The organism is Leptospira congkakensis, from assembly GCF_004770265.1.
GTDB lineage: Bacteria > Spirochaetota > Leptospiria > Leptospirales > Leptospiraceae > Leptospira_A > Leptospira_A congkakensis.
In genome coordinates, this window is the sequence record NZ_RQGQ01000004.1 from 403701 (window position 1) to 461371 (window position 57671).

At 38.6% G+C, this 57671-nt stretch carries 53 protein-coding genes (2 of these 53 cut by a window edge); 24 read left to right on the top strand and 29 right to left on the bottom strand.

The genetic code is table 11. The annotated features are described in order from the left end of the window. A protein-coding gene (locus EHQ70_RS02910; protein WP_135583443.1) for an ABC1 kinase family protein crosses the window boundary here: on the top strand, window positions 1-997 show its 3' portion. 635 nt of this gene lie to the left of the window's left edge; the window shows 997 of its 1632 coding nt (coding positions 636-1632); its start codon lies beyond the left edge, outside the window; its stop codon occupies window positions 995-997. A gap of 18 nt (window positions 998-1015) precedes the next feature. Further along, window positions 1016-1576 (top strand): lipoprotein signal peptidase, encoded by a 561-nt coding sequence (locus EHQ70_RS02915; protein WP_135583444.1) that lies wholly within the window; start codon window positions 1016-1018, stop codon window positions 1574-1576. 76 nt (window positions 1577-1652) lie between these two features. On the opposite strand, the gene EHQ70_RS02920 is transcribed toward EHQ70_RS02915, so the two are convergent. Together EHQ70_RS02920 and EHQ70_RS02925 are read right to left on the bottom strand one after the other, a co-directional pair. Further along, window positions 1653-2363: a carbon-nitrogen hydrolase family protein gene (locus EHQ70_RS02920; protein ID WP_135583445.1), complete on the bottom strand. Its 711-nt coding sequence runs from the start codon at window positions 2361-2363 to the stop codon at window positions 1653-1655. Continuing rightward, on the bottom strand, window positions 2363-4270 hold the full coding sequence (locus EHQ70_RS02925) for a hypothetical protein (RefSeq protein ID WP_135583446.1): 1908 nt from the start codon (window positions 4268-4270) through the stop codon (window positions 2363-2365). The genes EHQ70_RS02920 and EHQ70_RS02925 overlap by 1 nt, the downstream gene beginning before the upstream one ends. 114 nt (window positions 4271-4384) lie before the next feature. Here EHQ70_RS02925 and EHQ70_RS02930 point away from each other — a divergent pair, with 114 nt between their 5' ends. The 3 genes from EHQ70_RS02930 (at window position 4385) to EHQ70_RS02940 (ending at window position 7788) form a co-directional block, all read left to right on the top strand. Continuing rightward, window positions 4385-5173 carry an AAA family ATPase gene (locus EHQ70_RS02930; RefSeq protein ID WP_135583447.1) on the top strand — a complete coding sequence of 263 codons (789 nt, stop codon included), beginning with the start codon at window positions 4385-4387 and terminating at the stop codon, window positions 5171-5173. Window position 5174: 1 nt separating this feature from the next. Continuing rightward, window positions 5175-6377, top strand: coding sequence for a VWA domain-containing protein (locus EHQ70_RS02935; RefSeq protein WP_135583448.1), 1203 nt, complete (start codon window positions 5175-5177; stop codon window positions 6375-6377). A 61-nt stretch (window positions 6378-6438) separates the two neighbouring features. Continuing rightward, a complete protein-coding gene (locus EHQ70_RS02940; protein ID WP_135583449.1) occupies window positions 6439-7788 on the top strand; it encodes a PrsW family intramembrane metalloprotease in 1350 nt (449 codons plus the stop codon). A gap of 3 nt (window positions 7789-7791) precedes the next feature. Here the strand turns inward: EHQ70_RS02940 and EHQ70_RS02945 are convergent, their stop codons facing one another. Then, window positions 7792-8865, bottom strand: a complete 1074-nt coding sequence (locus tag EHQ70_RS02945) for an LB_137 family protein (protein ID WP_425270004.1) — start codon at window positions 8863-8865, stop codon at window positions 7792-7794. A gap of 63 nt (window positions 8866-8928) precedes the next feature. Between EHQ70_RS02945 and EHQ70_RS02950 the strand changes: the two genes are divergently transcribed. Together EHQ70_RS02950 and EHQ70_RS02955 are read left to right on the top strand one after the other, a co-directional pair. Next, window positions 8929-10446 carry a SpoIIE family protein phosphatase gene (locus EHQ70_RS02950; RefSeq protein ID WP_135583450.1) on the top strand — a complete coding sequence of 506 codons (1518 nt, stop codon included), beginning with the start codon at window positions 8929-8931 and terminating at the stop codon, window positions 10444-10446. Continuing rightward, window positions 10443-11996, top strand: coding sequence for a tetratricopeptide repeat protein (locus EHQ70_RS02955; RefSeq protein ID WP_135583451.1), 1554 nt, complete (start codon window positions 10443-10445; stop codon window positions 11994-11996). Before EHQ70_RS02950 ends, EHQ70_RS02955 begins: the two co-directional genes overlap by 4 nt. Window positions 11997-12011: 15 nt before the next feature. On the opposite strand, the gene EHQ70_RS02960 is transcribed toward EHQ70_RS02955, so the two are convergent. After that, window positions 12012-12335 carry an STAS domain-containing protein gene (locus EHQ70_RS02960; protein WP_002974097.1) on the bottom strand — a complete coding sequence of 108 codons (324 nt, stop codon included), beginning with the start codon at window positions 12333-12335 and terminating at the stop codon, window positions 12012-12014. A 108-nt stretch (window positions 12336-12443) separates the two neighbouring features. Next, window positions 12444-12632: a hypothetical protein gene (locus EHQ70_RS02965; protein WP_425270005.1), complete on the bottom strand. Its 189-nt coding sequence runs from the start codon at window positions 12630-12632 to the stop codon at window positions 12444-12446. A gap of 99 nt (window positions 12633-12731) precedes the next feature. On the opposite strand from EHQ70_RS02965, the gene EHQ70_RS02970 reads away from it, so the two are divergent. Further along, window positions 12732-14843 carry an EAL domain-containing protein gene (locus EHQ70_RS02970; protein WP_135583453.1) on the top strand — a complete coding sequence of 704 codons (2112 nt, stop codon included), beginning with the start codon at window positions 12732-12734 and terminating at the stop codon, window positions 14841-14843. Further along, a complete protein-coding gene (locus tag EHQ70_RS02975) occupies window positions 14840-15616 on the top strand; it encodes a M48 family metallopeptidase (RefSeq protein WP_135583454.1) in 777 nt (258 codons plus the stop codon). The genes EHQ70_RS02970 and EHQ70_RS02975 overlap by 4 nt, the downstream gene beginning before the upstream one ends. A gap of 8 nt (window positions 15617-15624) precedes the next feature. Here EHQ70_RS02975 and EHQ70_RS02980 read toward each other — a convergent pair whose 3' ends face one another. Both EHQ70_RS02980 and EHQ70_RS02985 read right to left on the bottom strand, forming a co-directional pair. Beyond that, window positions 15625-16164, bottom strand: a complete 540-nt coding sequence (locus tag EHQ70_RS02980) for an MORN repeat-containing protein (RefSeq protein WP_135583455.1) — start codon at window positions 16162-16164, stop codon at window positions 15625-15627. 47 nt (window positions 16165-16211) lie between these two features. Then, entirely contained in the window at window positions 16212-18221 is a 2010-nt protein-coding gene (locus EHQ70_RS02985) for an ATP-dependent helicase (protein ID WP_135583456.1), read from the bottom strand. 79 nt (window positions 18222-18300) lie between these two features. Between EHQ70_RS02985 and EHQ70_RS02990 the strand changes: the two genes are divergently transcribed. Continuing rightward, window positions 18301-19392 carry a response regulator gene (locus EHQ70_RS02990; RefSeq protein WP_135583457.1) on the top strand — a complete coding sequence of 364 codons (1092 nt, stop codon included), beginning with the start codon at window positions 18301-18303 and terminating at the stop codon, window positions 19390-19392. A gap of 7 nt (window positions 19393-19399) precedes the next feature. Here EHQ70_RS02990 and EHQ70_RS02995 read toward each other — a convergent pair whose 3' ends face one another. Next, on the bottom strand, window positions 19400-19750 hold the full coding sequence (locus tag EHQ70_RS02995) for a hypothetical protein (RefSeq protein ID WP_135583458.1): 351 nt from the start codon (window positions 19748-19750) through the stop codon (window positions 19400-19402). Window positions 19751-19974: 224 nt separating this feature from the next. Here EHQ70_RS02995 and EHQ70_RS03000 point away from each other — a divergent pair, with 224 nt between their 5' ends. The 6 genes from EHQ70_RS03000 to EHQ70_RS03025 are packed head-to-tail and all read left to right on the top strand — an operon-like array spanning window position 19975 to window position 28550. Further along, window positions 19975-22881, top strand: coding sequence for an LPS-assembly protein LptD (locus tag EHQ70_RS03000; protein ID WP_135584315.1), 2907 nt, complete (start codon window positions 19975-19977; stop codon window positions 22879-22881). A 12-nt stretch (window positions 22882-22893) separates the two neighbouring features. After that, on the top strand, window positions 22894-24294 hold the full coding sequence (locus EHQ70_RS03005) for an undecaprenyl-phosphate glucose phosphotransferase (protein ID WP_135583459.1): 1401 nt from the start codon (window positions 22894-22896) through the stop codon (window positions 24292-24294). 9 nt (window positions 24295-24303) lie between these two features. Continuing rightward, a complete protein-coding gene (gatC, locus tag EHQ70_RS03010) occupies window positions 24304-24588 on the top strand; it encodes an Asp-tRNA(Asn)/Glu-tRNA(Gln) amidotransferase subunit GatC (protein WP_135583460.1) in 285 nt (94 codons plus the stop codon). Then, on the top strand, window positions 24585-26051 hold the full coding sequence (gene gatA, locus EHQ70_RS03015; RefSeq protein WP_135583461.1) for an Asp-tRNA(Asn)/Glu-tRNA(Gln) amidotransferase subunit GatA: 1467 nt from the start codon (window positions 24585-24587) through the stop codon (window positions 26049-26051). Before gatC ends, gatA begins: the two co-directional genes overlap by 4 nt. Window position 26052: 1 nt before the next feature. Beyond that, window positions 26053-26820, top strand: coding sequence for an imidazole glycerol phosphate synthase subunit HisF (gene hisF, locus EHQ70_RS03020; protein WP_135583462.1), 768 nt, complete (start codon window positions 26053-26055; stop codon window positions 26818-26820). After that, a complete protein-coding gene (locus EHQ70_RS03025) occupies window positions 26817-28550 on the top strand; it encodes a sodium:solute symporter family protein (protein ID WP_135583463.1) in 1734 nt (577 codons plus the stop codon). Before hisF ends, EHQ70_RS03025 begins: the two co-directional genes overlap by 4 nt. A gap of 8 nt (window positions 28551-28558) precedes the next feature. Here the strand turns inward: EHQ70_RS03025 and EHQ70_RS03030 are convergent, their stop codons facing one another. From EHQ70_RS03030 to folD, 5 genes are read right to left on the bottom strand one after another with little or no spacing between them, the layout of a single operon-like run. Then, entirely contained in the window at window positions 28559-29662 is a 1104-nt protein-coding gene (locus EHQ70_RS03030; protein ID WP_135583464.1) for an esterase/lipase family protein, read from the bottom strand. Further along, window positions 29649-30422 carry a 23S rRNA (guanosine(2251)-2'-O)-methyltransferase RlmB gene (gene rlmB, locus EHQ70_RS03035; RefSeq protein ID WP_135583465.1) on the bottom strand — a complete coding sequence of 258 codons (774 nt, stop codon included), beginning with the start codon at window positions 30420-30422 and terminating at the stop codon, window positions 29649-29651. Before rlmB ends, EHQ70_RS03030 begins: the two co-directional genes overlap by 14 nt. Further along, entirely contained in the window at window positions 30404-31861 is a 1458-nt protein-coding gene (gene cysS / locus EHQ70_RS03040) for a cysteine--tRNA ligase (protein WP_135583466.1), read from the bottom strand. Before cysS ends, rlmB begins: the two co-directional genes overlap by 19 nt. Next, complete coding sequence (locus EHQ70_RS03045) at window positions 31858-32826, bottom strand: acetylxylan esterase (RefSeq protein ID WP_135583467.1); 969 nt, start codon at window positions 32824-32826, stop codon at window positions 31858-31860. The genes cysS and EHQ70_RS03045 overlap by 4 nt, the downstream gene beginning before the upstream one ends. Further along, a complete protein-coding gene (gene folD / locus EHQ70_RS03050) occupies window positions 32810-33685 on the bottom strand; it encodes a bifunctional methylenetetrahydrofolate dehydrogenase/methenyltetrahydrofolate cyclohydrolase FolD (RefSeq protein ID WP_135583468.1) in 876 nt (291 codons plus the stop codon). The genes EHQ70_RS03045 and folD overlap by 17 nt, the downstream gene beginning before the upstream one ends. A 55-nt stretch (window positions 33686-33740) precedes the next feature. On the opposite strand from folD, the gene asnS reads away from it, so the two are divergent. Both asnS and EHQ70_RS03060 read left to right on the top strand, forming a co-directional pair. After that, window positions 33741-35045: an asparagine--tRNA ligase gene (asnS, locus tag EHQ70_RS03055; protein WP_135583469.1), complete on the top strand. Its 1305-nt coding sequence runs from the start codon at window positions 33741-33743 to the stop codon at window positions 35043-35045. Between the two features lie 59 nt (window positions 35046-35104). Continuing rightward, complete coding sequence (locus EHQ70_RS03060; protein ID WP_135583470.1) at window positions 35105-35908, top strand: hypothetical protein; 804 nt, start codon at window positions 35105-35107, stop codon at window positions 35906-35908. Here EHQ70_RS03060 and EHQ70_RS03065 read toward each other — a convergent pair. The 6 genes from EHQ70_RS03065 to EHQ70_RS03090 form a co-directional block, all read right to left on the bottom strand. After that, window positions 35871-36728, bottom strand: coding sequence for a hypothetical protein (locus EHQ70_RS03065; protein WP_135583471.1), 858 nt, complete (start codon window positions 36726-36728; stop codon window positions 35871-35873). The genes EHQ70_RS03060 and EHQ70_RS03065 overlap by 38 nt on opposite strands. A 2-nt stretch (window positions 36729-36730) precedes the next feature. Continuing rightward, entirely contained in the window at window positions 36731-38719 is a 1989-nt protein-coding gene (locus tag EHQ70_RS03070) for an ATP-dependent DNA helicase (RefSeq protein ID WP_135583472.1), read from the bottom strand. Between the two features lie 117 nt (window positions 38720-38836). Beyond that, the gene (locus EHQ70_RS03075) at window positions 38837-40423 is read right to left on the bottom strand and encodes a sodium:neurotransmitter symporter family protein (RefSeq protein WP_135583473.1); all 1587 of its coding nucleotides are present in this window, start codon (window positions 40421-40423) and stop codon (window positions 38837-38839) included. A 104-nt stretch (window positions 40424-40527) separates the two neighbouring features. Further along, a complete protein-coding gene (locus tag EHQ70_RS03080) occupies window positions 40528-40923 on the bottom strand; it encodes a helix-turn-helix domain-containing protein (RefSeq protein ID WP_100790558.1) in 396 nt (131 codons plus the stop codon). A gap of 100 nt (window positions 40924-41023) precedes the next feature. After that, on the bottom strand, window positions 41024-42541 hold the full coding sequence (locus EHQ70_RS03085) for an LIC12015 family putative lipoprotein (protein ID WP_135583474.1): 1518 nt from the start codon (window positions 42539-42541) through the stop codon (window positions 41024-41026). Between the two features lie 29 nt (window positions 42542-42570). Beyond that, window positions 42571-42870: a hypothetical protein gene (locus tag EHQ70_RS03090; RefSeq protein WP_135583475.1), complete on the bottom strand. Its 300-nt coding sequence runs from the start codon at window positions 42868-42870 to the stop codon at window positions 42571-42573. Window positions 42871-42943: 73 nt separating this feature from the next. Here EHQ70_RS03090 and EHQ70_RS03095 point away from each other — a divergent pair, with 73 nt between their 5' ends. Both EHQ70_RS03095 and EHQ70_RS03100 read left to right on the top strand, forming a co-directional pair. Then, entirely contained in the window at window positions 42944-43300 is a 357-nt protein-coding gene (locus EHQ70_RS03095) for an STAS domain-containing protein (RefSeq protein WP_135580328.1), read from the top strand. A 3-nt stretch (window positions 43301-43303) separates the two neighbouring features. Further along, window positions 43304-44053, top strand: coding sequence for a diacylglycerol/polyprenol kinase family protein (locus EHQ70_RS03100; RefSeq protein ID WP_135583476.1), 750 nt, complete (start codon window positions 43304-43306; stop codon window positions 44051-44053). 85 nt (window positions 44054-44138) lie between these two features. On the opposite strand, the gene EHQ70_RS03105 is transcribed toward EHQ70_RS03100, so the two are convergent. Genes EHQ70_RS03105 through eno form a run of 8 tightly spaced genes read right to left on the bottom strand, consistent with a single transcriptional unit; the run spans window position 44139 to window position 51414 of the window. Next, complete coding sequence (locus EHQ70_RS03105; protein ID WP_135584317.1) at window positions 44139-44654, bottom strand: hypothetical protein; 516 nt, start codon at window positions 44652-44654, stop codon at window positions 44139-44141. 49 nt (window positions 44655-44703) lie between these two features. Next, window positions 44704-45237: a DUF4416 family protein gene (locus tag EHQ70_RS03110; RefSeq protein ID WP_135583477.1), complete on the bottom strand. Its 534-nt coding sequence runs from the start codon at window positions 45235-45237 to the stop codon at window positions 44704-44706. 3 nt (window positions 45238-45240) lie between these two features. Then, window positions 45241-46620 (bottom strand): TldD/PmbA family protein, encoded by a 1380-nt coding sequence (locus EHQ70_RS03115; protein WP_135583478.1) that lies wholly within the window; start codon window positions 46618-46620, stop codon window positions 45241-45243. Beyond that, window positions 46620-48005: a TldD/PmbA family protein gene (locus EHQ70_RS03120; protein WP_135583479.1), complete on the bottom strand. Its 1386-nt coding sequence runs from the start codon at window positions 48003-48005 to the stop codon at window positions 46620-46622. The genes EHQ70_RS03115 and EHQ70_RS03120 overlap by 1 nt, the downstream gene beginning before the upstream one ends. 31 nt (window positions 48006-48036) lie before the next feature. Next, the gene (locus tag EHQ70_RS03125; protein WP_135583480.1) at window positions 48037-49050 is read right to left on the bottom strand and encodes a YheT family hydrolase; all 1014 of its coding nucleotides are present in this window, start codon (window positions 49048-49050) and stop codon (window positions 48037-48039) included. Further along, on the bottom strand, window positions 49037-49645 hold the full coding sequence (locus tag EHQ70_RS03130; protein ID WP_135583481.1) for a ClpP family protease: 609 nt from the start codon (window positions 49643-49645) through the stop codon (window positions 49037-49039). The genes EHQ70_RS03125 and EHQ70_RS03130 overlap by 14 nt, the downstream gene beginning before the upstream one ends. 1 nt (window position 49646) lies before the next feature. Further along, window positions 49647-50111: an FtsB family cell division protein gene (locus EHQ70_RS03135; RefSeq protein ID WP_135583482.1), complete on the bottom strand. Its 465-nt coding sequence runs from the start codon at window positions 50109-50111 to the stop codon at window positions 49647-49649. A gap of 1 nt (window position 50112) precedes the next feature. Continuing rightward, on the bottom strand, window positions 50113-51414 hold the full coding sequence (gene eno, locus EHQ70_RS03140) for a phosphopyruvate hydratase (RefSeq protein ID WP_135583483.1): 1302 nt from the start codon (window positions 51412-51414) through the stop codon (window positions 50113-50115). Window positions 51415-51536: 122 nt separating this feature from the next. On the opposite strand from eno, the gene lepA reads away from it, so the two are divergent. The 4 genes from lepA (at window position 51537) to EHQ70_RS03160 (ending at window position 56338) form a co-directional block, all read left to right on the top strand. Further along, entirely contained in the window at window positions 51537-53342 is a 1806-nt protein-coding gene (lepA, locus tag EHQ70_RS03145) for a translation elongation factor 4 (RefSeq protein ID WP_135583484.1), read from the top strand. Window positions 53343-53511: 169 nt separating this feature from the next. Further along, window positions 53512-54537 (top strand): hypothetical protein, encoded by a 1026-nt coding sequence (locus EHQ70_RS03150; RefSeq protein ID WP_244288201.1) that lies wholly within the window; start codon window positions 53512-53514, stop codon window positions 54535-54537. Further along, complete coding sequence (locus EHQ70_RS03155; RefSeq protein WP_135583485.1) at window positions 54534-55487, top strand: glycosyltransferase family 2 protein; 954 nt, start codon at window positions 54534-54536, stop codon at window positions 55485-55487. Before EHQ70_RS03150 ends, EHQ70_RS03155 begins: the two co-directional genes overlap by 4 nt. Window positions 55488-55507: 20 nt before the next feature. Further along, entirely contained in the window at window positions 55508-56338 is an 831-nt protein-coding gene (locus tag EHQ70_RS03160; RefSeq protein WP_135583486.1) for a hypothetical protein, read from the top strand. A 100-nt stretch (window positions 56339-56438) separates the two neighbouring features. Here the strand turns inward: EHQ70_RS03160 and EHQ70_RS03165 are convergent, their stop codons facing one another. Then, window positions 56439-57170 (bottom strand): succinate dehydrogenase/fumarate reductase iron-sulfur subunit, encoded by a 732-nt coding sequence (locus EHQ70_RS03165; RefSeq protein ID WP_135583487.1) that lies wholly within the window; start codon window positions 57168-57170, stop codon window positions 56439-56441. Between the two features lie 8 nt (window positions 57171-57178). After that, window positions 57179-57671, bottom strand: partial view of a fumarate reductase/succinate dehydrogenase flavoprotein subunit gene (locus EHQ70_RS03170; protein ID WP_135583488.1) — the end only. Its footprint extends 1433 nt past the window's final position; the window shows 493 of its 1926 coding nt (coding positions 1434-1926); its start codon lies beyond the right edge, outside the window; it ends in the stop codon at window positions 57179-57181.

A 57671-nucleotide genomic window follows, 5' to 3' on the forward strand; every position in this document is an offset into this window, starting at 1 on the left:
TGAGAAGGATTTCTTTTTCCCCATTCCCGTTGATGAACTTTGTAACAAACACACCTTAGTCACAGAGTTTGTAGAGGGGAAAAAAATATATGAATTAGGAGTTTCCGAGTCACATACAAAAAAGAATCCTAATTTAGAAAAACTCATTCGCGCTTATATCTTAATGATCTTTGATTACCGGTTTTTTCACGCAGATCCTCATCCTGGAAATTTAATTTTTATGGAAACCGGTGAACTTTGTTTTATTGATTTTGGCGCCGTACAATCCATCTCTGAAGAAGAAACTCAGATTTTAGAAAAAATTCTAATCGGTGCTATGCGAAAAGACTACCACTTAATTACGGAATCCTTATTCGCATTGGGAGCCGTGACGGAATCTTTGTCCAAAGAAGAACTCATTCAGATTGTCAAATACTCACTTGAAAAATTGAATCGAATTTTAGACTCCACCGACCACTTTAGAAACATTGGATTGGATACGCTCCGACCCCAAGAAGACCTTCGTTTTTTAAAAGAGATTCAAGTCAGTTTGAAACGCCTTCTTTCTAGCCTAAAACTCCCACCGAATTTTTTAAGTCTCCACCGCGTACTCGCTTTGTTACTCGGAAATTCATCTTATTTGGATCCAACTCGCTCTATGATTGATTATGCTGAAAAACCATTTTCTCAGATTGTTTTAAAGGGCAGTGCATTGAAAAAACTTTGGAAGGATGAAGGAGAAGAATTTATCACCAGTCTTTTTTCTCTACCAAAGGAATTTAACGAATTTTTATACAAATGGAACCGTGGAGAGTTCCAAACTCCCGATTCCAGAAAAGAAGAACTAAGACTCAAAGAAATATTCACCTTTGGCGCTCTCGGTTCGATATTTTTCTTTTTCGGAATGTATTATTCGGAAAAATTCTGGAAAGAACCAAGCATATTATTTTATATACTATCAGGACTTAGTTTTTGGTCTTTAGCCAAATCAAGTCTCAGTTATTGGAAACAAAAATAAACGGACCACCTCTAATTTATGAATCTACCTAAAACTCCATTTTTTTCGGTTTTTAAACCAGGATACCTTGCTTTTGTAGCTTTTGGACTCTTTTTGGATTTAACTTCCAAATACGTCATCATTACTAAAATGTTATATCATGAAAGTATACCCGTGTTAGGTGATTTTTTCAGATTGTCTTTAACTTTCAACACGGGATTTGTTTTTGGCCTTTTTCAAAACAATGCACTTCCGTCTCTTTTTGCGACAGGGTTTGCGATTATCTTTCTAATTTTTTACCGTTGGCAAAATGCTGATTTAGGAAATGCCTGGGGTTGGAATTTTGTGATGGCTGGAGCTTTTGGTAACTTCTTAGATAAGTTTTTTGTAAAGATCCCTGGGGTTGGATTTCGTTTTGGATTCACACCTGAAAAACCAGGAATTGAGTATATCGGAGTCGTGGATTTTTTAGACTTTGAATGGCCTGATTTTTTACTTTTTGACCGTTGGCCTGCCTTCAATGTTGCAGACTCTTGTGTTTCGATAGGAATTGTGATTCTGCTACTTACTATGGACTGGAAAGAATTAGATAAAAAATAAAGCCTAAAACTATTTTAAAGAAAATCACTTAAGATCGAATGTCATTTACATAAAACATTTGGATCTTAAGTAGTTTTTATAATAAATAACTTCTCATTACATTTACTGACAAAGTTTTTAAAACGTCTTTATCCTCTTCCATTTTTCCCACTTTCCAATTGATTCCAGAAGGAGAGGCATAAAGACTTCTTGCAGGTTTTCCTTCCGTTGGGCCACAAACACGAATTAAATGAATAGACTTTTGTTTTGCCAATGTTTCAAAGAAAGTAAGATCTTCTTCATAAGAACGTTTTCCATCGGCACTCGATAGATAAAATACAATTTCGATATCTTCTTTTTTGAATTCTTCCCAAATGGACTCGTTTTCTAAGTCTTCACCAACAAGCAATCCGAACCGTAATCCACCCATAATAAAAATGGATTCCGTTTTTCCTTTAACCACACCAGGTTCATTCACATTGGATGGAGATTTTTTTTCATAAAAATCAACAAGGACTAGAGATTGGACAATGGGAAGGGCAGATACTAATTGTCCTTCCTCATTTTTTCGGTAATGGCTTCCACCTAAAATGACACCTGGGAAATTTTCTGAAATTTCTAATATTTGGTCTTGGTACTCTTTTTCGTGTTTGGATGCGATCTCAGGAGTCTCCCCCTGAAAGAAATGAGGGAAACCTTCTGGTAAAAGTAAAAAATGAGCCTTAGTTTGTTGGATTTTGGAAATTTCCTCTGCGCCAATACGTTTATGAAGGTTCTTTTGATAAATTGCGATTTTGATGACTGCCATTAAAAGGGATCCCCGGTTGGTAATATGTCATCATCCAAAGGATCATCCGAACTGTCATTTTCTTCATTGGAAGATGAATCAGCAGAATCCAAACTATCTGAATTTTCATCTGCTTTTATATTTTTAGGTTCTAATGCTTCTTTTTCTAAATCGGCAAGTTCAGAATCATTGGCTTCGGCAGTTGTATTCAACTCTACACCAAAAGATGCTTTCATTTGTTCCGGTGTGAGTTCCACGAGACCACCAAATAGATCTCCTGTTTCAATGCGGTCGTAAAGAGCCATCAAATAACAATACGACTCCATAATGCATTGTTTTACTGGCTTTTTATTAAGTCTTTTGCGTGACTCCATTGAATCTAAGGTCAAAACATCATTCATGTTGGCTACGATTTCCTTTTTGCCTTTCATATCCTTGATGAGAACAAGAAGGGAATCTCTAGACTTTAAACTGAATTCTTTAATAGCCATTCTGACAGTTCTAGATTGGCCAGTGCGCTTTTGTTCAATCCCAGTTAATTTTTTAGAAGCCTCAATGTAGTTGGCTCCGGGATTTGCTTTATGTTTTTCTAATTCTCGAATGATGTCGTTATAAATTCGGAACTGGTCAATGATGGTTCGTGTTCCTTCATAAATATCCAACATCTTTTGACGGTAGTCCACCTTAACGCCGTTTACCGAACCAGGTTTGATATCTATTTTTTTGGTAGTCATAACAAAAGAATATTCATCATCAAATTCATAAAAATAGAATAGGGCAAGTAAGGCTTTGTCCGAATCAGGGATATGAACAAATTCATTTTTTGGATCAAATTTTTTACGAAGTTTCGGAATGGAATACATCTGCATCAAACGTAGACCATAAGCCTGTTCTTTGGAAAGAGTGACTTCTTCTTCTTTTTTATCCTCTTCCTTAGAACCATCCTCATTTTTATCTTCTTTTGTTTCGACTTGTTTTCCACCAGGAACATTTTCACCCGACTTTCTTTGTCCTGGTCTGTCTTCGGGATTGATCCCAAGAAGATTTTCCATATAACGAGAAATCAGCGGTATGTTTTTGTTTTCTGCACGTAAAACCACTAAATAAAGTCTGTCAAAAAAACCTTCAAAAAGAGTGTCTATTTCTTGAGTGACCTTTCTTTTTTTATTCGCATAAATAAGAGAAGGTTTACCTTCTAACTTTTGTAATTCATCATAAGCTTGTACAAATGATTTTTTTAAAGTTTCTTGGTAAGGATAAAGGATGTACATCCTCTTAAAAAGTGCATAAATAGGACCTTTCACTCGTTCAATGGCAACTGGGGATTCCGGTGCTACCATAATCGGATCTGTAATGTCTGTTAATTCTGGGCCATTGTATAATTTTTGTCCCATAGCAAGAAGTTCCACAAGGAGAGGATTGATACGATCTAAGGCTTTACTGAGTTGTGGTGAATATTGTTGGTTGGCTAAAAGTTCATTACCGCTATACTGAAGTTCGATTAACGCTTGTTTGGCACGAATACTAAAATCATGCATGAACTTTGGAGTGAGATCACTGGATCCAAATGGAGTGACCCGAGCAAGCCAACACTTGAGTTTGACTGCAAACCTTGCAGAGAAACTGCTGATTTCTCTTTCGTATTGGGCTTTTGACTCTGCTTGTGATTTGGAATTTCCGGAATCGGACGACTTGTTTTGGTTTCCACCTCGGCTTCCCGAACGACCTTCGTCGCTCGTACCACGAGATACCGTACTTTGCCTTACCTTAGGTTCTGGGCGGTTCTTTTTTTCCTCTTCCTTTTGCGGTTGTTTTTCTTTTATGATCTCCCCGCCGGCACTGACAAACTTATTGAACATATCCTTTCTTGCAGAATCATCCAGTTTCCCTACGCCAATCGCCCGTTTTGTATTATCAAATTCGCCCATAATTTACTATCGTTCCAATTCCTCAATATGGGAATTCAATTTCTTACAAAAAGCAATTTTTAGTGGATTCCCCTGTTTTTATGAAAAGATTGGAGTGCAAAAGGGAAAAATACCATGGCTGATTACATCCTGTCCGAAGATCTGAAAGAAGCGGTCCAAGTGGCGGAAATTACAAAACGACCGCTCCTCCTCAAAGGGGAACCTGGAACAGGAAAAACTCTACTTGCGAGTTTCCTTGCCGAAACTAAAAAACTTCCATTCTACAGATGGCATATCAAATCTACGAGTTTGGCAAAAGAAGGGCTATATTTTTACGATGCCGTTTCTCGCCTAAATGACTCCCGTTTTCCAGAAGAAGAAGCCATGATCCGAGTGAGAGATGTGAAAAATTACATCCGTCTCGGGGCACTCGGGGAAGCCTTTTCTCAAAAAGACAAAGCGGTAGTTCTTATCGATGAAATTGATAAAGCGGATATCGAATTTCCAAACGACTTACTTTTAGAATTAGACAAAATGGAATTTTTCATTCCAGAAACCAAAGAACATATCATCGCTAAAGAAAGACCCATCGTCATCATCACTTCAAATAATGAAAAAGAACTTCCCGATGCATTCCTCAGACGATGTATCTTCCATTACATTGAATTTCCCAAAAGGGAAGCCATGAAAGAAATCATCAAGGCCCATTACCCATCCATCGAAACCGAATTTATGGAAAAGGCGCTCGCAATGTTTTATTCCATTCGAAGGATCGAAAGCCTAAGAAAAAAACCTTCCACAAGCGAACTTCTAGATTGGATCCAAGTATTACTTGTCTCAGGAGAAACTTTGGATTCTAGCAAAATTCCTTTTGCAGGTTCTTTATTCAAATCAGAAGAAGACTACCGAGTCCATTTGAACTAATATGTTTTTAGATTTTTTTTACAATCTACGCCGAGAAACTGTTCCCTGTTCTACGGGTGAACTCATTGCCTTCTTAGCCAGTGTAAGAAAACTCACGGACCCTTCCGGGTATATGAATTTGGATCAGTTGTACCGTGTAGGTCGCTTAAACTTTGCTAAAGATCTAAAATTTTATGATAGTTATGATATTGCCTTCACAAGAACATTTGGAAGTTGGAAAGAAGAACGAATCCAATTTAGAGACACCCTTTTCCAATGGTTAGAGGAAAACATCCCTAAACACTTAAGCGATTCTGAAAAAGCCAATGCTCCCCATTTGAGTATGGAAGAAGTAATAGAAGAATTGAAAAAACGTTTGGCCGAACAAAAAGAACGCCATGACGGAGGGAACAAATGGGTCGGAACATCGGGAACTTCTCCCTTTGGGAATTCAGGTTTCAATCCGAATGGAATTTCTATTGGTGGGAATACAGAAGGAGAAGGGAGTCGATCAGGGGTAAGTCTTTGGAACGAAAGAAAGTACAAAGCGTACCGTGAAGACCAAATTCTCGATACAAGATCCATCCAACTTGCTTTAAAAGAACTTCGGTTTTTAAAAAAGGAAGGAAGAAGGGAACTCCATGTAGACAAAACCATAAACCGGACTTGTGAGAATGGAGGTGAAATCGAACTCGTAGAAGAAAGAGAACGCAAAAACTCCCTTCGCCTTGTTCTCATCATGGATATTGGTGGGAGTATGACCCCTCATTCCGATAGAGTGAGTAAACTATTTAGTGCCAGTCGCGGTCTCTACCATTTCAAAGAAGTTCATAATTATTTTTTTCACAATATCTTCCACGAATATCTATATGCGGATCATGAATTTCAAACCAGAATTTCTCTAAAACAATTTGAGGAAAAATTTCGAAAGAACACAAAACTGATATTTGTCGGTGATGCTTATATGGCACCCTATGAACTTATGGGAACCCCCTATAATCCTTATGCTTACAATCGGTCCAACCCCAACGAAAAAGAAAGAAAGGCAAAAAGTGGACTCGAATCTCTCAAAGAACTAGTCGGATACTTTCCTGAATCAGTTTGGTTAAATCCCGAACCTAAACATTTTTGGGGAGCTCCGACTATCGAAGCCATCGAAGACGTTGTCTCCATGTTTCCTCTCACGATTGAGGGTTTGCGAAAAGCAGTAAAAAGCCTGACTTAATTGACAAATCGTCACCAATTCTCATTGATTTTCAAGGTTTTATAGCCGTTAATCATACCAAATGATCAATCAAATTTCGCTATCCAGCTTGGTCATTTTTCTCATCAATTTTTTAACCTTAGGTTTCTATTATTCCTTTTACCGGTTTCATTTTTACAGATATACCGAATCCTTTTTGCAATACACGGCCTTCGCCTTTTCTTTTTTTAGCGCTGGTGTTGCCATTGGTTTACAAGCTTTTTTACTCCAATGGATTCCTGACGGTAGTCCTGCCTGGAATGCTTTTTTTCTATCTTCATTTGTTGAGGAATTTGCCAAACTATTAGGGATCTATTTATTTTTTAGAAAGAATCAAGATGAGTTTACAGTTACGGATGGAATTTTTTACGGACTCGTGTTAGGTGGAGGATTTGGATTTGTAGAAAATATTTTGTATTTTATCAATACAGGACTCTGGTCTCAAGTGCTTCGTTCCATCACTGTATTACCCATCCATATGATGAATGGTGGAATTATCGGTGCTTATCTGATGATGTTTTTGTTTCACAAAAATCCCATTTTCAAATGGGGAAAAATTACTTTTGGTTTTTTAGTTTGTGTTGGGATACATGGATTTTATAATCTTTCCCTTTCCCAAGAGTTGAATTTGTTAGTAGTCCTTCCGATTTGTATCCTTTCTCTTTTCTTTTTATTGGAACTGATCATAGCAAAGTCACGAATTCTAGTGCCTGGGCATATTTTGAATTTGATGAATATGAATATGGAACAATATGAAATTTTGAGTCGTCATAACAGACATGAGGGTTGGATTCAAAACATTCAAAAACATATATCTACAGATGGAATCAAACTTTTACAATACCCAAATCTTCGCCATTCCATCTTAACGATTTTCTTTTTAGTTCCAAGTGTTCTTTCTGTTTATTTTTTATATGAGTCACCAAATCTAATTTCACAAAAATTCCCAGACCTAGCTGTTCAGAATTATTTTGCACTTTTTTTTATGTATCCATTGATACTTTCTCTCATGTTTTTCTTTGCTGGTGTTTTAAATCCTTATTTCTTTCGAGATCGGATGCTCGCGGTTCCTCTTTTTAGTTCAGTTGATTTACATACAAATGGTTCGGAAGAAAACTCCGCTATCTTTCATATCCAAGCCAATATGTTTTATCTTCCTACCTCACAGATGTATCCAGAAAATACAAAAGTAAAATTTGATCTTTGGATTGGTTTGGATTGTTTTGTTGGGCTTTCAGGAACAATTCTTTGGTGTAAGGAAAACGAAGAAGGAAATTGCGGCGCGATGTGCCAACTAGAAAGGATTCCTTTTTTGTTTCTGATCAAATGGCATTATTTAAGATTCAGACAAAATTTCAAAAATCTTTTTTTACGCAAAGTAATGGTGAATTAAACTTTAAAACTTTGATTCAAAACTAAATCCATAAAACAAACTTTCATACGGTTTTTGCAATTGGTTCCAAGTTCCGAAAACATTTGTGTTTGGTTTCATATCTAAAATTGGATTTAAATACACTCCATTTGCATCGGAATGTGCGTTTTCTTTTTTCGAGTCCATTGTTCCTAGATAATAACTATCAATTAAACTGTAAGTTATGATGGATGTGAAAACAACTGAATACATAAGAAATCGTTGTCTATGAAAATCATAACGATCTGTACTGAAGGTATTGGCAAAAATTAAAACTCTTCCATCAGCAGTGGGAATATACTCCATATCATTGTTGATTGCTTTTACAGAAGCATTGTATTCGTATAACATTCCCAAGCCGGAGAGTAATGCTCCGGTAAAAATAAAAGCCGCTTTTCCATATTTTTTTTCTGTGATCGGAGCATAACCAGGAATGACTTTGGGAGTTTCTTCTTTGATCACTTTGGCAATCACAGATCTATTTTGAATTTCAAAAGATTTAAAATCTAAAATGTCCACTGATTCTAAACTTTTGGTTTCTGTTTCAATAATGATCCTTCCGCGTTCCAAGGTTTTGAAATTTCCCACAAGTTCTTTGTCACCAAAAACCCATTTACCTTTGGCACCTGGATCAATGTACCTCTCCATAGGGAATCCAGACTCGGCAGTAATTTTTAAAGTTGCGATTTTTTTTAAGGGAATGATTTCTAATTCCAAAGGACTACTTTTTTTAGAGAAACTAGCAGCTGTTTTTGTCAATTTGGTGAGAATCAAATCGCAGTCTTCCACACCAAAGGTTTTGTAGTCCGCACAGGCAGGAAGTCCGTCGTAACCCACATCGATTCCAAGTACATCCCCATTTAAAAATTTATAACGTTTTCCTTGGTCTTGCCATTCCACATGCGATGCCGTCACATTCACAACCTTTCCATTCAGTACTTCCCCTGATTTTAATCGGATCTTATCTGCAATAACAGAAGATGAACCAAAAATCAAGAGGATGAGGGGAAGGGTGGCCCGGATTCGGGAGAGAAAGGATATGTGAGTATCTAAAACCAATGGGAAATCTCAATTTTGTGATAGATTTCTATCACTTAATTATCGACAATACTAGTAATTGCCGTGAACAAAAGCAAAACCAAAACGACGAATTCCTTACGCTTTAAGATTGGACTCTTTTATTCCCTTCTTGCCTTTCTCAATATCATCTTTTTTACGGTGATGATCTTCGAAAACCAATCGGACTTACTTCTCAAAAACTTCCAGTTCCAGTCGGAAAACCTTGCCAATACCATCCTTGCGGACATCCAAACCATTGGTCTCTCCGGCGAAAGGGATGAAACGTATGATGTCTTTCGAAAAACTTTAAAACTATATGAGATTGGGAATTTTTCCATTTTTGAAGCAGATGGAAAAATCATTTTATCGGAACCTGAAACAGGTCCAGATGTAAAAGGAATCACTGACGCAGTTTTGAAAAAAACAAAAGAAGTGTCTTCCGACAAGGAAGGCAATCTATTTAAGGCTCGTTATAGTTTAGATTTAAACGAATCTGATTTTACCGTAGATTTCCTTTTACCGGTCAAACTTTCTGATTCCAGAGAGGTTTTCCTTTTCACACATTTTAATATTTCCTCTATCCAAGACAGATTGAAACAACTCTATATCCAAGTAGGCTATGCGGTTCTTTGGGGAGTTGTTTTTCATATTATTTTTGCGATTTTAGTGTACCGTGCTATCTTCAAACGAGTTGGTTCCTTGGAAGTTGCTTCAAAAGGTATGGCTACCGGAAATTTACAATCTAGAGTGGATTGGAATTTCAAAAGTAACGATGAGTTGGATAGTTTAGGTAAGTCATTTAATTTAATGGCGGAAGAAATCCAAAACAAGGTAACTACCATTACGCGGCTTAACGAAGAAATCAACCAAGAACTTCAAATTGGTAAAGAAGTCCAAGAGTTGTTTTTACCATCCGTTAAAAAATTTAAAAAATTCAATATTGGAAAACTCTATCGTCCCATGCGGGAAGTTTCGGGAGATTTATACCAATACTTCCAAGTTCCTGAAAAAAACTTTTATGGGTTCTTTTTGGCAGATGCATCCGGACACGGTGTTTCAGCTGCTCTTGTAACGGTCGTTATGGCAATGTCTTTACAAGCCATCATGAAAGAGAATCATTCTGCCATCCAGGCCATCAACCAACTGGGAGAAGTCATAGCCAATAGATTACAAGCATCCTTTTTTGCTACCGGTGTATTTGTTGTTTTTGAGGAACCGGGTGTCGTTAAGTTTGTCAACGCAGGTCACAACGCTCCTTTTATTGTCCGTCCTTCTACAAAAGAAATTACCTATATCGATAGTTCAGGCCCACCACTTGGGATGGGCGATGACATCCAGTATTCACTCGATTCCTTCCCAGTCCTTCCTGGTGATAAAATTGTCCTTTATACAGATGGAGTTGTAGAAACTCCCATCAAAGAAGGAGGACTTTTTGGATTAGAAAGGTTCACTGAAATCGTTCTAGAAAACATCCATCTTTCTAATTCCGAAATTGTAGAAAAGGCAATGGAACTACTCGAAGAAAAACATGAGGAATATAAGGATGATGTCACCATGATTATCCTTGATGTGCCGGAATGAGAAAGTTTTTCCTCTTTTCTCTTTTTTTCATTCTGTTTTTTTTCTTCGCAGTGGCTTCGCAAGCCATCGTTAGTGTAAAATTACAAGAACTTCGATTTGGAATTCTAAGAGACCAACTGATGAATTACCAACTCTCGTCCAAAACCTTACGAGAGCGTTTGAAACAAATGTTCCTTTCCAAAGATGATTATATGTCTGAGGTAAAAGTGAATATTTTGGAATCAGGAATTATGAATTCTGAAACAGAAGGTTTAGATTTAAAAATGGCAACTTTAGACCAGTTTGGTCTTTATGTCATCAACTCAGTACGATTTTTAAATTTTAAACCTGCATTAGAACTCGAAGAACAACAAAATACAATCATCCGATTACAGTTTGCCTTTTATATGGAAAGGACAAGAAAATATCCGATTGCTTCTAAAAAATACCAAGAGTTGGAAGACTCCATTACTTCTTCCTTATCTGATGAAATGGCATTCACACTTCTGCACCATGGATATTGTTTGGTGATGATGGGGGAAAGGGAAAAGGCATTTGTCAAATTAACCAAAACCATTGATTTGTTTCCCGGCAGCCATTATGCGGAGAATGCCAGCCTTCTCATTAGTTTTTTAGAAGAAGGGGCAAAGAAAAAAGAAGAACTAAAAACAAAAAAGAAATCTCCTGAAGAGTTGGCTTATTCTCTTTTTCAAAGTGGAGATTACGAAGAAACTTTAAAAACCTTAGAAAATATTCCCGTTCTTACAAAAGACCAATCCTATGTCAAAGCACGCGCCATGGAAGAATTAGGAAAAACTTCCAGTGCAGTTAAAGAATACATCCAACTCGTAAAACAAAAAGATAACAAAGAAGTGGCGATTCGCGCCAACAGACGATTGTTACTAATTGGAAATTTTTACCAAGAAAACAAATCCCTAGTTGCTTTTTCAAAAGAAGAAGCGAATAAGTTAGGTGATACCAAAGCTGCTGAAAATATCGAAGAAGGAAAAAGTTTAGTATTAAAACCTGTCATCATAGAAAAGGTATTAAAAGCAGAAACCCCAACCAATCTCTCGGCGGAAGAAACCAAAGAACTAAACCAAATCAAAGAAAACATTCGTGAATCCCTGGAAGTATCCAAAGGGGAAACCACAAAACTTGCCCTTGTTGTATCGGAAGAAAAAATCCCAATGGTTCCTGATGTCACTCCCGAAAAGGTCATAGAGAAAAGCCCAAATACGGAAAACCTAACCGTAAAGAAATCGGTTCCCAAAACTCCATCCAAACTCAAAGTCAAACTAAGAGATGGGCGGGAAGTTGTTTGCGATGAAGTTCGTATCGAAGGAAATTTAGCAACCCTACAACTAGGTTCCTTTGGGCTGAATTTACCCTATGATCTAGTGGTTTCAGTTAAAGTTTCTGGAGAACAGGCACAAATCAAACTTGTGACAGGATCAGGCGAAAAGTATGAATCTAGCCAATGGAACCAAAATACTAGCGGGGATTGGACAAAGCCAAAATCTGCAGATGAGCCGGTAGTTCGCGCGGAAGTGAAGTCCTTCCGGCTCTAAAAAAAAATTAGAAAGTTATGGAAGTTCCGATTCTCCACCGAGGATCGTAAAAAATTTGTCCAAACTAGACAATTTCAAAATTACCATTACGTCTTGGCTTACATTCAGAAGGAAAAACTGACCTTCTTCCGATTTAAGTTTCTTTTGGAGGTTTGCGAGAAGGGCAATTCCAGAGGAATCCAATAGTTTGATATTGACCATATCAATTGCTACCGATTCGGCCCCGTCATCGATGATTTTATGGAGTTCTTTTTTAAGTGCAGGCGCAGAATAAATGTCGAGGGAACCCTCTAGAGTAACAACTGTATGATTTTTAACTTGTTTTGTTGTGAAATTCATTGAACTTCCTACTGGCACGTATACAATTCGTTTACTTGCCAAATTTGTAAAGAATTTTTGTAGAAACTGATTCTTTCGAACTCATAGCCATTTTAACTAGAAAAAACCCTAGTTTTGAAGCTTTTTTAAAACCAAGGTGATTGCTTGGTTAAAACCATCATAACCACCTTTGTCATAATCATTGAGTCCTCTATAATCCAAATCACTCATATCCAAGAGTAATTTCCGTAACTCATGCTCTAAATATTCTTTTTTTATATAGCAAGTTTCGAATGTTTTAGGATGCACGCTAATCATCCGACGAAATTTCCAAAGAATTTCGAATCTTTTTTAGGTTGAGATTTTAGGAAAAATACGAATTCTTAGTGGGAGAGAAAAGCCGCACCGGCAAACACAATGGGCAGTCCAATCAGCGTTCTAATACTAGAAAACGATTCTAATAGTGTATTTGATCTTGTGAGAGAAATGAAGGCCAATGGCCTAAGCCCTCTCTACAGAGTTGTTGAATCCTTCCCATCATGGGAGGCTACCGTCCACGAAGAAGATTGGGATGCTATCATTTGTAGCACAAGGGAACCTTTTCATTCCGAAATCCCTGTATATTTACAATATCTAAACGACAAAAAATTAGATATCCCAGTGATTCTACTCAGTGATCCTGAAGAATTCACAAAAAACCTAAGTTATATGAAGTCTGGGGTCAATGATTTAATTGATCGCAAAAACCTTCTCCGCTTAACAGAAGTTCTGGAAAGGGAAAGGAGAGAGCTGGTATATAGAAAAGAAAAAAACACCACAGAAACTTTTTTATACCAATCCTTAAAAGAAATCCAACTCCAAAAGTTTGCTCTTGATCAGGCCAATATTGTCTCCATCACTGATGCCAACGGGATCATTACCTATGTCAATGAGGCCTTTTCTAAAGTCACAGGGTATAGTGTTTCTGAACTCATTGGCCAAAATCATAGAATCATGAAGTCTACAGACAAAACCAAAGAAGATTGGACAAAAATCTGGGAAATCATTCAAAAAGGCAATGTTTGGCGAGGAGAAATCAGGAATATCAAAAAGGACGGTAGTGACTACTGGGCAGACACAACAATCGTTCCTTTCACTGGCCAAGATAAATCTGTATTCCAATACATTGCCATTCATCATGACATAACTGATAGAAAACTCGCAGAACAACAATTAACACATGATGCGTTTTATGACAACCTAACGGGATTGCCAAACCGAGCCTTATTCCTTGCCAGGATAGAACAAAAAATCTTTGCTTATAACACAAAAAATTCTGGATACCCGATTCTATTTTGTATCAATATCGATAATTTCAAACGGATCAATCATTCGCTTGGAAACGAATCTGGTGACAAAGTCCTTCAAATTTTTGCGGCAAGACTCAAACAATTTTCCGATTCTGATGCCGTCATCACAAGACTTGGGGCTGATAATTTTGCAATTTTACTCACACATATCCTTTCTGTTGATGAAGGAGTAAACTTTGTTTTACGATTACTAGAAAGGTTGGGGGATCCAATTCCTATCGGTGGTTATGCGATCTATTTAACAGCTTCCTCGGGTGTTTCAGGATTTGGACTTGGCGGGAAAGAAGCAGAAGTACTTTTACGAAATGCAGAAATCGCAATGTTCCATGCCAAATCTCAAAAAGTGGGTACGGTATCCGTTTTTAACCAAGCCATGCAGGAAAAAATCCACTTCCAATTGGAAATCCAAAACGATTTAAAAAAAGCACTCACACAGAACGAAATTTTTGTATATTACCAACCGATTCTTGACATTAAAGAAAATAGAATTGGGCATTGGGAAGCACTGGTGCGTTGGCGCCATCCCCAACGAGGAATGGTGTCTCCAGGAGAATTCATTCCACTCGCCGAAGACTCTGGTCTGATTGTTCCCATCACAAAGTTTGTTTTGGAAAGAGCCGCCGATATCATTGAAGAAGTTCAATTAAAACAAGGCCATCCTATTTCCATTGCGGTAAACCTAAGTCCCCAAGTATTTTTTGATCAAAACATATTCCATTGGATTGTTGATTTACACAATCGCAGAAATATCCCTTACACTTCCTTACAAGTTGAAATTACAGAAAGTTTGGCGATGAAAAACCTATCAGAAACAGTACCAATTCTTTCCAACCTAATTGATATTGGAGTGAAGGTTGCTTTGGATGATTTTGGAACAGGATTTTCATCTCTGTCTTATTTAGAAAAGTTACCACTTTCCATTTTAAAAATTGATAAATCTTTTTTAAACAATGTGGAAGTTGGCTCTAAAGAAAGTTTTTTACTCATATCCATCATCAATATGGCACACGATCTTGGTTATTCAGTGGTAGCAGAAGGAGTAGAGGAGATAGAACAACTTGAACTTCTCAAATCCTATGAATGTGATAAAATCCAAGGTTACTGGTTGTCTAAACCCATAGGATCAGAAGACATTATCCCTTTTATCAATCAATTCTATTCAAAACAGGAAAAAACATGATTCGAAATTTTTATCTTTTCTTAGTGGTTTCTATTTTGCTCCACTGTAGCACTTCGCCAACAGGAAGAAGACAAATCATTCTCGTGAAAGATGGTGAAATGAATGAAATGGGTAAAGACGCCTTTTCTGAAATAAAAACAAAAACGCCAATTGATTCTAGTGCCTCTGCAAATTCTTATGTAAAGTGTATTGTCTCCGCCCAACTAGCGGTCACAACAGATACAACGGGTGTAGAATCTTGGGAAGTAGTCGTTTTCAAAGATAATACTCCCAATGCATTTGCTCTTCCCGGAGGGAAAATCGGAGTTCATACAGGAATGTTTTCTGTGGCTAAAAACAAAGACCAACTAGCGGCTGTCATAGGACATGAAATTGGGCATGTGATTGCACGTCATGGAAATGAAAGAGTTTCCCAAAACCAATTGACAGGTGGATCTGTCAAAATTTTAGAAAGCCTAGGAAAACCTACTGTTGCCGGTGCCTTAGGTATGGGTGCAAAATTTGGAATTTTATTACCATTTTCAAGAGAACATGAATCGGAAGCCGATTTGATTGGACTCGAACTAATGGCAAAATCTGGATTTGATCCAAGGATGAGTGTCGAACTTTGGAAAAATATGAGTGCTCTTGGTGGTTCGAAACCAAATGAACTTTTATCTACCCATCCATCCGATGCAACTAGAATGAAACATTTAAACTCTGCGATGGCAAATGCAATGGTTTTATGGGAGAAAGCGAAGGCAGAAGGAAAACGTCCCAACTGCCATTTGTAAGGTGGACTTTATTCGCAGAGAAGTTTTCTTCCTGCGATTTTACAATTTCTAGCTTTGCCATCATCGGTCAGAACACCAATCCCTTCTTGACCATCGGAAGTAAAATCACCGGAAACAGATTTTCCATCTTTGAAACTATAAGTTCCTTTTCCGTTGATTTGTCCATTTTGGAATTCTCCTACGTATTTATCTCCGTTTTTGAAATTATACTCGCCGGGACCTTGTTTTTTATCTTCCGTATAAGTGCCGTTGAATTTTTCTCCATCGGAATAAAGGAAATTTCCTGCTCCTTCACGTAGGTCATTTTTAAAGGAACCAGTATATATATCCCCATTGTCGTAAACATACTTACCGATTCCGTTGACACAATTCCCTTCAATACAACCAAACTTTTTGCCACCTTTTTCTGGATCTTCCAAGTTGGCATTCCGTGCATTTGATTTTGTATCTGCGTTTGTTTGATCCGAAGCATCTTTTGTGTCTTGTGAAGCACAAGCCATAACTAGAATTAAAAAACCACAAACCAAAAGGCGAAAGGAAAATTTCATACGTCCTCCAAAACTAAATCCTATCGTAAAGGATCGTTTTGAGGAAATCAATTCAAAAAGTAGCGTTGGATGTCCCCGAAGCTGTCGTTTTCAAGTTTTGGGTTCTGAGATTCTTCCGATTCTTCTTTCGTTTTTTGGGAACCTTCTTCCACCAAGTCACCTAAATTAGGTAAATCAACTAAAAACCGACTCACGGTCGTTAATCTATTTTTATCAGAAAAAACGGGAGATGATAAAAACAATCCTTGTTTGGCTCTAGTGATTGCAACATAAAACAATCGTCTTTCTTCTTCTAAATCTTGGGTTGTTTTTACACGAGAGCTGGGCAAACTTCCTTCTACCACTTGCATAGTAAAAACATATTCCCATTCCAATCCTTTGGCAGAATGAATTGTAGAAAGTGTTAAAAACTCATCTTCTTCTTTCTCTGGAAGGTTTGTATCCATCCTTTCCGTTGGATCTAAAGTTAAGTTAGCTAAATAATCAGACAAAAGAGGAGAAGATTTCGTAAGAATTTTAAAGGACTCCAAATCTTGTTTTCTCTTATCAAAATCATCATATTCCTGTTCTAAGATAGGAAAATAATAAGAAAGAATCTCTTCCACTATGGACATACTATTTCCTAAATGTAGGGATTGTGCCTTAAAAATATCGATTAAGTTTTGAAAAGAATGTTTGGGAGCATCGGGAATTCCTAAAAAGAATGTAGAAGAGTTTTTTATAGTATCATACTGGAAGTTGTTTGATTCTAAATTTTTGTATAAAACTTGTGCATATTTTTTACCAATATTTTTTTCAAGTAATAGAACTCGATTCCAAGAAAGAATGTCCCTTGGATTGTCTATGATTCTTAGGTAAGCTAACATATCCTTGACATGGGCTAAATCTAAAAATCGTTTTCCTCCAAACTTTCGAAATGGAATTTGTTTTGCCGTAAGTTTGACTTCTAAAAGATTCGAAACAAACCCCGCACGAAACAACACAGCTATTTTTGATAAAGGGATATCGCTCTCATACAATTCTAAAATTTGATCAGAGATCCAATTGGCTTCGTCTTCGGAAGATTCAAATTTTATATGTTGTGCTTTTGTTGGAATCGTTTTGACTTGAGTCTGTTTAGTTTCGGCAACCAATTGTTTTTTATAGTTTTCTTTACTCTGTTCTAAAACAGCATTTGCCAAATCCAAAATGGTCTGTGTGCTTCGATAATTCTTTGTTAGATGAATTGTTTTGGTATTCGGAAATATTTTTGGAAAATCCAACATATTGTTTACATTGGCACCCCTAAATCCATAAATACACTGAGCATCATCGCCAACGACAAGAATGTTCTGGTGTTTGCTTGCCAGTAAACAAGCAATATGAGCTTGGATACGATTTGTATCTTGGTATTCATCTACCAATATATATTGATACTGCAATCCGATTCGTTCTCGGATGGATTCCTCTTCCATCAAAATCTTTCGTGTAAAGTCTAACAAATCATCAAAGTCTAAGGAATTGTGTTTGAGTTTGAGTTCGGTAAATTTAGTTTTAATTTCTTGAATTTCTCTAGTGAGACCAAGAAACATTGGATAGTCTTTTTGGATTACTTTCTCCAAAGAAATTTGTAAGTTGAAACAGGTAGAAAAAATCTCGGCCAGTGTTTCCTTTTTGGGAAACCTGACTTTCGAATCTTTTGAAACAACTTGGTCTCTTGCCATTCCAACAAAACTGACAGTATCATCTTCATCCAAAATTGTAAAATTGGAATTAAGGGAAACGGCTAGGGAATACTTTCTAAGAAACTGATGGCAGAAGGAATGAAAGGTTCCTCCTTGAATGGAAAACATCCGTGAATCGAGAAGTCCACTCGCACGGTTGATCATTTCTTTTGCAGCCCTTCTGGTAAAGGTAAGGAGAAGGAGGGAATTCGGATCGATCCCCGCCTGAACGAGAGATGCCAATTTATGTACAATTGTGTTTGTTTTCCCGGTCCCGGCACCAGCAACAACTAAGATGGGGCCAGGAGGGGACAGAATGACTGCTTTTTGGGCATCGTTTAAATCCTCACTCACAATACAGAGATTTGTTGTATGGATTCTGTTGACAAACTCTAATTATTCTATTTGATAGAGGAAGCCGGATTTATAAAATATGACAGCAGTTGTGGGATCAGATAAAGAAACAGACGTTAAAAGAATCCTAGTCGTTGAGGATGAGAGGATCATTGCCATCAATATTTGTTCCACTCTGAAACAATATGGATACAATGCAACCTATGTATCCGATGCCAATGATGCTATCGAACATATTGAAAACGAACATTTTGATTTAGTCCTAATGGATATTATGTTAAACGGTCCCATGGACGGAATCGAAATCGCAACCATCATCAAAAAAACAAAAGAAATTCCTGTCATTTATCTGACTGCGTATTCAGATGAAGCAACCATAGCTAGAGCCAAAGCCACTGAACCTTTTGGATATTTGATCAAACCGTTTAACAGTCGTGATTTGTACATTTCTGTGGAGATGGCCATTTATAAATCACAAGTCCAAAAACACATTCGAAATGTGGAAAGCAGACTTGCAGAAAATCAAAAATGGGAAACCATAGCTCTTGTTGCCTCTGGAATTTCTCATGAAGTGAATAATCCACTCACATCCATTTTGAATTTGGCTGACCTAATTACATTAGAGGCCAAAAAATTGGGGAATCCTTCTTTGAAAGAGAAAGCTTCCAAAATTGCAGAAGAATCTGATAGGATTGCGAAAATCATCAAAAACCTCGTTTCTTATTCCCAGTCTACTTCCTCGCAATGGACCTATTCAAATTTAGGAAGTATCGCAAATGACACTCGTTCCTTCTTACACCAATACTTTCTGAAAGAAGGAATCCAATGCGAAATTGAACTGGGAGATATCCCTCTTGCTTATTGCCAACCTCAAAAAATCAAACAAGTTCTTCTCAACCTAATCCAAGACGCAAGAGTTCGGGTGAATACGAGAGAAGGTACAATTGGGAGAAAAATTACAATTATTTTAAAACAAGAGGAAGAAGAGGGAACAAGTCATATCCTCATTCAAATCCAAGACAATGGGTCAGAAGATTTGATGAAAGGAATTTCCCAGATGAACTCTTTGGAAGTTACAAAAAGTATCATTTCAGAACACAAAGGTAAAATGTACCGAGATGATACTTTGTCTTCTTGGTTTTTTACCTTACCAATCATCAAACCAGTTTAACAGTAGTTTAATGTTTGCTGGAAACCAATGGTTTTGAAAATTGAGGTGTTTCTTCTAACAATTTAAAAAAAAGTTCAATCCGACTCGAATGTAACATCCAATTGTCTTCTAAAAATAGACCGGCTAGAAAAAAATTAAAATCTTTATAATGTGAAAATGAGGTTTGAGGGTTTTTTGTGAAGTCGAGTAAAATTGCTAGAGCCAAACGGTTAGCACTTTCATCCGGACCAAACCCTTCCATAGGTATTTGGATGGATGGTTCTGGGACAAGGAAACAATGTTCGATGCTCCCCTCTTTGACTTTGAGATTGTACCGCAAAGTGCCAGGAACACGCTCCCCAGAGTAGGTTTTTGCCATTCAAAACTCCCTGATGCCCAAGGATTGAGCCATTTGATTATGTCCATTACATGAATAGTTAAGCAACCTCTTTTTCCGCTAAAATACAAGATTCTAGTTCGAAATTCTGCCTGGTTTTCCATTGATTTTTTCGACCGGTGTAAAACTCTCGTTCTATACTTTCAAAGCCCGCTGTGCAAAAATCCATTCGTTTCCTTATATTATTTTATAGTTTTCTCTTCGGGATGGAAATTCTGGCGCAGGATATCAATGGACTAAAACTCCTATTTCCAGACGCCCAAGGTCCAAGTAAAAATGGACAAGAGGAAGAAAGAAAACAAACAACTGCCCAAGTACAAAGGGGTCTAGTTCGAAAATCTGTCGATGCCATGTCCGATCGGGAGGTGGAAGACAACCTTCGTAATTTAGGACTAAATCCTTCTGGAACTATTTACACCAAAAGAGAAAGACTGAGAGAAGCCCTTGTTCCCGAAGAAGAACAGGCGTTAACTCCTGAATCCTTACTTAGTTCTCAACCAAAAAAAGGTCCTCCAATTCAAATTCAAAACGCAGCGGAAGGCCAACTTTTGAATATCGATAAAACAAAAGGAGGGGTTCTCGTCCTACGTGGGAAGGTTCGACTCAAAATTAGATCTGGAGAACTTGTAGCCGACTCCGTTTCCATAGATGCTTCCAGACAAGAAATTTATGCAGAAGGAGGAGTGGAATACAAAGACGGTAATGCCAAAGTCAATGGCGACCGGATGATTTATGATCTAAAAATCAACCAAGGTGTTGTTTATAATTCTAAACTAAGTATGTTTCCTTCTCACTTTATAGGCCAAAAACTAAAACGTTTGGATGAAAAAAGATACCTTCTGGAGATGGGATACTTCACTGCTTGTAATGCAGAACTTCCTCATGAATCCTTTCAAGCATCGAAAATCTTCATTCATGATGATAAGTCAGTCGTAGCCTATAGTGTTTCTTATAAAGTCGGAGGAACCACATTATTTTGGATTCCTGTTTTATATAATTCCGAATCAGGAAACGGTGTCACAACTCAAATTGGTAAAAACAATACACAAGGTTGGTTTTGGCAAAACTCATACCAATGGTCAGACTCTTATCCCAATAGTATCTTTCTAGCAAATGGTTATAAATTTAGATTTGATATGTATGAAAAAACGGGCCAAGCAGCTCAGTTAGAAATGTGGAAATTATCCCCGTTTTTGAATTATAATATCAATCTTGGTTACGCAAACTATAAAAACAACGCGATCACTCCTGTTTATGAAGACCGATTTAAAAACGGTGGGGTTGGGAATGTTGCCGTCACTAATAATGTGGATCGTGGAGAAATGTTTCCAAACACTGGATTGCCTTATCGTGATACAGGTGTTAACTATGATCCATGGTGGAAAACTGACATTCGTTTGAATGCTAAGTTTAATGACTTTTCACGTGACTATACAAGAAACGTTCAATTACAATACGAAAACTATAATAACCGCCAATTTGACTATGAATTTGGGAATCGTTACCAACCTTCAAACTCATTACAATCATTGTACACATATAGAGATGTTCGTTTTGGACTCATTCGGAACTTACTAAACTGGAACTTAAATTATACGGAAAACCGTGGTGACTTAAGTGTTGGATTATCGATGAGTCGAACTCTCGTTTACCAAATCCAGGCAAATCAATATTTTGCAGCCCAGGATACTCTTCCAGCAGTCACAATCAGAAACTCAAGTAATATTGGACTTATACCAGGAACCAGTAGCCCCATTTACTGGGACTTACTTTTCCAAACGAACATCAATAGAATTTATGGAGTTCCTCAACAAAGAACAAATCCTGTAACGGGGGTTGTGGATCCAAGAAGCCAATACCAAGACCTTGTTTTAAGATCTCAAACTAACGTAATCGGAGAAACAGGATTTCGTTCACCGATTGCGATGGGTGCTTATATGTCCTTTACACCATCAGTGTATATGGGTGCCACCAAACAAACTGTAGAATTTCCGGGATCAGGAAATGATTTGAACAGCCCTGATCGAGATATAAACAAAGCTTATGCGACGCTACTCAAACAACAATCTTATCAATACGTAAGACAATCCCATACAGTCCGAATGGGGATTCCTGAAATATTTTTATCGACTACCTACCGTCGTTTGGATGCAGATAAAGCAGAAGCAAAAGATCCTATCCTTGGAAACTTACGCCAACACGAAGCAGAATTTTCTTTAGAGAGTTATGCACTCAATGATTGGGATATTTCGGTAAAAACCATTCGTGATTTACGACAATTTTCATCTAGCTACAACCCTGGACTTACCAATATGCAAAGATGGTATTATACAGTGGTTAGAATTGGCGGATTTTTTGATTTTGTGGATGGATTCACAACTCGTAGACCAAGCCTACTAGAACGAAAAAGGAATTTTTATTCTGGTATATTCATAAATAATGATTATGTACACCACACTCCACAGAATCGTTCTCTTTCCAATAACCTAACTGTTTCTTATAAAATGGGTGGGTTTTCCTGGCCTATCATCCGAGCCTTCCGAAGTTTAGAATTAGGATCCACTTGGTATCATGTTTACAAAGATACTTATTTGGATAGTTACCGATTTTTCTTCAAAACCGATGTAAAGGTAACAAGGTATGCTGGATTGGAATTAGAACTCGATTCCCGAGTCACTGAGCCTTGGCGTTTGACAGCACTCGCACAAGGCCAATTCTATGCAATGAATACTAGCCCTGAATTGTATACTTCCCAAACAGGAACCAATTATGACCAAACCACCATTTGGGAAGATTTGGCAGCAGGAACGGGAGCCCAAGGGCAAACTCAAAGACAAAAAACTGTTTTTAACATCAATCGGTTTATGATGACCTTAAAACTAGATCTGCATAACTGGGAATACCGTTTGGGTTACAGTATGAACTTAAGAGCTCTGCCTGGTGGTCTCACAATGAACAACCAATTGACATTTTACGACCAGTCAGTATACTTTTCTGTGAACTTAACCAACTTTAGTTTTGGGGATTCCGCCTCGGCACAAGCAACACGGGTTCGTTTGTATAGATTCCGTAAACGCCCCCTTGATGGAACAACTACTGATTTATCGGAATAAAACGAGTTTAAAATGCTAAAAGAAAGAAGCCAATCCTTCAAACTACTTTTCCTTGTGACAGATTTCTTTATTGCTCTCGCAAGTTTTGTTTCTGCTTATGTGATTCGTTATTATTTATCACCGGATTCCGCATTTCAAATCCAAACAATTGATCCAGTAAACTATTTGATTTTAGGTATTGTGCTTGGTTTTTCCCAAGTATTATCTTTTTTATCAATCGATTTATACCATCCAAGAAGGGGATTATCATTTTCTGATGAACTCTTTGCCATCATTACAGGTGTTGTTCTAAACCTACTTGTCGTTTTATCACTTTTGTTTTTCTTTCGTGGTGAAAGTTTTTCAAGACTTGTGATTGGTTATTTTGCTATTTGTACAGTCATCCTCACTTCTTTTTCTCATTTTATTCTGAGATCCCTGATGCAATATTTACGCAGCAAAGGTTTCAATTTAAAATCTGTCCTCATCATAGGAACAGGAAAGTCTGCGATCAATTTTTCTGAGACTTTAAAAAAACATTCCATCTATGGATATACAGTAAAAGGTTTTGTCACTGGTAAAAAGGATCTATCTTCCAAAAAACTCAATACCGTTATCACAACTGCAAAACTAGAATCTTATGTTGAAAACAATAACATCGATTTGATTGTATATGCGCTGTCCCATGAAGAAGGTGATTCTTTAAAAGAAGTCATCGACATTGCAGATTTTCATGGGATCGATTTGAAGGTCATTCCTAGTTACGAAGAAATTGTTACTGCCAAAGGAAGAGTGGAGGTCTTAGACGGAATTCCGATCATTTCCATACGTAACATTCCTTTGCGATTGGGATACAACTTAGTTTTAAAAAGAAGTTTTGATATTTTATTTTCCTTGTTTTTCATTCTGCTATTTAGTCCATTTTATCTTTTCATCGCATTACTAATCAAATTAACGAGCAGAGGACCAGTTTTTTATAAACAAGAACGAGTAGGTCTGGACAATAAAGTGTTCGGGATGATTAAATTCAGATCAATGGTTGTGCAAGCCAAAGAAAAATCAGATACACTTTGGACAGTCAAAGATGACCCTCGTGTCACTTCTGTAGGTGCCGTATTACGAAAGTTATCCCTTGATGAAACTCCACAATTTTTTAATGTATTACTTGGTGATATGTCTGTTGTGGGGCCAAGACCAGAACGTCCTTTTTATGTAGAAAAATTCAGAAATGAACACCAACAATACATGAGACGTCATGCAGCAAAAGCCGGTATCACTGGTTGGGCACAAGTGCAGGGTTTTCGTGGGGACACTTCGATTGAAAAACGAATTGAAGCAGATATTTTTTACATTGAGAATTGGTCCCTCCTTCTTGATATCAAAATCATTTTACTCACACCGCTAAAAGCAATTATAGATAGAAATGCATACTGAGGAAAACTTATGGATGAAAAAGAGCTAAAAAACATTGCCAATTTGGCAAAATTGAACATTGAAGATACTGATATTTCCTCTATGTTAAATGACTTTTCTCGGATTGTTCAATACGTAGATGAAATCAAAAACCTTGATACTTCTAGTGTTGGTGATGATGAAATTTATGAACAAATTTTTTATGAACTAAGAAAGGACTTAGCAGAAAACGGTTTAAAAAGAGACGATTTAGCAAAAATTGCTCCTTCCTATGAAAATGGATATGTTGTAGTTCCAAAGGTAATTGAAACATGAAAGATTTAATATTCCTCACTTATTCCGAAATCAAATCAAAACTTAACGACGGAACATTAAAATCAAAAGACTTAGTTTCTGCCTATCTCAATCGAATTGAAACTGTTGATTCAAAAGTAAAAGCATTCCTCGAAATCAACAAAGATTCTATTTTGAAACAAGCGGAAGAAAGTGATAATCGCAGAAAATCAGGAAAATTACTTTCTGAATTTGATGGAATTCCCATTGGGATCAAAGACAATATTTGTATCACCGGCGAGATCACTTCTTGTTCCTCTCGTATTTTAGAAAACTTCCGTTCTCCATACGATGCTTCCGTAATTAAACGACTGAGAGACAATGGATTTGTTTTATTCCCAAGACTCAATATGGATGAGTTTGCAATGGGTTCTTCTACCGAAAACAGCGCTTTCCAAACCACAAAAAATCCCTTCGATACAACTCGTATCCCAGGAGGATCTAGCGGTGGTTCTGCGGCAGTTGTGGCAGGATCGATGCTTCCCGTTTCTCTTGGTTCCGATACAGGTGGATCCATTCGCCAACCAGCAGCTCTTTGTGGAATCTGGGGTTTAAAACCAACTTATGGACGAGTCTCTCGATATGGTTTGATAGCTTATGCATCAAGCCTAGATCAAATTGGCCCTTTTTCAAATGATATACAAGGGATCTCTGATCTATTAGAAATAATTTCTGGCCTTGATCCCAAGGACCAAACCACAGCCAAAGTAGATTCATTTGAAGCAAATTCCGTTTCTTCCATTGATTGGAAAGGCAAACGGATTGGTGTGATGAAATCAGAAGAATTTAATTTTTCACCTGATGTAAACAAACGTTATACGGATATTTTAAAAGAACTAGAAACTAAAGGTGCCACACTTGTTCCTCTCGATTTTTCTCTTTTAAAATATGCCATTCCCGTTTATTACTTAATTGCCACTGCAGAATGTTCTTCGAACCTCAGTCGATTTGATGGAATTCGTTACGGATTACGTAAGGAAGGCAGTGGAAAATTGGATGATTTGTATTCTGAATCTAGAACCCAAGGTTTTGGCCCTGAAGTCAAACGCCGAATTTTACTCGGAACCTTTTCCTTAAGTTCGGGATACTATGATGCTTACTACGGTAAGGCACAAAAAGCAAGAGTTCTCATTCGCAAACAATATGCAGAATTTTTTAAGTCGGTTGATATCATTTTCCAACCAACTTCACCCACAACAGCTTTTAAAGTTGGTGAAAAAACAAAAGATCCGATCCAGATGTACCAAGCAGACATCCTAACCACTTCTGTGAACCTAGCTGGTGTTCCGGCGATCAGTTGTCCGGCAGGTGTCGACTCAAATGGACTGCCTATCGGATTACAAATCACATCCTCTCATTTTGATGAATCCAAACTATTAAGTTATGCAAAATCCGTTTCCGAATTAGAAATTTCTAAATTGGCACTTCCAAACGAGATCACCTAACATGGATGAGTTAACCAAAAGAGTCATTCCTTGTTTGGATATCAAAGGAGGAAGGGTAGTCAAAGGAGTTCAATTTGTAAATCTCATTGATGCCGGAGATCCCGTCTCTTGCGCTGTGGCTTACGAAGAAAACAAAGCAGATGAACTTTGTTTTTTGGATATCACAGCTTCTTCCGACAAAAGAGATATTCTTTTAAATTTAGTAGAGCAAGTTGCGAATAAACTCTTTATCCCTTTTACGGTCGGTGGCGGAATTCGTACCATAGAAGACGTAAAGGCGGTTCTAAATAAAGGTGCGGACAAGGTTTCTATCAACACCAGTGCCTTTCAGAATCCAAAACTACTCAAAGATTCCAGCGAAATTTATGGATCACAATGTATTGTTTGTGCTATCGATGTCAAATTCCATCCCCAAAGAAAAAGATACGAAGTGTACTTAAATGGCGGGCGATTGGAAACAGGAAGAGAGGCTCTTGATTGGGGCAAGGAAGCCTTTGAAATGGGAGCCGGTGAAATTTTATTAACCTCAATGGATAAAGATGGAACCAAAGACGGATTTGATATCACACTTATGAAATCCTTCACAACAAACCTTTCCATACCTATCATTGCCTCAGGTGGAGCTGGAAATCCTGAACATATGGCAGAAGTCATTTTACGTGGAGGGGCAGATGCAGTGCTTGCCGCATCTATCTTCCACTTTGGAGAATTTTCCATCCAAGAAGCCAAACAAACAATGAAAGAGATGGGAATCAAAGTGCGACTATGATTCCATTTCACATTTTTGATACCTTACTTTTTTTATTTCCTTTCGTAGTCATCTTATTTCTTCTCCTTCGTTTTCGTTCGAAACAAAAATCCACTAAGGAATATTTCCAGGCTGAAGGAAGTTTGTCTTGGTTCGTCGCAGGCACGGCTATGGTTGCGACTACATTTGCCGCAGACACTCCTCTTGCCGTAACAGAGATCATTCGAGGCCAAGGAATTGCTGGCAATTGGATCTGGTGGTATATGTCAGTAGGTGGATTTGTTACCGTTTTTTTCTTTTCTAAACTTTGGAAAAGATCTGGTGCCTCTACTGATTTGGAACTTATCGGACTAAGATACAGCGGAAAAGAAGCCATTTTTTTACGTGGAATCAAAGCCTTCGTTATCGGTTTTTTACTAAACCTCGTCATCCTTGGTTGGGTCAATCTCGCGATGTTAAAAATCATTCCTGTATTCTTTCCAGAATGGACAAACTCACATATACTCATCTATTTATTGTTATTTGGCGTTTTTTACACTTCGATAGCAGGACTTCGCGGAATTTCCTATATTGATGTTTTCCAATTCTTTTTGGCTTGGATTGGTTGTATCCTATTCGCCTATTTTGCGGTCAACTTACCGACCATTGGTGGTCTTGAAGGTCTTAAGTCAAAACTGGATGGTAGTAAAATCCTATTTTTTCCTAATGGAAGTTCGGGAACACTCCCTTGGGATCACTTTTTAATTCTTCTAACAGTTCTTTGGTGGTCAAGCTGGTATCCTGGATCTGAACCAGGAGGTGGGGGATACATTGCCCAAAGAATCCTTGCCACCAAAAATGAAAATGCAGCACTCAAAGGTTCTCTTTGGTTTGTGATTGCTCATTATTTTGTTCGTCCTTGGCCTTGGATTTTAGTGGCTCTTGTTTCCGTTATCCTTTATCCAAATTTGTCAGAAGTGGATAGTGGCAAAGGTTTCCTTATGGTTTTACAAGAGGGAATGCCTAACGGAATGTTTGGACTTATGCTAAGTGCTTTTCTTGCTGCCTATCTTTCTACACTGGCAACACATTTGAATTGGGGAGCATCTTACTTAGTCAATGACCTTTGGAAACCCATCATAAAACCAGGAAAATCAGACTCCTACTATTTAAAAGTATCTTATACTGTCCAGATTGTAACAGCTGTTTGCTCTTTTTTCTTGGCTGTTTATGGAATGGAAACCATCAAAGGGGCTTGGATATTTTTACTCGAAGCATCGTCAGGGATTGGTTTTATTTTGATTGCAAGGTGGTTTTTTTGGAGGATCTCTGCTTGGACAGAAATTTTGGCCTTTATCCTCTCACCTCTATTGTATTTACTTTTTTCGGTTTATTTGAAAATAGAATTTCCTTATTCCATTCTTTACACTGCTATTTCTTCGGCTGTTTTACTCATTCTTTCCACTTATCTTTTTCCGAGTACAGATAACGCGGTTTTATTCCAATTCTATGAAAAAACAAAACCACCATATTTTTTCTGGAAGGGACTATTTCAAAAAGAAAATCAAACCCAAAACATATATCCCAATCGATTGTTAGTTTCCTTATTGGGCACTCTTTCTGGATTAGCATTTGTGTTTGGAGGATTGTATTTAATCCAATGTTTGTTGTGGAAAGAAGGGGAATTTTTGATAGGACTTCTCATTTTTATCTTAGGGCTTCTAGGACTTTATTTTTCTCTTCGATCTCTACAAAACCGTTCAGAAATATAAACCAAACCTTAATAAGGTGAATTTCTAATTTCCGTAATCACCTGTGTAAATAGATTTCGACTTTTAGTATCATTAATATCTACAGTTTGAAAAGCCATCATGGAATGATCACAATCTGCAATATTGATTTGTTTGTAAGTTAAATTTCCTAACCTTGCACTATTGACTGGAACAATTCCATCCGACTGCGTGAAACCAGCATTCGTCAAAATGGAACAACCAGTATTATAATAAAAAGTTTCTCCGACATTGCAGTTACTCATCACACCAGCAAAACTAACAAATTTACTATTTAGATTTGTATCAAGATATGACTGGTTTAGTGCGTCTAAAACCAAATTTTCTGCTCCAGATAGATTTGTCTGCCCAGCACCTTTATTGGTGTAAGCTAACTCCGAACCACCTTGGGTTCCCACAAGGTAATTGCCTAAATCATTCAAAAAAGGATTACTTCCTAAAAAACTTGAGGTCGCAAATGGAGAGCCAAACTGAGGACTGGCTAGAGTCACGACGAGCCGAACAAAAGGAAGGACTCCCACTTCTTTTGATAAAGCAACTCTTGTAACAAGACCTCCCATAGAATGGGCAACAATGTAAACTTGATCTGAATCAGAAAAATAACTACGTAAGGTAGAATGGAACTGGCGACCATTGATCAGAATACTATTTGATGTACGGTAAGTATATAGATAAAAATCAAATTCTGAATTTGCTGAATCTCGTCCTTCTTGAAAATGAACAAGGCCATTGGAAAAAGTATTTTTGATATTCTGGATTTTTTTCTCATCATTTGTAATAGGATCAGAATCTCTTTCTGCAGGATTCCATCCATGAATGAGAACTATTTTCTTTTTAGTAGATTTAGTAAAAAAATCAGAACTAAGGAATTGTGAATCAGAAAGGTTTCTAGAAAACCCCGGTAAAAATCCAAATAGTTTTTGATTGGGATTAGGAAGAAGACCAAATAAAGAAAGTAGAAGTGCCTCTTTATTCTTTTTGTCCTCCGATACAAATTCCTTTCTATAAAAATCGTAAATACAAGATTGGAATACAATCATTCCTATCAGGAATAAACCAAAACCAAACAAGGCTTTTCGCCTAACGCGAAACATTTTGCACCCGATCTAAAGTAATTCCACAAGCCACAACAACGTTCAGAGAAGTCACCGATCCAAAAAGAGGAATTCTTGCCACATAATCAGCTTCCTCTAATAACAGACGTTTGACTCCTTCCCCTTCATTCCCCATGATGACAGCCATCTGCGATGCATCTGGCAAAGTTTCCCAAATGGATTCTTCACCCTCTTCATCAGTTGCAAGGATCCAGTATTCATTTTTTTTAAGAAATTCCATCCCATGCATCAGGTTGGCAACACGGTAAATTTGTAAGTGATGAACAGCACCCGCGGAAACTTTTTCCACAACAGGAGTGATGGGAGACGTATCTCTATCAGACATTAACACGTGCTTAACGCCCATACATTCGGCTGTTCTCAAGATATTTCCTAAATTTCCTGGATCTTGGATTCGGTCCAAAATCAAAATAGGGCCAACACCTGCCTCCACATTTTGTTTGAACTGCTCAAAACCAAGTGATGCAGAGGATTTTTGTTTGGTGCGGATGATCACATAACCTTGGTGGTTTTTATCTGAGGCAATTCGATCTAGTTCCCTTGTGGATACGGTTGTGAATTTAACTGAATTAGGAATGTATCCTCGAATTCTTTGTTTTTCTTCATTTCCCATCGAGTCTTTGACGATGACTTCCCGGATGGTTTTGACTCCTCGTTCGGGAGCCATCTGTTCCAAGGACTCTAAAAATTCATAAAAATTTCGTTTTCCAAAAAGTATTTCTACTGGGCTTTTTTCCATGTGGTGTTTCCTTCTTTTGTATCAGCGAGAAGGATTCCTTTTTCTTCCAACTCTTTACGAATTCTGTCGGCGTTTACGAAATCTTTGTTTTGTTTAGCGGTCTTTCTTGCTTCTATTTGGCCAAGAATCCAATCCTCAGAAATTCCATCCAAAGTTTGGATTTGTTTTTCAAATGAAAAAACAGCAAAAAGTTCGTTAGTTTTATAAAACAATTGTAACGATTCTTTTAGAAATATCGAATCTGAAAATTCGGTATTGGAATCTAAAAACTGGTTCACAATCCGAATCAGTTCAAAAACAGAAGCCATTGCTTTCGGAACATTCAAATCATCAGCCAAAGAATTCATAAATTCTAAATTTAGTTTTTGTAATTCAGGATTAGAAAATTCAAAATTATCAAACGATTTGGGAACTTTATCCCATAAGTTACCAGCTTCTAATGCTCGGTAGATAGTATTTTGGATCCTCTCCATTGCAGTTTTTGATTCATCCAATTTGTTTAGAGAGAAATTCAGCTTACTTCTGTAATGTGCAGAAATTAAATGATATCGAATTGAGTTTGGATCATATCCTTTTTCTAAAATATCACGTAAGGTATAAAAGTTTCCCTTACTTTTAGACATTTTTTCCCCGTCCACAAGAAGGTGTTCGCAGTGAAGCCAAGTTCCTACAAATTCTTCCTCAGGATATGCCCCATAACTTTGTGCGGCTTCATTTTCATGATGAGGGAAGAGAAGGTCAATCCCGCCGGTATGAATGTCTACACCTGATCCGTAAACTTTTCGAATCATCGCCGAACATTCTAAATGCCAACCTGGTCTTCCTTTCCCGATTTTAGTATGCCAACATTTTTCTTCTTCTGACTTTTGGTTTTTCCAAAGGACAAAATCACGAACATCATCCTTTGTGTATTCATCAGCGTCGTAACGAACTCCCGCCTGCATACCCGAAACATCGATTTTTGAAAGTTCTCCGTAACGGCTAAACTTTTGGATGGAAAAATATAAATTCCCATCCTTTTCATACACGAGCCCATTTTTTTGAAGCGTTTCGACAAGTCCGACCATATCATCAATTGATTCAGTGGCTTTTGGATAATGTTCTAACTTCTGAACATGGAGAGTTTCTAAATCTTTAAAAAAGGCTTCTGTCCAAGGTTTGGTAAACTCTTCGACACTGATTTTTAATTTGATAGATTCATTGATGATTTTGTCATCAATGTCTGTGATATTCATGGATTGGTTGAGTTTATATCCTCCGAGCAGTAGAGAACGACGAAGGACATCTACAAACAAAAAGGATCTAATGTTTCCAATATGAGCAAAGTTATAAACCGTTGGCCCACAGGAGTAAATAGATACATTCAAAGGATCTTTGGGAACAAATGTTTCCTTTTTTCCCGATTTTGAATTTTGGAATACAAAGGGAACTAAACTCATAGGGCAAAAATTTCTTTTACAAATTCTAGATTTGCTTGTGGTTGTTTGTCTTTTCCTGCTTCATTTCCTTCTGTCGGATACAACTGCATCCGTTTATCGCAGTTCATATGGTTAAACAAAGCAAAAGTGGATTTTGGATGAGAGATCACATCTTCCATTCCGCAAGAGAAGAGAGCAGGGATTTTGATTTTTTTGGCAAAATTTAGCGCATCAAAATACGCCAGTTCCTTTTTATAATCAATTTTTTTAGTAGCTCTTTTTTCTAAAAAGGGAGTGAGTTCTCGAATCCAAGGATTTCCTTTTAAAGAAATTTGGTCTTTATCAATATAACAGAACGAAGGTGTTTCTAAAATAAGGCCCTTAATTCGATCGGAATAAGCTGCTCCAAATACGGAAAGAGCAGAACCGATGGACTTACCATGTAAAATGATTTGGTCACCATCAATCCCATCGGTCAAACGTAGGAACTCAATTGTACGAATCACATCCAAATATAGTTTTCGCATATAGAAATCTTCTTTTTGGTCGAGTCCATGTGCAAAATAATTCGGTGTCCAACCAATCGGTGCTTTTCCCGTGACAGGATCCACTGGTGCATGGATCATTTCTTCCCCATGACCTCGAAGGGTGATGTGAAGTTGGGCCACACCCAAATCCGAATACCCTTTTTGGATTTCTTCTGGAACGGCTAGATAATCATGAAAATAAACAACAACGGGTCTATTCCCTCTTTTTCTTGGGATGGCCAACTTTCCATGTAACACATGATTGTCGATACTTTGAAAACTAACGTCATTCAAAGATTCCCAAATGAAAGACCCTTTGAGAACCGTTTTATAAGTAGCTTTTACAGGAACTTTTTTTAATTCAGAAATTCCTTCCTTCCAAAAACTATCTAAGTCGGAAGGTTGGTCTAGTTTCGGAACTGTCTGGAAACATTCATCAAAACTAACGGTTTGAGGCATGGGAATCCAACTTAGGTGAAAATTGATTTAAAAAACTATACATGGTTTGAAGTAAAAGTACAGAGATTGTCATAGGACCAACCCCTCCTGGAACTGGTGTGTAATAAGAAGATTTATCCTTAGCTTTCGAAATTTCTATATCTCCCACATTTCCAACATTATAACCAGCATCCAAAATCACTGCACCTTCTTTGATCCAATCCGCTTGGATGAACTCCGGTTTGCCCACAGCACCAACCACAATGTCAGCTTGTTTCACAAGGTCTGGAAGATTTTTGGTTTTAGAATGGCAAAGGGTAACTGTTGCATTTAAGTTTGTCAGCATTATGGCCATTGGTTTTCCGAGAATAGGAGACCTTCCCACAACAACAGCATGTTTTCCAGAAACATCGATTCCGTATTCTTGGAGTAGGAGGACCATTCCGTACGGAGTGCACGGGTAATAGGCTTCACTATTCATCGATAATTTTCCAAAAGAAACAGTAGTGACTCCGTCCACATCTTTTTCGAGTGAAATTTCATCGAAACACAAACGTTCATCGATTTGATGAGGGACTGGGTGTTGCAAAAGGATTCCATTCACAGAAGGATCAGAATTAAGTTTGCGAATTTCGGCTAACAACTCTTCGGTGGTCGTTGCTTCTTTTAGGCGCACATATCGTGATCCCATTCCCACTTTTTCACAAGCCTTCACTTTCATATTTACATAAGTTTCGGATGCCGGGTTATCCCCAACAAGGATCGTAGCAAGGGTAGGAACTCCCTTACCTTCGGATTTAGCTTTTGCTAATGTTTCTGCGATTCGATTTCGAATTTTTTCGGAAATCGCTTTACCGTCTAATAGGATGCTAGATTTCATTCTGTAAGTTCAAAATTTCAAAGAAAATTGAACTGGCAAACAGAAAAAACCATCCATGATTCCAAGTTTAGATCCAACACAATCCCTTTCGCAAAATTCCACATCCACTCATAGTTTACAAGGCTGGGTCCAAGGACTCAGAGGCAATAACCACGTCCAATTCCTCCAACTCCGCACCGAGGGAAAAATTTTCCAAGTGGTGGCCGAAAAAGAATTTTTGGGGGAGGAACTCTTCAAAGAAATCAAGGCCCTCCCGCAAGAGACATCTCTCGTCGTTTTTGGAGTGGCAAAGGAAAATCCGAAAGCTCCCGGTGGTGAGGAATTATTCTTACATTCCTTTACCCTTGTAGGAGAATCCAAAAACTATCCCATCACCCCAAAAGAACATGGACCCGATTTTTTACACAACCATAGACATTTATGGCTACGTTCCAAAAGGCAACTGGCCATCCAAAGGGTTCGCTCCGAGTTATCTTTCGCCATCCGAGAGTTCTTTCGTAACGATGGCTATACTCTGATCGACACACCCATCCTCACCGGTTCCATCGGAGAATCAGCAGGAACCCTTTTTTCCACCGAATACTTTGATTTAGGGCAAGCCTACTTGGCCCAAACTGGCCAGCTCTATTTAGAAACAGCTGCCTTTGCCCATTCCAAGGTCTATTGTTTTGGACCGACTTTCCGGGCCGAAAAAAGCAAAACCAGGAGACACTTAACTGAGTTTTGGATGCTCGAGGCCGAAACGGCTTTCCTTGGCCAAGATGGAAATTTGGACTTACAAGAACGATTCGTAAAGACCGTTCTACGAGTTACCATAGAAAGAACTGCAGAAGACTTAAAAGCCCTAGACCGAGATCCGGCGCCCCTTCTGGAACAACTGGCAAAACCCTTCCCAAGAGTGGATTACGGCGAAGCCATCCGAATTTTGCAAACAGCTGGGGAAGAAATCACTTGGGGAGAGGACATCAATTCAGACAGAGAACAAATCCTCACCACTCATTTTGGAACTGCCATCTTCATCCAAAACTTTCCAAGGGCCATCAAAGCTTTTTACATGAAACAAAATCCAAATGACCCGAATACCGTGCTTTCTGCAGATCTAATTGCTCCTGATGGGATTGGGGAGATCATCGGCGGGTCGGAAAGAGAAGAGTCCTTTGATAAAATTGTGGAACGGTTACGAGAAGAGGGACTTCCTCCCGAAGACTATTCTTGGTATTTGGACCTTCGTAAGTATGGCTCTGTTCCTCATGCAGGCTTTGGAATGGGTCTAGAACGAGTCATCGCCTGGGTTTGTGGTTTGTCCCATATTCGTGAATGTATCCCTTATCCAAGGATGATTTATAGGCTAAGCCCTTAATTTTTCTTAAAGGAAATTTTGCACTAAGGCCGATCTTTTTAAGGAAAGAGAGGCACCTTATGGCACAGCAAGCAACCCAAGTCTTAAACACATCTATAGAACAAGAAGCTTGGGATCTTTATGAGGTAGGATCAAACGAAGATGTTGTGGTTCTAGCCAAACGTCATCCAGAGAATTTTTATATCCAACACCTTAGTTATCTAGCGTTGTATGAACTTACTGGCAGAGCAACAATTACAGCTCCCAAAGGGATTTCGAGCCTAGCTCCTCTTGTGGAGGCCATCCAAAACCATGAAATTGGTAAAAGTGATGAAGCATGTAATAGTTTAAATTTATATTTTAATACACAAACAAATCCCCTTTGTTTTTCCATCGTTCAAACTGCGATTAAAATTTATTTTAGAGCAGAAGCTTACGAAGAAGCAAAATCAGTCATTACTAAGTTTAAAAAACAATGGAACGACAATTCTTTTGTCAAAGAAGAACTCATTTGTACATATTATTTGAAACGATATGATGAAGTGATCAAAGTTTTCCGTGACAATATGAAATTGTTAAACGATTCCGATATCCATAAACTTGTGGGTATGGCACTTCTCTTTTTGGATCGTCACAAAGAAGCCAATCTCATTTTTGAAAACATTCCTAATAAATTGAATCTTCCAAGTTTTGAAGAAAAACGCAAAATGTATGATTCCGTTTATAACAAAATTGCTGAGTTAGAAGCTAAATCAAACTCTCTTGCTCATAAAGATTTAGAAGATATGGGTTTTGCTTATCTCTTTCACGGTGATTATGCAAAAGCAGAAAAAATGTTTTTATCTCTTACCGAGAAACTAAAATCAAAACTCTGCAACGTGTAAGATTCTTTCTTGTTTCTGGGTGGCTAAGAAATTTGGCCGCCTCGTCTGTAGGAATGATAAGATCCGTTTGATTTTTTCCTGCAGTTCCTAATGCCAAAACAAAGTAGGGGTTCTTTCCTACTTTAGCTTCAATTCCTTTTCCAGTTTGTTCTTCCCTGTACACAATGTACCCAGTTTCAATGGCATAAGCTTCTTTTACATAAACAGGGGAATAAATATCCAATCCACGATCGGTTTGAATTTTGGGAAACAAAGCTCGTTTGAGATTCAAGTGGCGTGCATCTACAATCAGGCCAGAAAATTCCACGGGAACCACTTCTTCACTAAATTCAGGAACAGATTCCGTTCCGTATTCAAAAGGGATATGAGCAAGGATCCCGTCTTTCCCTTTGAGCGGCAAACTTGCCTTCGCTTCCAAAACATTTTTAACAAATTGAAAATCGTATTCTTCTTTTTCGGAACCAATATAGGAATTAAGTCGAAGCCTTGCTTGTTGGTTCACTTGTGTGTATTCATAAACCGTATAATCTGCGTTAAATAAAATAGACTCTAACCTTTGGCTCAGGCGAACCCGTAGTTTTTCCCGAGCTTTTTTACGAGCCATGGAGTGAGCTTTCCCTTGGCTTGTGGCAGTGTTTTTTCCCGAAAACTCAGGGTCTTCTTCATCAAATACAATTTTAGGAATGGTTTCTTTTACAGATGAGAAAACGGAAAGCTCTGTCCAATTGACAACCGAAGAATAAATATCCTTATCCTCGATGGGTTTGGAACCTAGAGATACACTTAAGAGAAAAGCCAAAAGGAGATAAATTCGTTTCATAGTTAAGACTTCGGCAGAAGTTGGAATTTTCTTTCCAATTCGTTAAATTCCGTAATGAGGGGAACTCCCTTTGGAAGACTTTGCAAGACGTTTTTTCCGTAGGACTTTGTATGCACTCGGGGGTCTAGGATACTCACCATTCCCGTATCAGACTGAGAGCGGATGAGACGACCGAATCCTTGGCGTAAGAGCAAACAGGTTTTGGGAACTTGCATCTCCCAAAACGGACTTTTTCCCTTTCTTTCCATATCTTCCATCTTTGCTTGCAAAACAGGTTCTGTTGGCACCTGGAAAGGAAGTTTAGTCACAATTACGTTTCGAAGTTTATCACCCTTAATGTCCACACCTTGCCAAAAACTGGAGACTCCAAAAAGTACACTCTTCTCATTGGCAAGGAACTCCCGTTTGGCGGCAATCGGACCCATTTCTGTTTGGGAAAAAATAGGATAAGGAACCTGATGCCTTAACTCTTCATAGAGTTCCGACAAAAGTTTGTTGGACGTAAAAAGTACAAAGGCATCCCCTTCCGAAAGTTTGAGAAGGCGCGCAATCCAATAAGAAAGATCCGATTTATTTTTTCTCGGATCCTGAACCGGATCTGCTACTTGTTTGGGAACAAAAAGTAAGGAATGAGTGTTGTAAGCAAAAGGAGAGGCAAGTGTTTTGGTTTTGACTTCAGATGTTCCCACTTCCTTCAAAAAATACTGAAAATTTCCAGCGGTTGGTGAAAGTGTGGCCGAGGTCATTACGACAGAATCCATATTGGGGAATAGAGTATTGGCCAAAATTTCATCGGTGTTTTTCGGTTGGGAGAACAAATAATAGAACGGATCTTTTGCCGACTGCGGAGGTGGTTCAATCCAAAACACCAAATTAGGATTGGTTTTCAAACGAAAGTCATTTAAAAAGGAGGAAGCTTTCTTTAGATTTCCAGAAACCATCTCTAAACCGAGAGCCATTTCCTTTTCTTCCATATCCTCACTATCTTTTTTGTATTTAGAAAGTAGACTTTCCAATTGTGATGCTAAATCAGCTAAGGTATCTTCTAAAGCTCCATTATCGAGTTTGATCCGTTCTGTATGACGAGTGGAAAATTGATTGAATTGTAAAGGGATGGCGGAGAGCAACATACGAAAAAAATCATTCGCATAACCAATAGAAGCCTCTACCGACTTCATTATTTTTTCGCCGTTTTTCAGTTTTAAAACAAGACCTGTCCGTTTTTCAGGGAAATAAAGATAGTGGAGCAAATTCATCAACAAGTCATAACGAATTTCTGATCCAAAAGCCTTTCCTACAATTTCAGGAAATGCATGTGCTTCATCAATGACGAGTTGTGAAAATGGTGGAAGGAGTTTAAAATCACCAGCGAGATGGCTTGCCAAAAGATGGTGGTTCACAATCAGGATATTGGCTTTTTTCCATTTTTCCTTTTCTAAAAAATAATAGGAGGAACTAAAGTTGGGACAATTTCTCCCCAAACAGTTGTCAGACTCTCTAGAGACAGAATTCCAAAAGGAATTGGATAAAAATCCATCATATTCGGCCCGAATTCCTGCCGTTGTTTGTTTTTCCCAATTTACAAAGTATTGCAGGGAAGATTCCATCTCCGGGCCAAAATCGCCGCGTTCCATCACACGACCATACTTACGTTTGCAAAGATAATTACTCGCCCCAAGGGCCACCATAGCATTGATCGGGGCACCGAGTGCCTCAGAAACAAGGGGAATGTCTTTATAAAGTAATTGGTCTTGTAGTGCTTTTGTTTCTGTGGAAACAACAACAGTACAATCATTTTCTAAAGAGAAAAGAGCACTGGGGATCAAATACGCCAAAGACTTTCCGACACCTGTGCCGGCTTCAATCACCCAATTAGAACCAGTATTAAACGCTGATTCGATGGACGTTGACATATCCATTTGTTCTTTTCTAACTTCATAATCCTTCCAAAGTTTTGGAAGTTTGGTTGTGAATACGGTTTGTACGTCCAAACTAATGCCTGTTACGAAAAAGAAGGATGATGCACACAACAGTCAAACTAATCACCGAAACAAGAGATACCGTCATAATGAGTATCCCTTGCCAATTGAGTTCTTGGGGAGAAATATTCATTTGATTACCTGATTCTTTGAATGGTTGAGAGCTTTGGAAACTAATAGATAGATGAATCCATAAATGATAAAAAGACCAATCACAACCGAACGGGCAACCACCGCCTTTGTTTTGGCATCTTCAACATTTTCTCCTTTGTTTTCCGCAAGGAGACCCATCACTTCTGGATTCATTTTATCTAAATATTCCGGTAAGTTCATATAACAAAAGGACACAAAGATAAATAACAAAAACCAAGGAGTGATGTATTTCAAAACAAATCGAATGGATCTAGGAAAAGGAATGAGACTTCCTTCGTTGGCATCCTTCACACCTCGATCCACACCAATCTTAAATACAAATATAAAAATCTGGATGGATGCCAAAATATAGATCATAATGGTTCCGATATAAAAATCGGCAATGTCAAGGGCAGCAAAGTCTTTGTTGAAGTAAATGATAGGAAGGCAGAGAAAAAAGGTAAAAAGAAATAAAAGTAGGGATGACTTCCGTCTACCAACATGAAATCCCTCTTCTAAAAATAAAATTCCAGGTTGTAACATAGTAACGGAAGAGGTGATCGCAGCAAGAAACAATACTAGAAACCAGAGTCCACCAAAAAAAGCACCTCCCGGCATCATTCCAAAAACGGAAGGTAAAGCAATAAATCCCATACCAAAAGTTCCAAAAGAAGTGGCCTGCATTCCTAAAAATAAAAATGCAACTGGAATTGTGATCATTCCACCAAACACTACTTCTGCGAATTCATTCAAAGAAGCAGATGAGAGACTTGATAAAACAACATCGTCTTTTTTCTTTAAAAAACTAGAAAACACGAGAGCAATCCCAAAACCAGTGGATAAAGAAAAGAAAATTTGTCCTGCTGCGTTGATCCATACTTTAGGTTGGGTCAGTTTTGACCAATCAGGGTTCCACATTACAGCAAGGCCGGATTCAATTCCAGGAATGGTAAGTACTCGGACAAGGATGATGGTGGCACAAATTCCCATAAGGGGCATTGCAATTTTTGCAAACGCTTCTAGTCCTTTGGAAAGACCACGATAAACGAGTAAAAAGTTAAACAATACACAGAGGATAAAAAATACAATGATAGGAGACTGGAAACTGGATCCATTGGCTTCGGCTCCCGTTAGATGCATAAAAAAAGTGGAAGCTTGTTTCGTCATCTCGTCTTGCGTGGAACCATCAAGAGACATTTGCCCCGTAAGAAAGTAATAAGCATAAGCCAAACACCAGGATTCTATAAATACATAGTATACATAGATCATCACAGGAATCATCACACCGATGGTTCCCGAAAGTTTGAGAGGAAATCCTTTTAGATACTCTCGAAAGATAAAGGGAGTGCTATGTCCATGTTTACCGCCCATTCGCCCCATGGTCCATTCAGCCAAACAAACAGGGATTCCAAGAATGAGGAAACTAATGATGTAAGGAACCATAAAGGCACCCCCACCATTTTGTGCGGCTTGGCCCGGAAACCGTAAAAAATTTCCAAGTCCGATGGCACCACTAGCCACAGCCAAAATCAAACCGATACGACTGGCCCAGCCTTCTTGGTGTTCCGCTTGTCTCTTTTCCATCAGGGACTATTGAATGTAGGAGGAATTATGTGACAAAATCTTTTTGCAGAGAAGAGAGAAAAAGCTAGGGCCCGTCTTTGAGCCCAGCTTTGGTATTTTTCAAATTAGCCGAGAAATAGCTCTTTTTTTTCCATTTTCAGAACTTTGGAGACCAGATTCTTAAAATCTTCCGGTGGTTCCAAAAGTCCAAGTTCTACTTTTGACAAAAACGGAGTGGAAACCTTCAATTTCTTAGCGAAATCGTATTGTTTGATTCCTAACTCACGTCTGACAGCCCAAAGTTTGTTTTTCAATCCGTTGGAAAACTCAGGATAGATGTCTTCCACAGCGCTTTCATTGAAAAGCTTATCAACAGAGGTTTTGAGATACTTTGCACAAGACGACTTGAATTTTTCAGTCGGATCTTGGGCTCCAGTCTCAATTTTGGATAGGTAACTTGGAGAAACTCCCAGCGCCCTTGCCATATCGTACTGTTTGATACCTCTCTTCTTTCGAAGCATGTAAATGTGATTGTTCATTTATCCCCCCTAACAGTCAAAATATGTCAAATATGGCATAATTCAATAAAAAAATTTTGCCATATTGTAAAACCTACAAAAGCTATAATGTAACTTCTTTTAAACGATCTGCAGCAATGACCAAGTTGTAAGTGGTCTTTAAACCGGAAACTTTTTGCTCAATAAATGAATTCCTTTGTGCACCTTCCATTTCCGATTTGATTCGTTCACGAACAGCTGCATATGGCTTTGGAATTCGATTCTGTGGGTTTTTTGGATCTTGGTCTGCATAAGCATACAATTTTCCTGCTTCGTAAGCATCTCTCATTTGAGTTTCCGTAACGGTAACAGGGATGGCTTTGATTTCATCTTGTAGCGATTTTAACGCCAAAGAAACTTTCATTTTATCCATTTGCATCAAATATCCAATTTCTGATCCCACATCTTGTACTTCATCAGAAGTTTCTGCAATTTTTCCTTGGAGGATAGTGGATTGGAATAAATTGAGCATGTCCCAAGTTTTAGATTTTTCATCTTTGTATTCTTGTTTTAGAATATTAGGAATGGCTTCAAAATCAGCAGTCAAATCTTTCCAAGTGTAGTTTTTTCCTTCACGATTGGAATACAATGCATAGTCAGGAGTAAAAATCTTTGGATCGATATCGGTAGGGCCAGTAAAACGAGGTAAATTTACTACAGTAATTCCACTATTTTCAGTAATTCGTTTTAATTCTTTTTGGTAAAGGCCTTGTTCATACTCTTTCATTGTATGAGAAGCAAATTGATTGGCTTTATCTGCCGACTCTCCATCAGTGAAGTAGGCTACAGAAGCTTTTGTATCTGCATCGTCATGTGTTTTACCGTATTCAGTAGCTTCATTTTTGAATTCATCAAAAATAGATGTGAAATATTTTTTTAGTCTTTCTGGGTGGACTTTTTCAGTTCCAGTAGAACGAACCACATAAGCAATCCTTCCTTCGCCAGCTTTTGCATACGAAATAAATGTTCCTTTTTTTGCCTTTCTCACTTCGGTTAAAATATCTTCCAGAGGAGTTTCTGCGCAATTTGTACAAAAAGGTTCTAATTTTCCAGCAATCGGTTTTCTTGTGACATCTTCCGTTACTTTTGCAATTTCTTCGGCAATTTCTTTATTGGAAAGGGAATTTAGTTTTGTTGCTAACTCTTCTGCTTTTTTCAAATTACTTGCTTCATCTTCGCCACGAACAAGCGCTAGTTGAAGGTTTACAAATTCTAATGGTTTTTCTTTTAAACCATTTTTTACATACTCACGCATATAAACGTTTAGTTTCAAAAACTGATTCACCAATGTTTCAATTTTTTGAACATCTGCTTCTGCAACTTTTTTAGATGAGATAGCATCTTTCAGTAGGATTTTTTCTAAAGCGATACTTTCTAATATTTTTGCTTGGATATCAGCTGTGATGGGTTGTGGTTCCGTGTTGCCTCGTTTCGAAGCTTCAATCACGAAGTTCATTTCCCTGCGAGTAACAGTTCCACCATCAAAGGTTGCAAGGATTTCAGAATCCTTAGAGCAATTGAGAAGTGGTACGAGTATCAAACTGAGTATGGTAACTCGAGTCAGAAGTTTGTTTAGATTCATTGGATTTCCTTGTCTATTTTCAGTATTCTTTAATATTTGCGGACCGGTTTTTCCGGCTTTTTTGGTTCCGATACAGATGGGGGAGTTTGTACCGGTTTTTCAGAAACAATAGCAGATTTTTTGGGCAAAGGTTCTGATCTAGAAACATTCAATTTGAGGATCTCTGATTTTTGATCTTCTAATTTACTCATTTCCGATAAAAACGTTTCTTTGAGAATGGGCGAATATTCCCTATCGGAAGCCAGACGGTCGGTCAATTTTTTCAATTCGACGACATCTCGATCCACTTCTTCTAGTTTTTTGTATAAATGGGCAACAGTTACCTTCAAACACCACTCCTTCCAAAAGTTTTATTTACTTGCAATAGAGTGCAAGAATGAAATAAGAAAAATAACAAATTTTATGAGCCTAGACGATTTAGTAGTTTCCACTGAAAAAATAGATACTGTGTATGTGACCAAATTACAGGGAAATCTAAATAACTTTACTGCCGAAAAGTGCATCAAATCGATTCTCAATTCCTTAAAACATGGATCGGTCATTTTGGATCTGGAAGAGTTGAATATGGTAACTACCCAAGGAATCATCGCTTTCAAAACCATCAGCGAAGAAGCCTTCCTGCACAAACATAAAATCATCTTAATCAATCTCCCGTTAAGTGTTAGGCAAGCATTTTTAATGGCAGGGGTTCGTAATTTATTTCCCATCGCTAACAATGAAGAGGCAGCATTTAAAATGGCCTCAAGACCCAGTAGGTAAACCGTGAATTCAGGATTTAATTTTTTTCGTAAAATTTGGCATGTACTCGGGCTCATCATTCCCGTGACTCTTTTTTTTGATCCCTTTAAGGATTCCTTCGGTCTTGTCTTTGCAACTCGGGCCATCCTGGTTTCCTTACTTGGAATCCTCCTTGTTAGTTTATTAATTTTGGAATTTGTAAGACTGAATCACTCCGGTTTTGAAAATTTCTTTTACAAGTATTTTGGGTTCTTAATGAAAGAGTCTGAAAGAAAACGATTCAACGGAACCGTTCCTTATTTTTTTGCGAACTTCCTAGTTGTTTTGTTTTTCCCTGCCGAAGTTGCGATTCTTGCCATTTTGTTTTTAGTGATTGGGGATCCCTTTGCGGCTTATGTAGGAAGTAAGTATGGAAAACATAGATTTTATAATGGAAAATCACTCGAGGGAATCATAGGGTTTTTAGTTCCCGCATTTTTGTTTTCTATTCTAGCACTTTTTCTCATTACCAAATCCCAACCAGGAAGTTTCCTTGCGGTTCTTGATAACCAAGGAGCCATTCTCTGGACTCCCATTTATCTTATGTTCTTTTCTGTGGTCTCGGCTTGTGTGACTGAGTTTTTTGCAAATACAACGGCTAAGGGACTTGTGGATGATAACCTTCTCATTCCAATTGTAGGGGCAGTGGTTCTATCGGTTTTATCCTTATTGTATTTGGATTATACACCAATGGATTTTTTCTTCGACCCAAAGGCTCTTTACATTCAAAAATAAGTTCAGAATCCAATGGCTTTCCGTGATACAAAAACGGGGGCCATTCAAAACTTAAATCATCCTTTTAGCCAAAAACAAAGAAGGGTTATTTCCAGCGTAGTTCAACAGTTCTCTGTTTGGTGATCATATCCATTCCAGGAACAACCACTTTGTATTCTAAGGAAATGGGACCAAGTACTTCTAACTGAAAAGGTAACTTTTCGATTCCTTTATGACGGAACTCCTCTTTCAAAAGGGCTCCTAAATAGTGAAAGGACACAACTACATTGTTTTGGAATAAATTCCCTTCCATCCGCTCCGATGAATTTCCATATATCAAATAGGCTACGTAACCAGAACGAAAAGCCTCCTTTCCCAATCCATTATAAGGTTTGGAAAGTACCAATCGAAACCCAGGTGTTTCTCTTGCTGTAAAATACAAAAAATTTCCAAAATCTTCGTAGGAAGGATTTTCTTTTTTAAATAAATTTTTATCCAGATAAACTATATCTTTTTCTGTTTTTGGTTCTGTACAATCTAAAGGTTCATTAAAATTATCACAGAATTGAAATGGATCAGCGGTTGTCTTCGAACAGTTACAAATAGATAGTCCCAAACCCATAACTAAACTAATTACAGTGAAAATCTTAGAGGTTTGATTTACAGCCCAATTAAGATTTGAATTTATTGAATTCATAGGATTCCCTGAGGGTATTAAAAAAATAACTCACATCTCTTTCTCGGAAATAACTCTGTGTAGAATTTGGAACAACCAATTGGCCTCGAGAAAAATGGTAAACTGTTTCCGAATACACACCTTGAAACAAATAACTGCGGTGGAAATCATCCTTTGATTTCGCAATGACTATGTTATGCGAAGTTACATAACCAGGGATGAGTAACACACTCTGGTCTTTTTTTTGAAGTAAAGTTTGGAACTCTAAACATTCCTTCTTTTTTTCAACAAGTTCCTCTCTGTGAATTCTTTGTTTGAAGGAAAGAACTTTTGTAAATCGTCCCGGATAAGCAAATTCCCTTTCTGTTTCATCAGGAGTCCATTTGGGAAGTAAAACAGATTCATAGAGGATTTTAGAAAACCGTTTCTCCGCCATCGCCTTCAATTCAAAAAGAATGTCTTCTTGTTGGTAAGAAAGAATGACAAAAAACGAAGCGCCAGGAGGTCTTTCTAAAATCTCTTGCGGCATGGGTTACTCTTCAGTCACTCCCGTAATGGTAAATCCATCGAGTAACATATAAGGAACAAAGGAAGATTCGCCCAGAAGTTCTCCTTCTTTGGAGATTGCTTCGATTTGCTCTAGTGCATCAAATGCATTTCCCACAATTTGTACCTCACGGACCGGGACTTTCTCTCCATTTTCTAAAAGGTATCCCCCTTTGATCACTCCCGAAAAATCACCGGAGGCTCCATCTTTAGTTCCCGAAATTCGGTTCACAAAAAGAGTTTTTCCAGGGAGTTTAAAAAACTCATCTTTTGCGGAGGTGCCTGGTGCAATCTGGAGTTGTTTGGAACCACAACCAGGGAGACTTTGGGCTCCACCACTTGCAGATCCATTGGATTTCGGAAGGCCGGCTTTTTTAGCTTCGTAAGTATTGTAGAAGTAAGTATTTAAAACTCCCTCTGTCAGGACTGATTTTTTTGAAGTAGGAAGGCCTTCGCGGTCAAATCCAGTTGACCCCATCAAACCATTGTTTATTGGATCATCCCAAATAGATAGTAAAGAAGAAGCAACTTTTTCACCTAACTTATCCGCCATTTTGGATTTTCCTTTGCGGAGACTTGTTCCATTTAAAGAACCAATAAAAAGTCCGAGAAAAAAAGAATACACGGCATCAGGAGGAAGTAAAACCTTTCCTTGAAATCCAGAGATGGGTTTGGCATAGAGTGCCCCCATACATTTGTCTCCAAAATTCATAAAGGCTTTTTTCCATAGAGTTTGGAACTGGTTTTTGTCAAACCCACTGGCAGAATCATAATCAAAACTTCCGACTAAATCTCCATCCACACCCATTCCCATCACCGAAGCAGAAAGTTCAGCACCCAGTTCATGGGCCATCACTCCCTTGGAAGAAACGATGAGTTTGTAACCCTTGCTAAGCGAAAAATCTCCCGAGTCAATATTGACCTTGGAATACAAATCATTTCTCCAACCAAGAGCCTCTTTCGCAGAATTGACCAAATCCTCAATTCCCAATCTATCTAAGGAATCATCATATTGGTTGAAATGATTCTGAATGGATTCTGGTTCCGGAAGTCCCAAATCAAAATCTGGAGTGGATTGGCTTTTTGCCAAACTATAGGCTTCTTCAATCGACTGATAGAGGCTAGGGATATGATTGGAGATGATAAAACCTTGGTTTCCCTCAGTGATCACACGAATTCCAAACATATTTTCTTCGGTCGCCGTACAGTTGTTTAAGTCATTTTTTTCTAAACTGACATCTTCCGAATACCCGTAACTGGAATAAATTTCAACTTGGTCGATCCCGTTTGTTTTTGCTTTTTTGACTAAATTAGAAAGTAAATCTTTTTGGTCGTTTAAACGTTTTTCAATCGAATTACGATCCATTATTTACCACCTAATAATACTTTTGTGCGAACATAAGGACCACCGGCATCTACTTTAGCTGGTTGTCCTTTCCCACAATGTCCCGAACCCAAATCCCATTTGAATTCTTTGGAAACCATATCAACATTTTGTAAAACATCAAAGGCAAGACCGGAAACAGTCACACCTTTCAAAAGATCCGTGATCTTTCCATTTTGGATACGATACGCTTTTTGAACGGCAAACATAAATTCACCAGTGGCATCTGCTTGCCCATTTTTGGCGCCGTCTAGATAGTATCCATCTTTTGTATTGGCGATCATTTCTTCTAAACTGGAATCTCCAGGAACGAGGAAAGTGTTACGCATGCGAATGAGGGGAACATCTCCATACTCCCAAGCCCTTGCGGATCCCGTTGGTGCCACTCCAAATCGTTCGGCTGTTTCTCGGTTGTGGAGGTAAGAGGAAAGGATTCCGTTTTTGATAATGACGGTATTTGTCGGAATGATTCCTTCATCATCTACAGGAATGGAACCACCAGCTCCTTCGTAGTATTCTGAATATCCTGAGTCGCATAACGTCACTAAGTCGGAACCAACTCTATGTCCAATTTTTCCTTGGGCCACAGATCCGGATAAAACAAAGTCTGCCTCTACCGTATGCCCAATGGCTTCGTGAACAAGAAGGCCCACAATTGAAGGAGATAAAATCACAGTGGAGAGGCCGCCGTCAGGTAAAGAACTGGAAAGTAAATCCACAGCTGTTTTGCAGGCCTCATCCGAAATCTCTGTGGGAGATTGGGAACGAAAAAGACAATCCCATCCGCCAGTCACACCAATGGAATGAGAGCCCGATTCCATCTTTCCATCTTCTTTGGCCACAGCTGACACTCGAAATTCTGGTCTTACCATACTAAAAAAACTATCTGCTCCATCTGTGGTTACAATGGCTTTCTCTTCATAAATTTCAGAATACCCGCAACCCACGGATTGGAGTTTCGTCGATTGTTTGGCTGCCGCATTTTGGATGTCGAGGACGAGTTTTAATTTTTCTTCTACGGTTCGGTTACGAAAGTCTTCTATCCCTTTCCCTATAAAATCCCCAATGGCAAAATTCGCCTTTGGCAAATTCGGAATTTTATCTTTTCGGAGAGCTGAAGATAGGCGAGCCGCTTTTTTGGCCACTTGGATGGCATTTTGAATAGAAGATTTTGAAATTTCGCTAGTAGATGCAAAACCCCAAGTTCCCGCTTCCAAAACCCGAACCCCAATTCCCGTTCTTTTGCGAAGTGCAGTGGACTCGACTCGTCCTCTTTCGGCAAAGAAGGAACGACTTTCTTTATGATGGTATCTTAGTTCTACGAATCCGGACTCTTCGGCTAAACATTCTTTTAATAGGTTTCGCATACGTCCCTTCCTTATATTTTAATTTCTATGATTACGATTTGATTTGAGAATCAAAAAAATCGAGGAGGATCCGAGGAAGCCATCTTCCTTCTGGATTGTCCGGAGAAGGATCACTGATAAATCCAACATGTCCCCCTTTTTCCGTAAGAACGGTTTGTAATAGGGGATAGGACTTCCAACGAATTTCGTGCCAAACTTCCGAAGGAACCACAGGATCATCATCCGCATGGACTATGAGACCAGGAATTTTGATTCCACCGAGATATTTGACACTGGAACAAATATTATAGTATTCCAATACATTCGCATAACCGGAAATTGGTGCTGTGAAAAAATCATCAAAATCAAAAAATGACTTACTTCGCAAAACTCTTTCTTTCATTTTATCTGAGATTTCATAAACCCCAGAGGTTACCTTTTCTTTCATGGTATCCAAAAAATGATCGCGGTAAAAATTTCCAGCACGTGAATCAATAAAGTCACAACTTCGTTTTAAATCCAAAGGAGGGGATGTGGCCGAAAATGCCTTCGAATAATGTTCCCTTTTTTCTCCAAAAAATTTGATCACCAGATTGGCCGATAATGAAAATCCAGAAACAAATATGGATTTAGTAAAATGTTTATAAATGTATTTTAATACGGCTTCTAAATCTTCCGATTGGCCTGCATTATAAGGTTTTTTGGCAACACCAAACCCACGACCACAGTTTCGTAAATTCATACGAACTACCCCATAACCACGATTAAGCGCTTCTTTTCCAGCACTTACCATATAATGAGATTCAGAACTTCCTTCCATTCCATGAATGAGAAGTAAATAGTATCCATTCCATTTGGCGGAATTTTTTCGAACTAAAGAAAGAGGGGGGTTGTGTTCTAACCAAAGCAAATCCCCAGACCCATCGTTTGTGGGAATGAGGATACTCTCTGAATAGTACTCATCCTCAAGCGAATTGTCTGGAGGAAAAAGTACATTGTAGACAGTTTGTAAATGTCTACCTTCTAAAAATCTTCTTGGTTTGAATTCTCTGTTAGACGACGTCAATTTTGTTTACGATCTTATCTACAATCCCGTAAGCCAAAGCTTGATCGGCATCCATATAATAATCGCGATCCGTGTCTTCCACCAATTGTTCGTAGGTTTTGCCACAAGCCTCAGCTAACATTTGATTGAGTTTTTCTTTGGTTTTGACAATGTCCTGAGCATGGATGAGTAAATCCGTTGCCGGAGCTTGGATTTGTCCTCCAATAGAAGGTTGGTGGATCATCACTCGACCATTCGGCCAAATGTAACGATTTCCTTTTTTCCCGCCAATGAGAAGGATGGAACCCATTGATGCTGCCATTCCCATACATACAGTATGTACCGGTGAGGAAATCATTTGCATGGTGTCATAAACGACAAGTCCAGAGGTAACAACACCACCAGGGCTATTGATATAAAATGTAATTGGTTTTCCAGGATCTACCATTTCCAAATACATAAGTTTGGCGGTAAGTTCCTTGGAGGATTCGTCAGTGACAGGACCCCAGAGAAAGATTTTCCGTTTTTCCAGGAATTTCTTACCCATGTTTTTGTCGCTAATGAGATCTTGGATGGTTTCGGTGATTTCTTTTTCTGGTGTTTCTTCTTCTGGCATATTAATTCAGTCTTTTGTGATTAGACATAGGTTGCAAGCGTTTCAGCTTGAAGTAAACGCCTAGAATCAGGAAAACACTAAAAGAAATAAAAAAGAAACGTAATAAAAAGAGCGGTGGTTCTTTCCAATCCGCACTCAAACCCGCTGTGCGTAGCGTGGCGGGAAGCACCTTTGGTTTTTCCGCTGTGCGCGAGATCGATTCTTCAAATTTCAATACATGTGCAGTTTCAGAAAGTAGGTAATACTTCCTTGCTTCCTGTTCTAAGGCATAAGCATCATTTTTCAGGCGGCGTTCCTTTTCTTCCAACCCTTGGTTTTCCACCACAAGCCTCTCTACTTCCGCATTGAGATTTTGTAATTCTTTCTCGAGGCGCATACGTTCGGCGATCCCTGACTCGGACAAAAGTCCGAGATAGAGACCAGCGCAAATATAAGTTACGAGTAAGGAGGCTTTCGATGGTGTCATATTACTTTAAGTTGTAAAAAGTGTTTACTCCGCTATAAGTCGCATTTTTTCCAAGTTCTTCTTCGATGCGAAGGAGTTCGTTGTATTTAGCGATTCGGTCTGTTCGGCTGAGTGATCCAGTTTTGATCTGACCAGAGTTTGTTGCCACAGCGATATGAGAAATAGTAGAATCTTCGGTTTCCCCAGATCTATGAGACACAACGGCAGTGTACTGCGCTTTTTTAGCCATTTCAATGGCACTGAGGGTTTCCGTAAGAGTTCCAATTTGGTTCACTTTGATGAGAATGGAGTTACCAATCCCTTTATCGATCCCTTGGGCGAGTTTTTTGATATTGGTTACGAACAAATCATCCCCCACAAGTTGGATCTTTTTTCCCAGTTTTTCGGAAAGTTTTTTCCAGCCTGTCCAATCGTTTTCATCTAGGCCGTCTTCCATGGTAATGATCGGATACTTGGACACTAAATTTGAGTAGTATTCTACTAGTTCTTCCGCAGTCTTTTCTGGTTTTTTCTCTGCTTTGAGAACGTATTTCTTTTTCTTCTCATCATAGAACTCGGATGCTGCGCAGTCCAAACCGATTTTGATATCAAGATCTGGTTTGTACCCAGCCTTTTCAATTGCCGTAAGGATGACTTCAATGGCTTCGCTATTGCTAGTTAGGTTAGGAGCAAATCCACCTTCGTCACCCACAGCAGTATTCAGACCTTTGCCTTTCAGAACGGACTTCAAACTATGGAAAACTTCGGCACCCATCCGAAGGGCTTCGCGGAAATTGGGAGCCGATACGGGAAGGATCATAAATTCTTGGAAGTCGATATTGTTGTCTGCGTGAGCACCACCATTGATGATATTCATCATAGGGACAGGAAGTTCACGAGCAAAGGTTCCACCGATATAACGGTATAATGGAAGGCCTGTATGTGCAGCGGCTGCTTTTGCCACAGCCATAGAAACACCGAGAAGGGCATTGGCACCTAACTTAGATTTATTGGCAGTTCCATCTAGGGAAATCATAGTTCCATCAATGAGGAGTTGGTTGGTTGCCGAAAGGCCTAAGATGGATTTAGAGATTTTAGAATTTACATTTTCTACGGCTTTTAGTACACCTTTTCCGGAGTATCTTTTTTTATCACCGTCACGAAGTTCGACTGCTTCGTGTTCACCAGTTGACGCACCAGAGGGAACCGCCGCACGACCAAAGGAACCGTCTTCGAGTGTGACATCCACTTCAACGGTTGGATTTCCTCTGGAATCCATGATTTCACGGGCTTTGACGGAACGAATGCTATCTTTTTGGGACATCGGGAATTGTTTCTCCTAAGGGATAATTTCCTCCCAGTCTTAGGAATTTTAAGCCTCTGACAATAAACTTTTTCGACAAAGAGCCTAGTTCCAGGAAAATGACTTAAAAAGAAGAGGGAACCGTGAACGAACGCCAAAAATTCACCCGCAATTTTTCCATCATCGCCCATGTCGACCATGGAAAATCCACTCTGGCGGATCGTTTGCTTGAGATTGGCCTTGTCACCGACCAAAGGACAAAAAAAGACCAAATTCTCGATTCCATGGACATCGAAAGGGAACGTGGGATCACCATCAAAGCGAACAATGCGTCCTTTGATTACCATGCCAAAGATGGAAATATCTACCATTTAAATTTAATTGATACCCCGGGCCACGTGGACTTTACCTACGAAGTGTCTCGTTCCCTTGCTGCCTGCGAAGGAGTTCTTCTCATTGTGGATGCAAGCCAAGGGGTAGAAGCTCAAACTTTGGCCAATTTATACTTAGCGATGGATTTAGATCTTCGCATAATTCCCGTTATTAACAAAATAGATCTACCTTCTGCGGATATTGACAAATGTAAACTCATGATCGAGGAGTCTTTGGGCTTAAATCCCAATGAAGCCATTCCAATTTCAGCAAAAACAGGACTGAACGTACAAGATGTTTTAGAGGCTATTTCTTACCTCCTTCCACCTCCCAAAGGTGATGTGGATGCTCCACTCAAAGCACTCATTTACGATTCCTTCTTTGATACCTATATGGGTGTTGTCGCAAAAGTTCGGTTATATGATGGGAAACTTCGCAAAGGCGAAATGATCCATATGATGAACATTGGCCGCCAGTTTACTGTGACGGAAGTGGGGATCAACAGGCTTTCCATGGTTTCTTGCGAAGAATTACAAGCAGGTGACGTAGGTTATGTGGTCGCTGGTATGAAAAAGATGGGAGATGCCAAAACAGGGGATACCATCACCCATGCCAATAGACAAACGGCAGAAGATGTCAAAGGATTTAAAGACGCAAAACCAATGGTATTTGCTGGGTTATTTCCCATTAACGGGGAAGACTTTGATGCCCTTGTGGACGCCATCGAAAAACTAAAGTTAAACGATTCTGCTCTCACCTTTGAAAGAGAAAATTCCGCAGCCCTAGGATTTGGATTTCGTGTGGGTTACTTGGGACTTCTTCATATGGAGATTGTCCAAGAACGTTTGGAAAGAGAATTTAATTTAGCCCTGATCACAACGGCTCCGTCCGTTAAATTTCGAATCACAACAACGAAAGACGATGTGATCGAAGTGGATAACCCTAGCAAATGGCCTGACCCCATATTAATTGGGAAATCCGAAGAACCTTTTGTCAAAGCAACAATTATCGCTCCCGAATCTTATGTGGGAAATATCATGTCTCTTGTGATTGAAAAACGAGGAATCCATATGGATACGGTTTATCTCTCCAAAGACAAACTCCAACTCACCTATGAACTCCCTTTAGCAGAACTTATCTTTGAATTCTACGATAAACTCAAATCTTATACCAAAGGCTATGCCTCTTTGGATTACGAAGAAGTGGGGTATCGAGATTCCAAACTCGTGCGGATGGATATCCTAGTGAATGGGGAACCAGTGGATGCACTCTCCTCGATTGTCCACAAATCCAAAGCGGAAGAACGGGGGCGGGTCATCATTGAAAAATTAAAAGACCTGATCCCTCGCCATCAGTTTATGATTCCATTGCAAGCGGCTATTGGTTCCAAAGTGGTAGCCCGGGAAAGCATTTCTGCCCTTCGTAAAAACGTAACTGCCAAGTGTTATGGTGGGGATATTTCTCGTAAGAAAAAACTCCTCGAGAAACAAAAAGAAGGAAAGAAACGTATGAAACAAATTGGAAACGTAGAAATCCCACAGGAAGCCTTCTTATCCATTTTAAAAACCGGGGACTAGGGATCTAAATTCTGCCAAGGAAATTCTTGGCAGAATCAAAACGATCTTCCCCATCTATCTTATGAAAGACCCCAAACAAGGTTGATACCAAATGAATCTTGTCCCTTCCGATCCTTTCAATCACTCCCGTTTTTTCCCCGAACTTCCGACGAACATATCTGAAATCCCCTTGGCTACGACATTGGATTCATTACTACCAAAAGAGGCGAAATCCACGCGAGCTGCTCTCGGTATTCAATCAAAGCCAACACTCCATCTCATTCGTGATGACCTACTTCCTTTTGGTTTTGGAACCAAGTGGCGAAAGGCTTTTGGTATTCTCCAGTATTTGCAAAAATATCAGATTCGCAAAGTCTTCCTTTGGGGTGCCATCCATGGAAACTATTTGGCAAGTTTTACTTATATTCTTCGTCGCAGCGGAATCACCGTAGATACGATTGCCTATACAAGAGACCCCCAACTTCGGTCGTATAATGAAAGATTGGTTCGAGGACATTCTCATACTATAAGCTGTTATGCGAATCGAAAGGAAGCTCATGCGGTTTGGTTAGATAAGAAAAAAAAATACCCAGGTCTATCTTTACCGGAATTTGGAATCCACGTTGGACAAAATCTGGGACTCCGTTCTTTCTGGCAGGAACTGGAGAAAAAAATCTTTCAGTCTCTAGATCAGAAGGATGCAAATTCACCTACCAATCAAAAGATCAAAGCCATCCTACGAATGGAAATCGGATCGGGAGCGACCTTTCTTTCTGCCCTAGATTATTTTAATGAAACATCGATCCTTGTCCAAGGAGTGATGGTAGGAGAAAAAAAAGAAACCTGGATATCCAAAAGGGAAGATTTACAAAAACAATTAGGCCTCCGAACCATTGCCGCAAGAGAAGGACAGATTTTGGAAATCGTGAGAGAAAACAAATCACAAATAGAATCTGAAAAGAATCAGGTCACAAAGACAGTATCCTTTGGGAAACAAACCCAAGTCCAAAAACAGTGGATTTACGATTTTTATCGAAATACAAATATTCTCTTAGAACCCATATATAGTGGAATGACGATGAAACCCTTACTACGGGAAATATACGAAATGCAATTATCTCCGTCTTCTGTAATACAAACATCTCCTATTTTTTATCTCCACCAAGGGGGACAAATCCAACATCTAGACTTGATTTTGGAAAAAGAATCGGAATGAATCCTTTGGAAAAACCACTCGTTTCTGTCATCCTTCCCAGTTATAATCGCAAAAACATAGTGGATAGAGCCATCAATTCGGTGGTCACTCAATCCTATCCCCACTGGGAACTTCATATCGTGGATGATGGGTCGACCGATGAAACCTGGAAAGATTTACTTTCGAAATTGCCTCGATGGAAAACGCAACTTTCTTCCTTTGGAAGAAACCAGAAATCCATCCAAGTCCACCAAACAGAACATAGGGGAGTGAGTGAGGCAAGAAACTTTGGAATTCAAAAAACAAATGCAGAGTGGATTGCATTTTTAGATTCTGATGACGAATGGTATCCTGAGAAACTTTCCAAACAAATAGAGTTTCATAAATCAAATCCCGAATTTTTCTTTTCTCAAACCAAAGAGGTTTGGAACAAAAAAGGGAATTTAATGGAACCAAAAGGAAAATACAGGAAACGTTCTGGATGGTTTTTAAAAGAATCCTTAGAACTTTGTATGGTTACCTCTTCCAGTTTTTTGGCGCATAAACCAACATTGGAAACTATTGGGGGATTTCGCACCGAACTACCGGTATGCGAAGATTATGATTTATGGAACCGAATCCTTTTAGCTGGATATCCCATAGGGTTACTAGAAGAAAATCTTATGGTTCGTTACGGAGGTCATGAAGACCAACTCTCAAACCAATATCTTGCTTTAGAGAGATTTCGATTGTATTCTCTTTTATTGACGAAAGAAGAATTGCGTGAAAATGGGAAATGGGATTTGTTAGAACCACTAACAAAATCTCTTTTTCAAACTGCCATCAATTCTCGTCTGGAGACGATCCTCCACGGCCGAACCAAACGAGGAAAAGATACAGAATGGATTGAAAGTTTCATTGCCAATTTTTTATCAGAAAAACCAATTTCGAAAAAGAATTTATCCTCTTTGTTAGTTGACTCTCTATTTTGATCTGAAAAAAGTTGGGATCTATGTTCCGATTCCGATCTTTGATTTTCCTTCTACTAACAGTTTATAGTTTTTCACTCGTCTATTCAGAAGGTACGTCACCTAATGAAATTCGCTTTCGGATCGCAAAAAATAACGTTCCCTTTAAAACTGAAACCAATCCATATTATCTCAGCCATATCCTAGAATCGAGAATCTTCCAAGTTTTGAAATTAGATTTTTCACCTGAAGAAATTGTGACCTTAGTCAATTTTATTTTGACCCATGCTTCCAAGGAGAATCCGAACCAAATTGTCATTCCTGGATACGAAAAGAATTTAGAACTTGTCATTGGGTTTCGTTATATCGAAAAAGCAGGGGACACTTTATTTCTTGTTGTTACCAATTACAATATAGAAACAGAAAGTATCGATACAAGTGATCTTCAAAAACAACTAGCGACCATCTGTCAGGTTAAATCCAATCGGTTTGTATATTCTGAAGATCTGAATTCTGAGAAAAAAATTGCAGAATACAAAGAATCGGGAAATCTCCTAAGTCTTGCCAATCATTATCTTATGGATGAAGATCCTAATAACGATAGTTTGGTGAATCCAATCTTGGAATCCATCCTAGCCGATGAAAATAGAAACGAATTAGAGAAATTTTTTGCTTTTTTAACAAAAGGGCAACTAGCCCTCATCCAAAAAAATCTAAATTTAGCAGAAGAAATCAAATCCAAATCTCTTTTAAGGATTCAGAAAATCAAACCAGAAGATAAAGAAAAAGCAGAATTCATCTTAAAACTCTATTCAAAAGAATTGGAATGGATGAAAATTTTCGAAAATAAAGAAACTGACCCCTTGAAAACATAAAAACCCGACTGTTTCCAATCGGGTTTTCTCGTCATTTACCGCAAAACAGGAATCTTGCGGCAAATTTTTTTATAGAGGTTTCTATCTAAAGTTTATTTACTTAGCTAGAGATATACTCTCTATTCAATCTTGTGATAAAGTTTACCGAAATTTCTTTCGGACAAGCTGCTTCACATTCGTATTGGTTTGTACAATTTCCAAATCCTTCTTTGTCCATTGCGCTTACCATTTTACGAACTCGTTCTTTCTTTTCGACCACACCTTGTGGGAGAAGAGCTAAGTGAGATACTTTTGCTGATACAAAGAGCATCGCAGAAGCATTTTTACAAGCTGCTACACAAGCCCCGCATCCGATACAAGTAGCTGCATCCATCGCAAGGTCAGCATCTACTTTTGGAATTGGAAGTGCGTTTCCGTCTGGAGCTCCACCCGTATTGATGGATACATACCCACCTGCTTGGATGATGCGATCAAAAGCAGAACGGTCTACTAAAAGGTCTTTTACGACAGGGAAAGCTTTGGCTCTCCAAGGTTCGATATAAACCGTATCACCATCTTTGAACTTACGCATATGCAATTGGCAAGTTGTGGTTCCTTTTTCTGGACCATGGGGAACCCCATTGATCACCATGGAACATGCCCCACAAATTCCTTCGCGGCAGTCGTGGTCAAAGGCAATCGGCTCGTCACCTTTTTTGATTAGGTCATCGTTCACAACATCCAACATCTCAAGGAAAGACATATGTTCGCTGATATTGTTGGCTTCATAACTCACCATGCGACCTTTATCGTTTTTGTCTTTTTGTCGCCAAACTTTAAGGTGTAACTTCATTGTATCCATTATTTGTAGCTCCTTACGGCTAGGTGGATGTTTTCATACTCGAGTTTTTCGCGGTGTTCTACAGGAGCCTTTCCTTCACCTTTATATTCCCAAGCAGTTACGTGACAGAATTTATCATCGTTACGTTTTGCTTCACCATCTTCGGTTTGGTGTTCCTCACGGAAGTGACCACCACAGGATTCTTCTCTTGTAAGTGCATCTAAACAGAGTAGTTCACCAAACTCTAAGTAGTCGGCAACGCGACCGGCTTTTTCTAACTCTTGGTTGAGCTCAGATCCAGATCCGGCAACTTTCACGTTTTTCCAGAATTCTTCACGAAGTTCAGGAATTTTTTTCAAAGCATCTTTGAGGCCTTTTTCGTTACGTGCCATACCGCACTGATCCCACATGATTTTACCAAGGGCTCTATGGAAATCATCCGGAGTTTTTTTACCGTTGATTGCTAATAATTTATTAGTCATCTCACGAACGCGGGCTTCTGCTTCTTTGAAT

Bases quoted from the DNA above. Each gene is read 5' to 3' on its own strand.
- EHQ70_RS02915 (WP_135583444.1), top strand. From the start codon at position 1,016: ATGAATCTACCTAAAACTCCATTTTTTTCGGTTTTTAAACCAGGATAC.
- EHQ70_RS02920 (WP_135583445.1), bottom strand. From the start codon at position 2,363: ATGGCAGTCATCAAAATCGCAATTTATCAAAAGAACCTTCATAAACGT.
- EHQ70_RS02925 (WP_135583446.1), bottom strand. From the start codon at position 4,270: ATGGGCGAATTTGATAATACAAAACGGGCGATTGGCGTAGGGAAACTG.
- EHQ70_RS02930 (WP_135583447.1), top strand. From the start codon at position 4,385: ATGGCTGATTACATCCTGTCCGAAGATCTGAAAGAAGCGGTCCAAGTG.
- EHQ70_RS02935 (WP_135583448.1), top strand. From the start codon at position 5,175: ATGTTTTTAGATTTTTTTTACAATCTACGCCGAGAAACTGTTCCCTGT.
- EHQ70_RS02940 (WP_135583449.1), top strand. From the start codon at position 6,439: ATGATCAATCAAATTTCGCTATCCAGCTTGGTCATTTTTCTCATCAAT.
- EHQ70_RS02955 (WP_135583451.1), top strand. From the start codon at position 10,443: ATGAGAAAGTTTTTCCTCTTTTCTCTTTTTTTCATTCTGTTTTTTTTC.
- EHQ70_RS02960 (WP_002974097.1), bottom strand. From the start codon at position 12,335: ATGAATTTCACAACAAAACAAGTTAAAAATCATACAGTTGTTACTCTA.
- EHQ70_RS02965 (WP_425270005.1), bottom strand. From the start codon at position 12,632: ATGATTAGCGTGCATCCTAAAACATTCGAAACTTGCTATATAAAAAAA.
- EHQ70_RS02970 (WP_135583453.1), top strand. From the start codon at position 12,732: ATGGGCAGTCCAATCAGCGTTCTAATACTAGAAAACGATTCTAATAGT.
- EHQ70_RS02975 (WP_135583454.1), top strand. From the start codon at position 14,840: ATGATTCGAAATTTTTATCTTTTCTTAGTGGTTTCTATTTTGCTCCAC.
- EHQ70_RS02980 (WP_135583455.1), bottom strand. From the start codon at position 16,164: ATGAAATTTTCCTTTCGCCTTTTGGTTTGTGGTTTTTTAATTCTAGTT.
- EHQ70_RS02990 (WP_135583457.1), top strand. From the start codon at position 18,301: ATGACAGCAGTTGTGGGATCAGATAAAGAAACAGACGTTAAAAGAATC.
- EHQ70_RS02995 (WP_135583458.1), bottom strand. From the start codon at position 19,750: ATGGCAAAAACCTACTCTGGGGAGCGTGTTCCTGGCACTTTGCGGTAC.
- EHQ70_RS03000 (WP_135584315.1), top strand. From the start codon at position 19,975: ATGGAAATTCTGGCGCAGGATATCAATGGACTAAAACTCCTATTTCCA.
- EHQ70_RS03005 (WP_135583459.1), top strand. From the start codon at position 22,894: ATGCTAAAAGAAAGAAGCCAATCCTTCAAACTACTTTTCCTTGTGACA.
- gatC (WP_135583460.1), top strand. From the start codon at position 24,304: ATGGATGAAAAAGAGCTAAAAAACATTGCCAATTTGGCAAAATTGAAC.
- gatA (WP_135583461.1), top strand. From the start codon at position 24,585: ATGAAAGATTTAATATTCCTCACTTATTCCGAAATCAAATCAAAACTT.
- hisF (WP_135583462.1), top strand. From the start codon at position 26,053: ATGGATGAGTTAACCAAAAGAGTCATTCCTTGTTTGGATATCAAAGGA.
- EHQ70_RS03025 (WP_135583463.1), top strand. From the start codon at position 26,817: ATGATTCCATTTCACATTTTTGATACCTTACTTTTTTTATTTCCTTTC.
- EHQ70_RS03030 (WP_135583464.1), bottom strand. From the start codon at position 29,662: ATGTTTCGCGTTAGGCGAAAAGCCTTGTTTGGTTTTGGTTTATTCCTG.
- rlmB (WP_135583465.1), bottom strand. From the start codon at position 30,422: ATGGAAAAAAGCCCAGTAGAAATACTTTTTGGAAAACGAAATTTTTAT.
- cysS (WP_135583466.1), bottom strand. From the start codon at position 31,861: ATGAGTTTAGTTCCCTTTGTATTCCAAAATTCAAAATCGGGAAAAAAG.
- EHQ70_RS03045 (WP_135583467.1), bottom strand. From the start codon at position 32,826: ATGCCTCAAACCGTTAGTTTTGATGAATGTTTCCAGACAGTTCCGAAA.
- folD (WP_135583468.1), bottom strand. From the start codon at position 33,685: ATGAAATCTAGCATCCTATTAGACGGTAAAGCGATTTCCGAAAAAATT.
- asnS (WP_135583469.1), top strand. From the start codon at position 33,741: ATGATTCCAAGTTTAGATCCAACACAATCCCTTTCGCAAAATTCCACA.
- EHQ70_RS03060 (WP_135583470.1), top strand. From the start codon at position 35,105: ATGGCACAGCAAGCAACCCAAGTCTTAAACACATCTATAGAACAAGAA.
- EHQ70_RS03065 (WP_135583471.1), bottom strand. From the start codon at position 36,728: ATGAAACGAATTTATCTCCTTTTGGCTTTTCTCTTAAGTGTATCTCTA.
- EHQ70_RS03075 (WP_135583473.1), bottom strand. From the start codon at position 40,423: ATGGAAAAGAGACAAGCGGAACACCAAGAAGGCTGGGCCAGTCGTATC.
- EHQ70_RS03080 (WP_100790558.1), bottom strand. From the start codon at position 40,923: ATGCTTCGAAAGAAGAGAGGTATCAAACAGTACGATATGGCAAGGGCG.
- EHQ70_RS03085 (WP_135583474.1), bottom strand. From the start codon at position 42,541: ATGAATCTAAACAAACTTCTGACTCGAGTTACCATACTCAGTTTGATA.
- EHQ70_RS03095 (WP_135580328.1), top strand. From the start codon at position 42,944: ATGAGCCTAGACGATTTAGTAGTTTCCACTGAAAAAATAGATACTGTG.
- EHQ70_RS03105 (WP_135584317.1), bottom strand. From the start codon at position 44,654: ATGGGTTTGGGACTATCTATTTGTAACTGTTCGAAGACAACCGCTGAT.
- EHQ70_RS03110 (WP_135583477.1), bottom strand. From the start codon at position 45,237: ATGCCGCAAGAGATTTTAGAAAGACCTCCTGGCGCTTCGTTTTTTGTC.
- EHQ70_RS03115 (WP_135583478.1), bottom strand. From the start codon at position 46,620: ATGGATCGTAATTCGATTGAAAAACGTTTAAACGACCAAAAAGATTTA.
- EHQ70_RS03120 (WP_135583479.1), bottom strand. From the start codon at position 48,005: ATGCGAAACCTATTAAAAGAATGTTTAGCCGAAGAGTCCGGATTCGTA.
- EHQ70_RS03130 (WP_135583481.1), bottom strand. From the start codon at position 49,645: ATGCCAGAAGAAGAAACACCAGAAAAAGAAATCACCGAAACCATCCAA.
- EHQ70_RS03135 (WP_135583482.1), bottom strand. From the start codon at position 50,111: ATGACACCATCGAAAGCCTCCTTACTCGTAACTTATATTTGCGCTGGT.
- eno (WP_135583483.1), bottom strand. From the start codon at position 51,414: ATGTCCCAAAAAGATAGCATTCGTTCCGTCAAAGCCCGTGAAATCATG.
- EHQ70_RS03155 (WP_135583485.1), top strand. From the start codon at position 54,534: ATGAATCCTTTGGAAAAACCACTCGTTTCTGTCATCCTTCCCAGTTAT.
- EHQ70_RS03160 (WP_135583486.1), top strand. From the start codon at position 55,508: ATGTTCCGATTCCGATCTTTGATTTTCCTTCTACTAACAGTTTATAGT.
- EHQ70_RS03165 (WP_135583487.1), bottom strand. From the start codon at position 57,170: ATGAAGTTACACCTTAAAGTTTGGCGACAAAAAGACAAAAACGATAAA.